Annotated in this window: 55 protein-coding genes, 2 tRNA genes, 2 pseudogenes and 1 riboswitch (1 of these 60 running past the window's edge); of the genes and pseudogenes, 25 read left to right on the forward strand and 34 right to left on the reverse strand. The window is 37.5% G+C overall.

Features of this window, described 5'->3' with window-relative positions; translation table 11 throughout:
* Positions 1-838: 838 nt before the first annotated feature.
* Positions 839-1993, reverse strand: coding sequence for an N-acetylglucosamine-6-phosphate deacetylase (gene nagA, locus CP352_RS07400; protein ID WP_089145349.1), 1155 nt, complete (start codon positions 1991-1993; stop codon positions 839-841).
* Between the two features lie 153 nt (positions 1994-2146).
* On the opposite strand from nagA, the gene CP352_RS07405 reads away from it, so the two are divergent.
* Positions 2147-5155: a TIM-barrel domain-containing protein gene (locus tag CP352_RS07405; RefSeq protein ID WP_089150902.1), complete on the forward strand. Its 3009-nt coding sequence runs from the start codon at positions 2147-2149 to the stop codon at positions 5153-5155.
* A 290-nt stretch (positions 5156-5445) separates the two neighbouring features.
* Here the strand turns inward: CP352_RS07405 and CP352_RS07415 are convergent, their stop codons facing one another.
* From CP352_RS07415 to CP352_RS07435, 5 genes are all read right to left on the reverse strand, one after another.
* Positions 5446-6279, reverse strand: a complete 834-nt coding sequence (locus CP352_RS07415) for an alpha/beta hydrolase (RefSeq protein ID WP_089150903.1) — start codon at positions 6277-6279, stop codon at positions 5446-5448.
* Positions 6251-7036 (reverse strand): YibE/F family protein, encoded by a 786-nt coding sequence (locus tag CP352_RS07420; RefSeq protein ID WP_089145621.1) that lies wholly within the window; start codon positions 7034-7036, stop codon positions 6251-6253. Before CP352_RS07420 ends, CP352_RS07415 begins: the two co-directional genes overlap by 29 nt.
* Positions 7033-8166 carry a YibE/F family protein gene (locus tag CP352_RS07425; RefSeq protein ID WP_023487953.1) on the reverse strand — a complete coding sequence of 378 codons (1134 nt, stop codon included), beginning with the start codon at positions 8164-8166 and terminating at the stop codon, positions 7033-7035. Before CP352_RS07425 ends, CP352_RS07420 begins: the two co-directional genes overlap by 4 nt.
* Positions 8167-8256: 90 nt before the next feature.
* Positions 8257-9006 carry a MerR family transcriptional regulator gene (locus CP352_RS07430; protein WP_013085684.1) on the reverse strand — a complete coding sequence of 250 codons (750 nt, stop codon included), beginning with the start codon at positions 9004-9006 and terminating at the stop codon, positions 8257-8259.
* 27 nt (positions 9007-9033) lie between these two features.
* Positions 9034-10116: a D-alanine--D-alanine ligase family protein gene (locus CP352_RS07435; protein WP_089150904.1), complete on the reverse strand. Its 1083-nt coding sequence runs from the start codon at positions 10114-10116 to the stop codon at positions 9034-9036.
* Between the two features lie 152 nt (positions 10117-10268).
* On the opposite strand from CP352_RS07435, the gene CP352_RS07440 reads away from it, so the two are divergent.
* On the forward strand, positions 10269-11519 hold the full coding sequence (locus CP352_RS07440) for a CAP domain-containing protein (RefSeq protein WP_089150905.1): 1251 nt from the start codon (positions 10269-10271) through the stop codon (positions 11517-11519).
* A gap of 35 nt (positions 11520-11554) precedes the next feature.
* Here the strand turns inward: CP352_RS07440 and CP352_RS07445 are convergent, their stop codons facing one another.
* The 8 genes and pseudogenes from CP352_RS07445 to CP352_RS07480 all read right to left on the reverse strand — a co-directional run bounded on the left by CP352_RS07445 (position 11555) and on the right by CP352_RS07480 (position 18555).
* Positions 11555-12292: an amino acid ABC transporter ATP-binding protein gene (locus CP352_RS07445; protein ID WP_089142975.1), complete on the reverse strand. Its 738-nt coding sequence runs from the start codon at positions 12290-12292 to the stop codon at positions 11555-11557.
* Positions 12285-13768: pseudogene (locus CP352_RS07450) on the reverse strand (ABC transporter substrate-binding protein/permease). The gene CP352_RS07445 and the pseudogene CP352_RS07450 overlap by 8 nt, the downstream one beginning before the upstream one ends.
* Positions 13769-13894: 126 nt before the next feature.
* A complete protein-coding gene (locus tag CP352_RS07455) occupies positions 13895-14719 on the reverse strand; it encodes a hypothetical protein (RefSeq protein ID WP_005718333.1) in 825 nt (274 codons plus the stop codon).
* A 12-nt stretch (positions 14720-14731) separates the two neighbouring features.
* Positions 14732-15415 carry a TetR/AcrR family transcriptional regulator gene (locus tag CP352_RS07460; protein WP_061204365.1) on the reverse strand — a complete coding sequence of 228 codons (684 nt, stop codon included), beginning with the start codon at positions 15413-15415 and terminating at the stop codon, positions 14732-14734.
* Between the two features lie 164 nt (positions 15416-15579).
* The gene (locus CP352_RS07465; RefSeq protein ID WP_089145627.1) at positions 15580-16566 is read right to left on the reverse strand and encodes a ribose-phosphate pyrophosphokinase; all 987 of its coding nucleotides are present in this window, start codon (positions 16564-16566) and stop codon (positions 15580-15582) included.
* Between the two features lie 96 nt (positions 16567-16662).
* A complete protein-coding gene (locus tag CP352_RS07470) occupies positions 16663-17076 on the reverse strand; it encodes a hypothetical protein (protein ID WP_023487948.1) in 414 nt (137 codons plus the stop codon).
* A gap of 1 nt (position 17077) precedes the next feature.
* A complete protein-coding gene (locus CP352_RS07475; protein ID WP_089142974.1) occupies positions 17078-17734 on the reverse strand; it encodes an alpha/beta fold hydrolase in 657 nt (218 codons plus the stop codon).
* Positions 17735-17742: 8 nt separating this feature from the next.
* Entirely contained in the window at positions 17743-18555 is an 813-nt protein-coding gene (locus tag CP352_RS07480) for a glycosyltransferase family A protein (protein ID WP_089142973.1), read from the reverse strand.
* 167 nt (positions 18556-18722) lie between these two features.
* On the opposite strand from CP352_RS07480, the gene CP352_RS07485 reads away from it, so the two are divergent.
* On the forward strand, positions 18723-19676 hold the full coding sequence (locus CP352_RS07485) for a DUF1002 domain-containing protein (protein ID WP_005718327.1): 954 nt from the start codon (positions 18723-18725) through the stop codon (positions 19674-19676).
* A 27-nt stretch (positions 19677-19703) separates the two neighbouring features.
* Here CP352_RS07485 and CP352_RS07490 read toward each other — a convergent pair whose 3' ends face one another.
* Positions 19704-20474 (reverse strand): ribonuclease H family protein, encoded by a 771-nt coding sequence (locus CP352_RS07490; RefSeq protein ID WP_005721709.1) that lies wholly within the window; start codon positions 20472-20474, stop codon positions 19704-19706.
* Between the two features lie 95 nt (positions 20475-20569).
* Here CP352_RS07490 and CP352_RS07495 point away from each other — a divergent pair, with 95 nt between their 5' ends.
* Together CP352_RS07495 and cls are read left to right on the forward strand one after the other, a co-directional pair.
* On the forward strand, positions 20570-21496 hold the full coding sequence (locus CP352_RS07495) for an alpha/beta hydrolase (RefSeq protein ID WP_089142972.1): 927 nt from the start codon (positions 20570-20572) through the stop codon (positions 21494-21496).
* Positions 21497-21515: 19 nt separating this feature from the next.
* Positions 21516-22973: a cardiolipin synthase gene (gene cls / locus CP352_RS07500; protein WP_005726568.1), complete on the forward strand. Its 1458-nt coding sequence runs from the start codon at positions 21516-21518 to the stop codon at positions 22971-22973.
* On the opposite strand, the gene CP352_RS07505 is transcribed toward cls, so the two are convergent.
* Positions 22974-23459: a hypothetical protein gene (locus CP352_RS07505; protein ID WP_005726566.1), complete on the reverse strand. Its 486-nt coding sequence runs from the start codon at positions 23457-23459 to the stop codon at positions 22974-22976.
* Between the two features lie 89 nt (positions 23460-23548).
* Here CP352_RS07505 and CP352_RS07510 point away from each other — a divergent pair, with 89 nt between their 5' ends.
* The 3 genes from CP352_RS07510 to CP352_RS07520 are packed head-to-tail and all read left to right on the forward strand — an operon-like array spanning position 23549 to position 25593.
* On the forward strand, positions 23549-24247 hold the full coding sequence (locus tag CP352_RS07510; protein ID WP_081079798.1) for an NAD-dependent protein deacylase: 699 nt from the start codon (positions 23549-23551) through the stop codon (positions 24245-24247).
* Positions 24248-24299: 52 nt separating this feature from the next.
* Entirely contained in the window at positions 24300-24818 is a 519-nt protein-coding gene (locus tag CP352_RS07515) for a methylated-DNA--[protein]-cysteine S-methyltransferase (protein ID WP_013085664.1), read from the forward strand.
* Complete coding sequence (locus CP352_RS07520) at positions 24805-25593, forward strand: TerC family protein (RefSeq protein ID WP_013085663.1); 789 nt, start codon at positions 24805-24807, stop codon at positions 25591-25593. The genes CP352_RS07515 and CP352_RS07520 overlap by 14 nt, the downstream gene beginning before the upstream one ends.
* Here CP352_RS07520 and CP352_RS07525 read toward each other — a convergent pair.
* The gene (locus CP352_RS07525) at positions 25590-25955 is read right to left on the reverse strand and encodes a DUF488 domain-containing protein (RefSeq protein ID WP_098034901.1); all 366 of its coding nucleotides are present in this window, start codon (positions 25953-25955) and stop codon (positions 25590-25592) included. The two genes, CP352_RS07520 and CP352_RS07525, sit on opposite strands and share 4 nt — an antisense overlap.
* Positions 25956-25987: 32 nt before the next feature.
* Here CP352_RS07525 and CP352_RS07530 point away from each other — a divergent pair, with 32 nt between their 5' ends.
* From CP352_RS07530 to CP352_RS07545, 4 genes are all read left to right on the forward strand, one after another.
* On the forward strand, positions 25988-26620 hold the full coding sequence (locus CP352_RS07530) for a DNA-3-methyladenine glycosylase (protein ID WP_068813762.1): 633 nt from the start codon (positions 25988-25990) through the stop codon (positions 26618-26620).
* A gap of 48 nt (positions 26621-26668) precedes the next feature.
* Positions 26669-26842, forward strand: a riboswitch (Lysine riboswitch).
* Between the two features lie 110 nt (positions 26843-26952).
* Positions 26953-28566, forward strand: coding sequence for an ABC transporter substrate-binding protein/permease (locus CP352_RS07535; protein ID WP_089142970.1), 1614 nt, complete (start codon positions 26953-26955; stop codon positions 28564-28566).
* On the forward strand, positions 28566-29321 hold the full coding sequence (locus CP352_RS07540) for an amino acid ABC transporter ATP-binding protein (protein ID WP_089147525.1): 756 nt from the start codon (positions 28566-28568) through the stop codon (positions 29319-29321). Before CP352_RS07535 ends, CP352_RS07540 begins: the two co-directional genes overlap by 1 nt.
* 83 nt (positions 29322-29404) lie before the next feature.
* The gene (locus CP352_RS07545) at positions 29405-30322 is read left to right on the forward strand and encodes a DUF805 domain-containing protein (RefSeq protein WP_057726603.1); all 918 of its coding nucleotides are present in this window, start codon (positions 29405-29407) and stop codon (positions 30320-30322) included.
* A gap of 49 nt (positions 30323-30371) precedes the next feature.
* On the opposite strand, the gene CP352_RS07550 is transcribed toward CP352_RS07545, so the two are convergent.
* From CP352_RS07550 to CP352_RS07590, 8 genes and pseudogenes are all read right to left on the reverse strand, one after another.
* Complete coding sequence (locus CP352_RS07550; protein ID WP_098034902.1) at positions 30372-31292, reverse strand: HNH endonuclease; 921 nt, start codon at positions 31290-31292, stop codon at positions 30372-30374.
* On the reverse strand, positions 31293-31937 hold the full coding sequence (locus CP352_RS07555) for a YfbR-like 5'-deoxynucleotidase (protein WP_098034903.1): 645 nt from the start codon (positions 31935-31937) through the stop codon (positions 31293-31295).
* 85 nt (positions 31938-32022) lie between these two features.
* The gene (locus CP352_RS07560; protein WP_089142967.1) at positions 32023-33111 is read right to left on the reverse strand and encodes a glycosyl hydrolase family 8; all 1089 of its coding nucleotides are present in this window, start codon (positions 33109-33111) and stop codon (positions 32023-32025) included.
* A gap of 22 nt (positions 33112-33133) precedes the next feature.
* Positions 33134-34441, reverse strand: coding sequence for a glycosyltransferase family 2 protein (locus tag CP352_RS07565; protein WP_089142966.1), 1308 nt, complete (start codon positions 34439-34441; stop codon positions 33134-33136).
* Positions 34442-34575: 134 nt separating this feature from the next.
* Positions 34576-35442 carry a hypothetical protein gene (locus CP352_RS07575; RefSeq protein WP_089142964.1) on the reverse strand — a complete coding sequence of 289 codons (867 nt, stop codon included), beginning with the start codon at positions 35440-35442 and terminating at the stop codon, positions 34576-34578.
* Between the two features lie 152 nt (positions 35443-35594).
* Entirely contained in the window at positions 35595-35735 is a 141-nt protein-coding gene (locus CP352_RS07580; protein WP_003548644.1) for a hypothetical protein, read from the reverse strand.
* A gap of 71 nt (positions 35736-35806) precedes the next feature.
* Positions 35807-37584: pseudogene (locus CP352_RS07585) on the reverse strand (glycerophosphoryl diester phosphodiesterase membrane domain-containing protein).
* Positions 37585-37676: 92 nt separating this feature from the next.
* Positions 37677-38081, reverse strand: a complete 405-nt coding sequence (locus CP352_RS07590; protein WP_005727488.1) for an iron-sulfur cluster biosynthesis family protein — start codon at positions 38079-38081, stop codon at positions 37677-37679.
* A 199-nt stretch (positions 38082-38280) separates the two neighbouring features.
* On the opposite strand from CP352_RS07590, the gene CP352_RS07595 reads away from it, so the two are divergent.
* The 3 genes from CP352_RS07595 (at position 38281) to htpX (ending at position 40959) form a co-directional block, all read left to right on the forward strand.
* Positions 38281-39387 (forward strand): SLC13 family permease, encoded by a 1107-nt coding sequence (locus CP352_RS07595; protein ID WP_054832779.1) that lies wholly within the window; start codon positions 38281-38283, stop codon positions 39385-39387.
* Positions 39388-39483: 96 nt separating this feature from the next.
* The gene (locus CP352_RS07600; RefSeq protein WP_089146804.1) at positions 39484-40044 is read left to right on the forward strand and encodes a LemA family protein; all 561 of its coding nucleotides are present in this window, start codon (positions 39484-39486) and stop codon (positions 40042-40044) included.
* 18 nt (positions 40045-40062) lie between these two features.
* Positions 40063-40959 carry a zinc metalloprotease HtpX gene (htpX, locus tag CP352_RS07605; RefSeq protein WP_089146803.1) on the forward strand — a complete coding sequence of 299 codons (897 nt, stop codon included), beginning with the start codon at positions 40063-40065 and terminating at the stop codon, positions 40957-40959.
* A gap of 34 nt (positions 40960-40993) precedes the next feature.
* Here htpX and CP352_RS07610 read toward each other — a convergent pair whose 3' ends face one another.
* Entirely contained in the window at positions 40994-41935 is a 942-nt protein-coding gene (locus tag CP352_RS07610) for an AraC family transcriptional regulator (protein ID WP_005721723.1), read from the reverse strand.
* A 156-nt stretch (positions 41936-42091) separates the two neighbouring features.
* Here CP352_RS07610 and CP352_RS07615 point away from each other — a divergent pair, with 156 nt between their 5' ends.
* Genes CP352_RS07615 through CP352_RS07625 form a run of 3 tightly spaced genes read left to right on the forward strand, consistent with a single transcriptional unit; the run spans position 42092 to position 44992 of the window.
* On the forward strand, positions 42092-43444 hold the full coding sequence (locus tag CP352_RS07615; protein ID WP_089142963.1) for an ATP-binding cassette domain-containing protein: 1353 nt from the start codon (positions 42092-42094) through the stop codon (positions 43442-43444).
* A gap of 4 nt (positions 43445-43448) precedes the next feature.
* A complete protein-coding gene (locus CP352_RS07620) occupies positions 43449-44102 on the forward strand; it encodes an energy-coupling factor transporter transmembrane protein EcfT (protein ID WP_089142962.1) in 654 nt (217 codons plus the stop codon).
* A gap of 8 nt (positions 44103-44110) precedes the next feature.
* Positions 44111-44992: a prolyl aminopeptidase gene (locus CP352_RS07625; RefSeq protein ID WP_089142961.1), complete on the forward strand. Its 882-nt coding sequence runs from the start codon at positions 44111-44113 to the stop codon at positions 44990-44992.
* 23 nt (positions 44993-45015) lie between these two features.
* Here the strand turns inward: CP352_RS07625 and CP352_RS11355 are convergent, their stop codons facing one another.
* The 8 genes from CP352_RS11355 to yycF all read right to left on the reverse strand — a co-directional run bounded on the left by CP352_RS11355 (position 45016) and on the right by yycF (position 53910).
* Positions 45016-45552, reverse strand: coding sequence for a C39 family peptidase (locus tag CP352_RS11355; RefSeq protein ID WP_233186925.1), 537 nt, complete (start codon positions 45550-45552; stop codon positions 45016-45018).
* 399 nt (positions 45553-45951) lie between these two features.
* A complete protein-coding gene (rlmH, locus tag CP352_RS07635; protein ID WP_005720466.1) occupies positions 45952-46431 on the reverse strand; it encodes a 23S rRNA (pseudouridine(1915)-N(3))-methyltransferase RlmH in 480 nt (159 codons plus the stop codon).
* Between the two features lie 517 nt (positions 46432-46948).
* The gene (locus CP352_RS07640) at positions 46949-48211 is read right to left on the reverse strand and encodes a S1C family serine protease (RefSeq protein WP_005723996.1); all 1263 of its coding nucleotides are present in this window, start codon (positions 48209-48211) and stop codon (positions 46949-46951) included.
* Between the two features lie 79 nt (positions 48212-48290).
* Positions 48291-49088 carry an MBL fold metallo-hydrolase gene (locus CP352_RS07645; protein WP_089145362.1) on the reverse strand — a complete coding sequence of 266 codons (798 nt, stop codon included), beginning with the start codon at positions 49086-49088 and terminating at the stop codon, positions 48291-48293.
* 12 nt (positions 49089-49100) lie between these two features.
* Positions 49101-49925, reverse strand: a complete 825-nt coding sequence (locus CP352_RS07650) for a two-component system regulatory protein YycI (protein ID WP_005720462.1) — start codon at positions 49923-49925, stop codon at positions 49101-49103.
* 2 nt (positions 49926-49927) lie between these two features.
* The gene (locus tag CP352_RS07655) at positions 49928-51289 is read right to left on the reverse strand and encodes a YycH family regulatory protein (RefSeq protein ID WP_089145363.1); all 1362 of its coding nucleotides are present in this window, start codon (positions 51287-51289) and stop codon (positions 49928-49930) included.
* A complete protein-coding gene (walK, locus tag CP352_RS07660) occupies positions 51270-53123 on the reverse strand; it encodes a cell wall metabolism sensor histidine kinase WalK (protein WP_089142981.1) in 1854 nt (617 codons plus the stop codon). Before walK ends, CP352_RS07655 begins: the two co-directional genes overlap by 20 nt.
* Positions 53124-53193: 70 nt before the next feature.
* A complete protein-coding gene (gene yycF / locus CP352_RS07665; protein ID WP_005720459.1) occupies positions 53194-53910 on the reverse strand; it encodes a response regulator YycF in 717 nt (238 codons plus the stop codon).
* A gap of 137 nt (positions 53911-54047) precedes the next feature.
* On the opposite strand from yycF, the gene CP352_RS07670 reads away from it, so the two are divergent.
* From CP352_RS07670 to CP352_RS07700, 7 genes are all read left to right on the forward strand, one after another.
* Positions 54048-54120 (forward strand) — tRNA-Lys (locus tag CP352_RS07670).
* 118 nt (positions 54121-54238) lie between these two features.
* Complete coding sequence (locus CP352_RS07675; protein WP_005720458.1) at positions 54239-54460, forward strand: hypothetical protein; 222 nt, start codon at positions 54239-54241, stop codon at positions 54458-54460.
* 132 nt (positions 54461-54592) lie between these two features.
* Positions 54593-54665 (forward strand) — tRNA-Lys (locus CP352_RS07680).
* A 179-nt stretch (positions 54666-54844) separates the two neighbouring features.
* Positions 54845-55606: a 1-acyl-sn-glycerol-3-phosphate acyltransferase gene (locus tag CP352_RS07685; RefSeq protein ID WP_013085640.1), complete on the forward strand. Its 762-nt coding sequence runs from the start codon at positions 54845-54847 to the stop codon at positions 55604-55606.
* 16 nt (positions 55607-55622) lie between these two features.
* The gene (locus CP352_RS07690) at positions 55623-56459 is read left to right on the forward strand and encodes a glycosyltransferase (RefSeq protein WP_065991057.1); all 837 of its coding nucleotides are present in this window, start codon (positions 55623-55625) and stop codon (positions 56457-56459) included.
* Positions 56460-56476: 17 nt separating this feature from the next.
* Positions 56477-57430 carry a glycosyltransferase family 8 protein gene (locus tag CP352_RS07695; RefSeq protein WP_035443297.1) on the forward strand — a complete coding sequence of 318 codons (954 nt, stop codon included), beginning with the start codon at positions 56477-56479 and terminating at the stop codon, positions 57428-57430.
* Between the two features lie 13 nt (positions 57431-57443).
* A protein-coding gene (locus CP352_RS07700) for a glycosyltransferase family 8 protein (protein WP_089145365.1) crosses the window boundary here: on the forward strand, positions 57444-57671 show its 5' portion. Its footprint extends 720 nt past the window's final position; the window shows 228 of its 948 coding nt (coding positions 1-228); the start codon lies at positions 57444-57446; the stop codon falls past the right edge of the window.

The following is a 57671-nucleotide window of genomic DNA, read 5'->3' on the forward strand; positions in this document are numbered from 1 at the left end:
GGACTTGAGCTTTTTAATTATTTATTCAACTTACCGCAAAAAATTATACACTTAGGTGGTATTTGTAAGTGTCAGTATTTCCGCAATACTTTCAACTTTCCAAAAGAAACATTATCTTCCCGTATGATTCTTGCAATTGTTGACTAAGTTGTATGTGCACTTTTAGCTAATCCTGTTTGTATTAGTCCTGCTTTTTTCCTGCTTCTAACGAAGTATATGCAGTTTCCAATTTATCCTTTTCTGATTATTTTACATGCTCTTTGAATGTTAGTACTTACTTTACTTCTTAAAACGTCATCCACCTGTAACCAATGCACTTAACTTTTTTGCTATAAAATTTGGTTGAACGAAAAAAATCGTTACTCTCATTTGTACATTTAGAGTAGCGATTTTTTTACATCTTGTTTTTCTTGCGTATGCAAGTTGTTCTTTTATCTATAGCTGTATAATATCATGCTTTTCTACTTTTAGCTAGCATAGAAATTGATGATTTATTTTTATTAGGTCTGTATGAACTTCAAAAAGTCAATAAGACATATTCTGAAAAACTATGCAGCTAACACGTAGCTTTTTCAGGTAGAAAAATCCCGCCTACTTTAGTAGACGAGATCCATGAAATAATATTAATATTCCTCTTCAGTAAGGGTACAAACTATTTAATTAAAAATCGTTACTTAAAAAGTACTAGTAATTGACTGATTCCATCTGGCATAGTAAATTCCTCCTCGTATGTATAATACCTACTTTACTATTATTAATTGTATACTATTTGCCAAAATTTAGGGGTCAAAAAATAGCCCTCAATCTAATGAGGACTATTTAAAACTAGACTAACAAATTAAGCCTTATAACGTGATTCACCATTCAAGTAAGTTTCACTTAAGGTCAAATCTGGATTCAAAATCAAGAAGTCGGCATCCTTATCTGGTGCGATTGTACCGCAATTGTCCAAGATATGGGCACTCTTAGCAGGAACATAACTAGCCATCATCACTGCCTTTTCTGGAGTAACGATATTCCAGTCAACTACATTCTTAACGGCTTGCTTCAATTGCAAGATAGATCCAGCCAAATTGTCGCCGTCCTTAAGACGAGCCATGCCATCTTTTACATAGACTGGCAATTCACCCAACATGTAGTCGCCATCTGGCATCATGCCAGCTTCCATACAATCAGTGATCAAGGCAATGTGTTCTGGACCAACGGCATTAATCAAAGTCTTAGCCATACATGGTTGCACATGGTGGCCATCACAGATTAATTCATCGGTCACATTATTAAGTGCCATTGCCGCGTTAGAAATTGATGGCGTATGGTGGCTTGGATCAGGCATCCCGTTAAAGGTATGAGTAAACATGGTTGCACCTGCTTCAATGCCTGCGACGGCTTCTTCAAAACTAGCGCTTGAGTGACCTAGGACCACAACAACGCCTTCCTTAACGGCTTCACGAATAAATTCTTTGGAACCTTTTCTTTCAGGAGCCATTGAAATCTTCTTCAGCATCCCGTTAGAAGCGTCCAGCCACTTGTTAAATTCATTAATATCGGGATCCATCATGTACTTAGGATTTTCAGCTCCAGCATGTTCTTCCGTGAAGAATGGTCCTTCAAAGTGAATCCCTTGAATCTTTGCCCCTTCTTCTTGTCCTTGATGGTCCGCAAACATCTTACAAATTCTAGTTAAGGTATCGCTTGCAGCAGTGATCGTTGTTGGCATCCATGAAGTAACCCCCGCACTAAGCAAGCCCTTAGAGATCTTATTGATGCCTTCCCAGTCACTCTTCATTACATCTTCTCGCAATGAGCCGTGAATGTGGGTGTCAACTAATCCTGGTGCAACCCATTTGCCAGCATAATCGACAATCTCACCTTCTAGCTTTTTGCTTTCTGGATAGAAAAAGCCAAACTTGCCATTATCTTGAACTTCAAGATAGCCGCCGTTTTCTGTTCTGTTTTCTAAGAAAAATTTATCTGCATGAATGTAATAAGTCATAAATATCTTCTTTCTTTATATGTCTAAATCGTAATTGTTAATTTAATTATATCTAACAAAATTGGTAAATACCAGTTTTAGTACAATTGCTTAAGAAGTTTTTTGATTTTTAGTTATAATATAAGGTAGCAAGTTTAAATAGGAAGAATAAATATGACACAAAACCAAATAGAAAGACATCAACTAGGCCAACTTATCGGTGCCAACAAACGTGATCATTATTATGAACTTCACTACTCCACCGGCGATATTGCTCGTCTTTATATTTTAGCTGACGGGATCTTCAGATATTTTCTCGATCCAGCTAAGAAGTTTGACGAGAATCACTCATCTTTTGTTGACCTGTCTCAATTCAACAATGACTATTTTGAAAAATCACAGCCTAAGGCAACCAGCGATTCCTTAATCATTAAGTCTGGCAATTATCAACTTATTTTCCAACAAAAGCCAGCCGTAATGAGCATCTTTGACGAGACGCTGCACCGCAATCGTTTGGTTCAGCTGAGTCCACTTGAATTAGGCAATGATCAAACTACCGAAATTTTGAAGCAACACAAGAATGAATTTTACTTTGGTGGCGGGATGCAGAACGGCTACTTCAGTCATAAAGGTGAAATCATTTCAATCAAGCGCGACAAGATTACCGGTAAAGGCGGCGTTTTGACCCAAGTGCCATTCTTCTGGGCTAACTCCGGCTTTGGTGAATTGCGCAATACTGAGAGTGCTGGCAATTATGACTTTGGTAAAAGCAATCCGGATGCCACTATCTTGAAGCACGACACCAACATGTTTGATACCTTTTATCTATTAGGTAATTCACCCAAAAATATTTTGGCAAAGTATTACATGTTAACGGGTAAGCCACTGATGCCACCTAAATATGCACTAGGATTAGGTCATGTTGGCAACTTTTTAACTACCTTATGGCAACCTGGTGAAGCTAAGGAACGTAATGCTGTCATGTTTGAAGACGGTAATTATTACACCAGAACTAACAAGCCAGAAGATGCTAGTGGCAAGGGCTCTTTGAATGGCGAAGAAGAATATCAATTCTCAGCACGGGCAATGGTTGATCGCTACCAGAAGCAGCATTTTAAATTAAGTTGGATCGTGCCTAACTATGATGTGCAAGAAATCAACGAAGAAGCCATGGCTAGCTTCAGTGAATACGCCGCTATGCATGACGTTAGCGCTGGTCTTTGGAGTCAAAACAACACACCGAAGGCTTCACCTGATACCACCTTTATTCAAACGGACACAACCGATCCAAAAGTATTGAAAAATGATGCGCTAATTTTACGCAACAATTTGAAGCGTAAGCGGCCATTGATTTTCTCTAATACTGGTATTGCTGGTAGTCAAAATAGAACAATGCTAGCCTTTGGTGACATTGGCGGCAACTGGGAAAACATTCCAACACAAGTTGCTGGCTTTTTGGGGGCTAGCCTTTCGGGCCAGCCTTTAGTTGGTAGCGCCGTTGACGGTACCGCTGGCGGTGGTAATGCTCAAATTGCCATTCGTGATTTTGAATGGAAGGCATTTACCCCAATCCTGTTCAACTTAGACGATCAAGGTAAATTTAGTAAGACCCCATTTGCTTACAATAGTAAGATGACGCAAATTAATCGAGCCTATTTAAAACTACGTGAGCAATTGCAGACTTACTTATATACCCTAATCTACCGCGCTCAAGTCGGTGATCCAATCTTGCGGCCATTATTCTTGGAATTTCCACATGAACAAGTCAACTACACCCCACAGGTGGGCCATGAATTTATGTTAGGGCCTAACTTGTTGATTTCGCCAATTGTTAACGGTCGCGAAGATGGTAATGGCAATTCAAGAAAAGACAACCTTTACTTGCCTAATCACAGAACAATGTGGGTTGACTTATTTGATGGCAAAAAGTACTTGGGCGGTCGCGTTTATAATAAGCAATCTTACCCATCCTGGCATTTACCAGTATTTGTACGAGGCGGAGCTATTTTTGACCTCGGCGAACGCAACTATGTCCTCTACCCTCAAGGCAAGAGTAAAATGGTTACTTACGATGATAACGGCTATAACGACTATTCAAGAAACCATGTAGCTACACAAATCACGAGTGATTTAGAAGCAAGCAAATTGACGATCACCATCGACCCAACTCAAGGCGATTTCAATACTTTCCAAACGGAAAGCACCACCAACTTGAACATCATGTGTGACGGTTATCCTGATGGTTTGACTGTTAAAATCAACGACAAGGAAATTCCAATGCAAGAGTACGGTACCGTTGATACATTTGCCCATGCTAAGGAGGGCTTCTTCTTTAACACAAATTACAGCTGGATGCCTGAGTTTGATCAATACCAAGAAAAGAAGCAAACTGCTCTACAAATTAAGTTAGCTAAACGCGATATTACCGATTCTAAGATTGAGATTACGATCAGAAACTTCAGATATGGCAATGAAACTTTGGTTCACGCTATTACGGATTCACTGTTGCGTTCACCAAAACAACCAATGGTTGATCCAGACAAGATTAGCTCTCATTCATTAACAGTAGTTTGGCCGCAATTAACCGACCAAGTTCAAATCGAAGTTAACGGCATTTTACATGATGGCATTGATGGTAATTCATTTACTTTCCATGAACTAGTGCCAAATACCCGCTACACCCTGCGTTTGCGTTATGTAGCTGGCAACAAAGTTTCAGAATGGTCAGATCCGTTTGGCGCAATTACCAAGCCCGATCCGATGAATTATGCAATCAGCGATATTCGCACTACTAGTAGTTTAGCTAGTCCTAAGGATCACCCAATTGATTATTTGACTGATCTAAAATTAGCCAGTGAATGGGAAACTATTGATGGTGTTAGTGAAGACAAGCCACTTGAATTAACCTTTACGTTTAATCATTTGGAACACTTAAGTCGGATGGTTTGGGTACCTAGAAAGATCGATCACCAAGGCGATCCTGTTGAAGTTAGTGTCGAGCTTTCAAGCGATGGCGTTAACTTTAAGCCATATGGTGATCACTTAACTTGGAAATCTGACAGTAAGAATAAGGTTGTTGGTTTAAGAAATGTCGATGCCAAAGCTATTAGATTAAAGGTTTACAAGTCATCTGGACCATTTGTAGCTGCTAAGGAAGTTATTTTCTTTAGAGATAAAAAGTAAATGATTCTAATAAAAAAGAGTTCTCGTGCGAGAACTCTTTTTGCTTATCTTATTTTCTACTTTTCTTCATGCGATGCTTCTTAACTAATGACGAAACCCATCCGCTAATGAAAAATAGAGAAATTAGCACGAATTGTGCGTCAATCGAGTATGCGAATAGCTTAAAGTTAAGAACCAGCGTAATGATTAGCCACACGCAGTACACCGCTTCAAAAGGCATAATCATTCGGTCAATTTTTCTATTCTTGACGATAGTGTGATAGATATTGTCATTAGGGTTAGAAGATTTTTTATGCTTCACATAATTCGCCCCACTCACTCTTTAGCCATTCCATTGCCAAGTTGAACCAGTGCGCCGCGTGCGGATTATCCTGCCAATCTTGACCCTTAGTTTCCACATTGTGACGAGCCAATGAAAAGCCGTGGTAGCCATGATTAAACAAATGAGCTTCTGCTGAAACTTTATTCTTATTCAAAGCACCAATATATTCAATCGAATTTCCGATCAAAACCACCGGATCATCCCATGCCTGAAAAATAAATGTATCGGGCGTTTCACGTGTAACACCTAATGCACTATCCAAAATATCTTCCTCTACAGGCATTTTTGCTTTTTGATCTTCTGGAATCAGAAAACCAATCTTTTTAATATCAATCAGCGGATAGCCTAAGATTGTCTTATTAGGTAAAACATCAGTCTTATCAAAATCATACTTTGTCTGATAATTTTTATTTAAAGCCATATTATTGGCTACACTGACCACATGACCGCCAGCAGAAAAGCCAACTGTTAAAATCTTATCTTCATCTAACTGATACTCATCAGCGTGGTCTCTGAAATATTTCACAGTACTTAGAACATCTAACCCAGCATCAGGGTAAATTTTACCTGGATCTTGTACTAAATTATATTCCATCACAACACTATTAAAGCCCTGGTTATTGAATGCTAATGCTACTGGTTCGCCCTCTCTTTTTGATAAGTGATTAAAGCTACCACCTGGTACTACAATAGCTAGCGGGCGCTTTTGCTCAACCAATTCAGGATTATGCTCTAGCGCATATGTATGAACTTGATATTCACGATTATTAAAGTTAGTCAGCGTCAGATTTTCTACTCTCATGTTTTGGTCCTTTCTTGCTCATTCCTCTTGATAGCATAAATGATGATAGTGGCACTGTTAATATAACCCCAATCAAAGAATACATGATAATTAACGCTTCATTTACAAAAAGTTTTTCATTTAAAACTTCACCAAAGGTATAGTGCAAACGGAAGTACCATAAAAATAGCGATAAAAAGCTACCAAACATTCCAAATAGAATCGTGTTCATCGCTGTACCCAAAACATCATTACCAATCGCTGTCCCAGAAGCCATTAACTCCTCTTCACTAATAGCAGGGTTATGCTTCTTGATTTCTAGCAAGCCCGAACTCATTGCTACCGCGGCTTCCGCGATTGCACCCAAAGTTGAGAAAATCGCCACTGTCACAGCAATCATCGGATAACTCAAGCCCGGCATCTGCGACAAGCCAACCAATAACTCTCCTGCCTCTGGTCCTAGTCCTGCAGCTTGAGCCAGGTATTGACAACCCAAAATAAAGAGGCTAATAATCAAACACACTAAGAAGGAAGAATAAAATGAATTCTTTGCTACCGTATAGTCATGAGTGCCTAAAAAGATAATCGTAACTAGCTTTAAAGGAATAAAAATCAGCGTCAAAATTGCAATGTTAATTCCCCATGATATTAGCATCGCCACTAAGATCAATAGAATCGTATTAATTAGCACACTAAAAAAACTACGAATTCCAGTTTCACCACCGACGATTGTCATTAAAATCGCTAAGACAACGATCAATGCAAATAATGTACTCATTTATTCTCACCTTCTTTTTTAAACAAACTCTTCCAATCGCGTTTTTTCAAGAAGAACAAACTGCATCCTGTCGCAAAAATAACCGTCAGAACAATTCCGATTGCCGAAATCACACTTTGCGTTGCCCCCAGCGACAGAGTAAAGCCAAAAGTTGAAGCTAAAGTATTATTATCACGCAAGTACAAAATAGTTTCTGGCAGCGCACCGGCAATAAAAATTAAGACCAAGACATTAATCAACGGTCCCATAATTTCTTGCCCCATCGTTCGACCACTATGAATCAACTGTCTTATCGTAATATTATTTTTAGTTTGAATTAATTCATACAAACTAGAAATAATATCGGTCGCCTCATCCATTACTGCACCTAGAATTCCAATCAAAGTCTGAGCTAAAAACAAGCCTCGTGGATCTTGCGTTGCATAGTCACCGGTCTCATATTTCATTTCCGATTCACCCGTTAACCTCATGATCACGTAGCACAAGGCAAAAGAAACAAATACTCCTAGCAGCGTTGCCAACCAAGTCGCCAACATTTTTTTATTCAAGCCCTGCACAATGAGCAAGCTAAAGAATGAAAAGACGATATCAGCTAAGCCAAACAGCAAAATAATGTGGGCGCCATTCAAATGCACATCCCAAATGATAATCAAATAAAAGATCAGCCACGAAATTACCATTGACACAACCAGCGAGAGTGAGTGCTTCCCTACTGCAGCCACCATCAATGCTAAAGTGATTGTCACTACCAAAACTAACACCCAATCACGCTTAGGATTAACGATCGCTGGATCACCCTTCTTGATATTGACAAAAATTCTCTGACCTGCACGATACTTTTGCGTCGTCAATTGCGAAGGATAATACACGTTTTTAGTCGTGTAAGTTTCGCCCTTGTGCTTACCCGATAAAACTTTTAAGTGCAAAATTTGTTGGCGAGTTTCATCCGCATTTTTATACACATCTTCACTTTTTTCAATCAAAGTATCCTTGATCTTGCTATCGGTAATCACGGCAACGTCGTCCTTGTGGTAAATATCAGTGGCAAAATAGGACAAGACCGTCAATAATGCTCCTACAATTGCCACGATAACTGCTATCGTATAGCGCTTTTTCCATTTAAATTTCATTACTTCTACTTCCTATTAATTGTTATACGCCTACTGTAAAACAAAAGCTGGCCTTTTGTTAGGTCAGCTCTTGATTCTTAATCAATTTGTTTAAAACTTAAAGATTTTTTGCCACCAGTGTTCCTTTTGGTCCGTTAATTGCATATCTTCTAGTGTACGGTGAACATTAGAAGTGGCTCGCTTCTTGGCATTTTCCTTTGCCTTAGACATAATCTCGTCATGCATTTGTTCTTGACTCTTATTCATGTCTTTTTTAACTTCAGCGCGCTTTTCTTCTTCACTCTTCGGTTTAGGTTCATCCGCACTCACAATTCCAGAAATATCTGGCAAAGCCGCAAACTTATCTAAATCATCTTGTGGCGCAGCTAATTGCTTTTGTGCTTCAATTAAATCTTGATTTTGCTTTTGAATGACATTCAATTGCTTCTGCAAAGAATTAATTGCCTCATTTTGATTAGAAATTGTCTTTTGCAAAGTGTTAAGCAACTTAACCACCTGCTCAGTATCCATTACATCGGTACTGTTATAAGCGGGCTTAGGAGCTGGTTCTTTAGTTTCAGGTTCAGGTTTCTTTTCACTAACAGCATAGATTTGACGAGCGGCTTCTTGCAAAGTTAAGCCACTATTTTTAGATAAACGGTGAAAAGCCTTTAAGTCATCAATATCTTTTTGATGATACAGACGAGCCTTTTGCTTAGTCCGAGCAAAATAGTCGCTCTTGCCGGTCACCTTCTCCACGATTAAAGAATACTTTCTTAACGTGGCAACACTAATTCCTAATTCTTGTGCAGCTGCTTTTGGTGCAGCCAATTCTTCAAAATCATGCTTGTTAGTCGTCATTGAAATCTACCTCTATATTTTTGGCGTTTAGTCATGCTTGTGAAGCAAAGTTTTCTTATGATCAAAACGATCCATACCTGCTTCGATTAAGCGTGTAATCAATTCGCTGTAAGGAACACCTGCTTCTTCAAACAACTTAGGATACATACTGATATTAGTAAAGCCTGGTAAAGCGTTAACTTCAGTCAAGACTACCTTGCCACCTGGAGTAAGCATTGAGTCAATTCTTGACATGCCGCTGCTTTCGGTAACTTCATAAACTTTACGGGCATTGCTTCTTACAGTATCGATAATTTCTTGTGGTAAATCTGCTGGAATTTGCAACTTAGAAGTTGAATTGTCATTATATTTATTCTCATAAGTATAGAATGAGCCTTTAGCATTGGTAATTTGTCCAACACCTGCTACAATCGGCTTGTCGTTACCCAAAACGGCAGTTTCAACTTCAGTACCAGGAACGGTTTCTTCAACTAAGACTTTATCGTCATATTTGAATGCTTCCTTTAAAGCGGCAGCATATTCATCGGCATTAGTTACATGACTAACCCCAACTGATGAGCCTTGGTTAGATGGCTTAACAAACATGTCGCGGCCTAATTTTTCGGCTACTTTTTCATAGTCAAGCTTATCGTTATTCTTATCGTTGTATTCAAAACGCTTAATTGAAATCCAATCAGCGACTGGAACACCAACTCTTTGAGCTAAAATCTTAGTAAATTCCTTATCCATGGTAACAGCAGCACCTAAGACGTCGTCACCAACAAATGGCTTATTCATTAAGCGGAATAAGCCTTGTAAGACACCGTCTTCACCTAAATTACCGTGAACAATTGGGAAAAAGACATCAATTTCTGGTAAATTTTCTAATTCAATTAAGTTAGAAATGTTGTTAACCTTATGTGGGTTCTTAACTTGGTATGAAGGATCATCTAAAACCTTGAAGCTTTCTTCTTCATTAGCAAAGTAGCCTTCATTAGTGATCCAAATTGGGTGCACATCAAACTTATCTTTGTCGATTGCCTTATAGATGTTGCGGCCTGAAACAATTGATACTTCATATTCTGATGAATTACCACCAAAAATCAAACCAACTTGTAATTTTTTAGTCATTATTTTATACCTCTTTTAAATGTTCCAATCTTTAATTATACGCAAAGAATACCAGAAAAGCGCAAAATAGTGGAATATTTTTCACTAAAGCCTTTTCATTGGTTATAGTTTATAATGAAAGGTATACTGACAACCATAGAAGGGAGTCTAAAATGCTTCTACGGAAATTTTCTATTGCCGCTGCCGCAACTTTATTTATCCCCCTCGCCGGACAAGTTACACAAGCAGCGACATTCACAACACAAGAAGTTAACGAAGTTCATAATTTTCAAAAGGAATATGCGAACCTTGATAAAACTAGTTATAGTGCCGCAAATATTTATGCTAAAAAGCCAAATCTAAGCAAAAAATTTAAGGTAGGTCGCTTAGATCCAAAATACATTAAAACGCAAACAGATTATATCAATTACTATCGATCATTGTTCAGTCTGCCCGCTATCTCGACTACTGATACACTTAATAAAAACGCGCAGATTACGGCTGCTGTAATGGCCGCAATTAATGCTAACCCATTCATTAACCAACATGGTTTACCTAGTGAAACTAAGCCAAGCAATATCTCCAAATTTGTTTGGAAGCTAGCTAAAGACACTTCTGAAACTTCAAATTTAAACTTTAATGTTTCACAGCAAACCGCTGGGGATGTGATCACTGACTTAATTACTGACCATTATAATTTAACTGGTTCAGATACCGGTCACCGAGCTTGGCTACTTTCAAGTCGTTTAACCACTACAGGCATTGGGGCAGCTTATGGTACAAATGGCTACCGCTATTCCGTTCAAAAAGTACTAAACATTAATGATACTTTTCGTCCTGCTAGTCAGCCGGTAGTTGCTTATCCTAGCATGCGTCTTTTCCCTATTGAATTGCTTCAAGGGAAAAATATCATGTGGTCGCTCTATTTATCAGATAGAACCATTAAAAATAAGCCAACAATTACTATCACTGATTTAGATACTAAAGTTGTTACTACTGCAGCTCATGTTAAGAATTACAGCTCCTGTGGCTACGGCAATTTTAGAACGATCCTAACTTATTCACCCGCAAATACTAACCTAGTTGCAGGACATGAATATGAAGTTGACGTTAAAGGCGTGCAGAAGTACAGATTCAAGCTATTTAAGCAAGATAGTACTAATGACACTACAAATTATCAAGTTCAGCAGGATACAACCAACACGCCGACCAATCAAGCAACCACTAATTTAAATAGCGAAACAGATGTGCGATCACCAATTTTACTTCAAAACAAGATTTTACGTGCTGTCATCATTCCAAAAGCCACTGCTTTGCCTAATAATCAAAACACCTTTTTTAATGCATTAATTCAAAAAGGATGGCATCAAAATTTTTTCGTAAGACAGTACGTATTATCAAACCCCATCATTACAGATGAGTAAATTAAAAGGCCCAAGCAATGCTTGAGCCTTTTTGATTATAAAACTTTAGATAAGAAATCTTTTGCACGTTCACTAGTAGGGTGTTCAAACACTTCCTGTGGCGTGCCTTTTTCTTGTAAATAGCCATCAGCCATAAACCAGACCTCATCGGCTACTTCTCTAGCAAATCCCATTTCGTGAGTTACAATCACCATTGTCATTCCCGAATTAGCTAAATCTTGCATTGTTTTCAAAACTTCGCCAACCATTTCAGGATCAAGAGCACTTGTAGGCTCATCAAATAGCATTACTTCCGGATCCATTGCTAGGGCTCTAGCGATCGCCACCCGCTGCTGTTGACCACCTGATAAACTAGCTGGAAATTGTTTTGCACGATCGGCCAAGCCCACCTTTTCAAGTAAGGCTAGTCCAGTCTTCTCAGCTTGAGCTTCACTAACACCCTTGACTTTCATCGGTGCCAACTTAATATTTTCAATTACATTCATATTAGGAAAAAGGTTAAAGTTCTGAAAAACCATTCCCATCTTTTCCCGCAATTGATCAAGTTCCTTACCATCCTTTAGACTAGCCAAGTCTGTTCCATCAAAAACAATTTTACCAGCCGTAGGACGCTCTAATACATACAGGCAACGCAAGAAAGTACTCTTACCTGAACCAGATGGCCCGATAATACAGATAACCTGGCCCTTATCTACTTCCGCAGAAATATCTTTCAGAACCTCATTTTTGCCGAAAGTTTTCTTCAAATGTTGGATATCGATCATTTTAGTCATTGTGTTTCATCCGTCTTTCGAAATAATTAAGCAATCTAGTTAAAGTAAAGGTCATGATAAAGTAAATAATCATGGCAATGAATAAAGGTAAAACACCACGGTAAGTCGAAGTCTGAATCAATTCCGTTTGGTACATTAATTCAGTTACCCCAATAACTGAAACCAATGAACTGTCCTTCAGCAGGGTAATAAATTCGTTTCCTAGTGCCGGCCAAATATTTTTCAAAGCTTGAGGAATAATTACATAGCGGTAAGCCTTAGCTTGAGAAAGACCTAATGATCTAGCCGCCTCAGTCTGTCCTTTAGCTACTGAAGCAATACCAGAACGAATGTCTTCTGCAACGTAAGCACCAGAGTTCAACCCAATTGCGATAATCCCCGCTACAACAGCTGACAGGTTAGAAATTAATGCTCCAACACCAAAGTAAACAAATAAAATTTGCACCATTTGTGGCGTACCACGAATGAATTCGATATAGCAAACTGCAATCCAGTGCAGCAATTTATTCTTGGACAAACGCATTAAGGCTAAGAGCATCCCTAAGATGATCCCGATTAACACTGAGAAAATCGTGATCACGATGGTATAGCCAACTCCCTTAATAAAGTAAGGAATATATTTAGTCATCGTGTTCGTCTTCTGCGCTGTCTTCATATACTTAGCTGCTTCAGGCAAGTATTTCTTATTAATCAAATCTTTTTGTTCAACGCGATTAATAGTCTTATTCACAGCAGCTACTAAGTCATTTTGTCCTTTAGCAATTGCTACTGCGTTACCAGCTTGTTGTTCACGCAAGTCACTTCTCACAGCCATCAAGCTATTGTCGTTTTGTTGGTAGGCCTTAGCAGTCATTTCTTCCATGACAATGCCAGAGATCTTATTAGATTTTAATGCCAGAACTAAGTTATTGATTTTGCCTAAGCCTTTAACCTTAGACTGTTTCATTTGCTTTTGAATCAAAGAATACTGAATACTACCAGTTTGCGCACCGACAGTTTTACCAGCAAAATCTTTAATTTTTTGTATTTGGCCTGATCGCGTTTGTCAATTAAGAAATATTCGCCACTTGGCTTGTAATAAATCTTAGAAAAATCAACGCTCTTCTTTCTCTCGGGATTAGGTGTCATAGCCGAAATAACCATGTCTACCTTGCCTGTCTCTAGCGCTACCAAAAGTGAATCAAAGCTCATGTTTTTAATAACTAGCTTTGCATGTAAATCCTTGGCAATATCTTTTGCCAACTCGATATCAACCCCCACATATTTGGTATTGCCATTTTCACTGGTAGTAAACTCCAGTGGCGGATAATCCGCTGAGGTGCCCACTACTAATTCTTTCGACTGCTTAATTTTTTTCATCACTGAGCCAGTCTCAACCTCCTTATTGGCTGCATTAACAGGCTGATTAAACAAAAAAAGAGTCGAAAGCATAGTAATGAAAGCAAGAAAAGTCTTTATAATTTTAGCTTTTTTCATAAACTCGCCCAATTCTTTTAAAATATAAACATATGAAATTTGTTAATTATTTTTTAATTATAAAGAAAGATGATTCTTTGTGCAAACAAAAAACGTAATCATTCTACAGATTACGTTTTCTCATTCTTATTTAGCAGCTGTAATTTGCCATGGTATCGCACAAATGATGTAAATAATTACCCCAGCAATTACATATTCCAAAAAGACGCTACTGCCAATCTCAAGCAAAAAGCCAAATTCGATATTATCGACATTAAAGATTACTGGCACAAGTGCTAACAAGCCTGAAATCAAAATTAGCCAAAAACCTGCCCACATGCCAGCAGCCATCGTATCATGAATCACCATTCGAATTGTAGCCCGCGACTTCATATCGTTGAGTAGCGAAACCATTGTAATAATGGTAACAATAATTATTATCAAATTAACGATAAACAATAAACCAGCAATATTTGCTCCTAAAGTGATCACACTTAAATTGAAGGCTTTAATAATCGCGTAAGGTGCATTAGTTCCCTGCTTTTTCAGTTTACGGTTAACTTCCTGTGCCCCACTTGACGAGCCTTTAGCAATTCCTTGATCGATATCGCTTAAAATCTGATTAGCCAGTGGCAAACTAGTAACCTTAAACCAATGAATGCCCAAAGAATAATCAATAATATGGTCGGCAATTGGTTGAGTTTGCGTATCCGATAATAAGTTTGAATTATCTTCACTATCTGCATTAATCAAATCAGCTAGGCTATCATAATTTTTATTCACTTGGCGAACAACTACTGCCCTATTATAGCTAGTCCTAATCTGTTTTTTCATAAAGATTGGATTTAAAAAAGTAGCTGTAATCAATGACAATGCAGCAATCAAAAAGATGACGAAAGCCAACAAACGTTTATATTGGTTATTTTGCTCATAACCCATTCGTCGCAAATCAGCTCTTTTGCCTTCAACCATGGCGACTCCCCTTTAGCTGAAAATTTCCTTGCCTTCATCGAACATTGTATCAATTGCTCGGTGAACAACTTCCATATCAGCAGTTTCAATAATTTCATGTCCTTCTTTTAAGGCTTGATCAATTTCTTCAGAAGAACAATGCAAGAAACTGAACATCAACGCACTAGTTGCATAGTTAGCAAGAGCTTCGGCCGTTAAATGGTGCTTTTGGCGATCATGATATAGACGGCCAATACCACTAGTTACAAACGCAATTCCTGTCTCAAGTTCGCTTTCGTCAACGTTAATGTCATCAAATAAATGATTTTCCTTAATCCATTCATTAAGCATGATTCCCCAATTATCTAGGGTAGCATTGCTAACAAAAGCTTCAGAAATAATACGGTCCAAGCCCTCATCGTGCATCCCCAAGATAGCAATCGTATAAATAAATGCCTTAGTTCTAGCATAAGGAAGATTGCTATTAGCCATGTCATAATTATTAACTTGTTGACCTAAAGTATTAAAAAGATTGTGGATAATGTCGTTAGTTAACTTAGCCTTATGAGGATAGTATGACTGCAGTAAGGATTTTGAAATGCCTGATTTTTCTGCAATCATTTGCAAAGAAACATTATCCATTCCATTTTCTCTGATCAGATGGAAAGTATTACCTAGAATAACTCTCCGTCTCTTCATGTTTTTCCGTCGTGCCATAGTCTATTCCTCTAACTTTCTCTTTTTCTTTCTATACAACACACATCAATTATATCAATCATTACTATTTAGACATAGTTTTATGACTTATCTACCCGATTTTTTGAATAAAAAATAATCCTCATAGTGAGGATCATTTTTTATTCAAATTATCAATAAGAATTTTACTTTAAACGGTTTTGTTCGTCAAAGATTTGGTGGATTGAACGATCATTGTATACATAATCGATACCACGAGCAAGCAATTGGTCTACGGAAATTCTGACCATTCTGTCTGGGTAGCGCTTGTGCTTAATGGTATCAGTAACTACGATTTGCTCAATTGGTAATTCATTAAGTACTCCAGTAGCATTCTTAGAAAGAAGTGCGTGGGTTGCGGCAACGTAAACTTTCTTAGCACCAGCTGCCAAAACTGACTTAGTTGATGAAGAAATACGTGAACCTGTATCAATCAAATCATCAATGATGATACACTTTTTGTCCTTAACATCACCAATCATGTCGTGAACCTCAGTATCATAGCGAGCACCTCTTTGATCAACAATTGCAATCGGTGCATTGAAGTATTGACCAAAGTTACGAGCAAGCTTAGCGCCTGAGTGATCAGGTGAGACTACAACGATATCATCATCTTCCTTGGTAGCAATTCCGTTATCTAAGAAGTATTGACCAAGAAGTGGAATGGCATGTAAGTGATCAACAGGGATATTGTAGAAACCTTGAATTTGTGAGGCATGTAGATCAACAGTAATTAAACGATCCATGCCAGTCAATTGAAGCAAGTTAGCCACTAACTTAGCGGTAATTGGTTCACGTGAACGAGTCTTGGTATCTGAACGTGAATATGCCAAGTATGGTACAACCACGTTAATTACATGAGCTGATGCACGTTGAAGTGCGTCCAAAACAATTTCAAGTTCCATAAAGTTTTCGTTAACTGGATCTTGGATAGATTGAATTACGAAAACATCACAACCTCTGACAGATTCACCAATGTTAACTTGGATTTCACCATCGCTAAAGTGGTGAACCGCAGTTTCGATCAATGGTTGGTGTAAAATTGCCGCAATTTTTTCATTTAATGCAGTGTTACCACCTAAGCCAATAACTTTCATTGGGTGCAATAATTGATGAAGTTCTTCCTTGTTCATTATTTACCTCTTCTGAATAAAAATCGTATACACCACCATTATATACAAAAAGGCACCTCTATTGAAGAGATGTCTTTTTTGGATGAAGAAATTTATTTACTTTTGTTTTGGATAAACAAGCAAGATTAGCCCTACAATTAAAGCTAATTCAGGCACTAATAAGTTAGCAAAGTTCAAGCTTGCATTATGAATGAAATATACTAAGCACACTGCAGCTACCATTAATGCAATTGCCAAATCTTGTAGATTGATTTTTCTAGTCGATCTAGCAATTACACTAACGATTAACATGATTATGCCTAACACAATCAATATGCCAGCTACAAACATCAATACTGATGAAGTATCAAAATTGCGATAAACCGGAATTGCGCCTAAAAGTAAGACAATCCCAAAAGTGACAAAAACTAACCCACCATTAAACAGATTAAATGCTTCTGCTCCATTATTAAGCCTAGCAATAATCGCAATTATTGCAATTACTACATTAATTACTAAAATTACCCACATTCTACTTACAAAATCCTTTAATCAAATCCAGCAGTTTTAAACTGCGCACTGCATAACTATCATGCGTCTGCCGTGGCATAATCACCAACCGCGCATTGGGCATAAATTGGCTATACCAACGTACATGCTCAACCTTAACCCAGTCTTTTTCACCTACTACACAAAGAGTTGGCGTAGTAATCTTCTTCAAGTCATCTACTGAGATAAAGGACTCAGTCAACTCTACGCGGCTGTCACGATCAAGTCTCAAAAAGCGATGAAATCCTTCCGTTAAGTAGTGATATGGTCTAATGCCTGCACCATTAACGAAAACGCCAGCTACAATCATCTTCTTAAAGATCGTTGGATGTTTTCTAGCTAGCATCATTGCCACCAGACCACCTGCATCAAAACCGAAGCAATAGCAGCCTTCAATGCCAACCTGTTTAATAAAGGTATAAACGTCTTCTACTTCAGTCTTGTAGTGTTCAGCGATGTCGCCTTCACTTAAACCATGGCCTCGCATATCAAGCACATAGACAGTGTAATAAAGGGAAAGCGGAGCCACAATTTTATCAAACATACCGCCATCTAAGTGATGTCCATGTAGTAAAAGCAAAGGCTCACCTTTACCTAACTTATGATAATAAATTTCGACTCCATTAACTTTTTCTTTCATGTTTTCCCCTATTCACTATCACGCAAGGCCTGCTGTCGCTCTAACTTCTTACGCATCTTTTCTTCCTCGCGGTCTTTCATCATTGTACTGATAATTTTGCTCCAAACCCGGTAATTTCCCCGGAAATTATCCGCAACTTTTTTAATATTAGGCTGGTGAATAATACTGCCCTTTCTCTGCCAGTAGTGGTAATACGGCTTTTGCGTGTAATAGACGCCTTTAGCCACAGAAATATATTTAACGTTAAAAATCTGATCTTCCAGTAGTGAAATATCCCTATCAAACTTCAAATGATATTTCTTAATAATGGCAGTTTTATAGGCCTTGTTCCAGCTATATCCTTTCATTGGTGAGCTAAAGACATTAGTCAACTTCAAATAAGTTTCACCGCGCGTTAAATAGCCACCTTCTGGTCGACCAACAACGCGTTGCTTTTTGTCAGGATAATCCATCCAATAGCCACATGATACTAAGCTGACATCTGGATGACTTTCAAAAGCATGAACAAAAAAGGATGTGTAGCCTGGATCCACCCAATCATCACCATCATGAAAGGTGACATATGGTGTGTCGAGATACTGCATCCCAACATTACGTGCATCGGATGGGCCGCCATTTTTCTTTTTAATTATTTTAAAATATGGAAAACGATTGGCATAGCTTTCGGCTACCTCAACCGAATTATCTGTTGAGCCATCATCTACTACAAGCAATTTGAAGCACTTGTCAACTTGATTAAGCAGAGCATCAAAAGCACGTGGCAAGTATTGCGCCGTGTTATAAACAGGCATGATGATGGTTAACTTAGGCACTTGTAACATATTGTCCCCCTTTGTTGCTCTTTATTATACCATCTTCAATAATAAGGTCGAAATTAAGAAAGTTTTACGTGTTGTTTAATTCACTTTTGAAAAATATTTAGTATAATGTTCCGTATTACAAGAATAAATATTCGATCAAAAGGAAGAAAAGAAGAAAAGAAGAAAAAATGAAGAAATTTATCACACTACTCACAGCAATGTTATTAAGCGTGGTCGCGATGATCTCATTTACTAAGCCAGTATTAGCAGATGATGATACACCTGTAGTTACCTTAGGTACATCATTAACTGATGCGCAAAAGCAAGGCACATTAAAGACCTTAACTGCCCCACTAAACGGTGGTAATTATCAAACAATTACTGTTACCGGCTCAGATCTGGTTAAATATTTAAATCCCTCTGGTGATAATTTCACCACTTCATCCGGTGTTTGGTCCAGTGCGATGATCCAAAAGACCAGCTCAGGCAGCGGAATCAACGTTAAAATTTTAGACTACGATGGTAAAAATAATATCACGACTATTACTGCCAACCAGTACAAAAACGCAGCCCTGACCGCCGGCATCAGCGATGCCAACATTTATGTTACTAGCGCTATTCCAATTGATGGTTCAGGGGCATTAGCTGGAGTTTATGCTGCCTATGCTAAAAATGGCAATGCATTAAATCAAAAGCAAGTTAATGCCGCTCAAGATGAAATGAATACCTTGTCTGGGATTACCCAAGATAATAAAAACAAAAAAGGTTATTCAGATGCTCAATTGAACAATGCGGTTGCCGGTGCCAAGAATGAGATGGCTAAACAAGGGCAAAACATTACCGACAGTCAAATTCGCGACATTGTCAACAATCAAATTAATATTAACCACTTAGGTGACACCATCAACAACAATCAAAAAAATCAAATTGTCAATCTTCTAATTGAAATTCGTGATTCAGGGGCATTGAAGGACGGTAACTTCAAGCAACAGGCTTCGAAATTATCCAGTCAGATTCAAAATGGAGCTAAAAATATCTTCAATAAATTTAATACCCAAGAAAACCGCAACTGGTTACAAAATTTGTGGGATCAAATCGTTAAGTTCTTTAGTGGTTTGTTCGGCGGTGTTATTTTAAATTAAAAAAGGCTACAGTGTAGCCTTTTTTTCTTACATTTTTTGATCCATATAACGGTTCAATTCATGATCGACAAATTCATTACCGCGATTATTAGCGTGACCTTTCGTCCATTCAAACGTACTATCAGGAAATTCCTTTAATAACCGATCTAATTCCTGCCATTCCGCCACATTAGCCAATGGTCCAGAAGAACGTCTCCAACCACGTTTTTTCCAGCCTTGTAGCCAATGCTTATTAATCGCATTCAACACATACTGCGAATCAAGAACAAATAATAGATGTTTATCGTTAAAACCAAGCTCAAGCAGCTTTTTTAGTGCATTAATCAATGCTGTCTGCTCCATCTTATTGTTAGTAGCACCATATTCACCACCGGAGCCATGAACTTTCTGGTCATCCCATTCAATTAAATAAGCCCAGGCTGCTTTATCGGTCTTTTTAACGTGACCGCCCTTATAAACACCAGTATTGCGCGTGCCACCATCAGTATAAGTCACCGCAAAGAAGTCAGCAGGATTGCTATTAACATGGTTATACTGCTTCGCCTTTTTTCGCGGTGCTTTTTTTATTTCTTGACTCTTTTGTTGCACCCTTTTTACGGCGTTTTGTAAATTATCTTCACCTTTTTGCAGGACATCGCTCTGAGTTTGGGCATTCCAATCTAAGTAATCTGTAGCATCGGTAATTTGTTCAAATGACTTATATTCAGCGCCAGAGAAGCCATCAACTTGTTCTTTGGCTGCATCCCAAGTCCGATATATTCCCGGAGTACGTCCTTTTTTGACTGCATAAAACTTCATTTCTACCTCTAAAATTCCAAAATCTTTACCCAATGGTAAAATATACTTATTGCATAACTTTTATTATAGGAAAAAAGAAAGAGAAGGTGGTAAAAATGTTTTTCAACACAAAAAAATATGCTGAAGAAGTTGAAAAAGATCATAAACATGACCTCCAAGAAGAACCTAGCATGTTTAACATGATTTCTTTGGGGCTGATGGCCACCTTCGCTCCCACGCGAATTTTCCTCAAATTACACAAGCGCCATATTGAAAATAAGGCAAACATTGAAAAAAGCGATCTAAAACAAGTACCCATTATTTATTTCCATGGCTTTCGCGGCGGTGATTATACCACTCGCGTGATGGTGAAACACGCTACTCATGACAAGGGCAATCCCAAGTTTTTAAAGGTAACCGTTGATTTATTAGGAAATTTCAAATTAGAAGGAACTTGGACTAGTGACAAGCATCCTATCGTGCAGGTTGCTTTTCGCCAGCGAATAGTCGGTATCTATGGCATCGACTATTATCTCAACTTCGTCCTGCCCTTTTTAGCTAAAAGATATGGTTTTAAAAACTATATTGCAGTCGCTCATTCATTAGCCTGTCCATGTATTATTCGCACGGAAATGAAGCACTACCGCAGCAAAACGTTCCCACATTTAAAAAAATGTGCCTTTATCGCTGGTCCTTTTGACGGGGTCACTTACTTGGGCGATATCCCCAACGTCAACTATTTGACCGAAAGTGGTCGGCCTAGTGTCATGAACCCGCACTACCTTTATTTGTTTTTTAATCGGCGCAAATTCAATCCTGATATCTCGGTCTTGAATATTTATGGCAACGTTTTAGATAACACAAATACTGATAAATTCATCTCTGTTGTTTCCGCAAAAAGCATTCGCTATATCCTTGCCCCAAAGGCACATTTTTATCAAGAAGTAGAAGTACGCGGTAAAAATGACGCTGAACATAGTTGGATGCATGACAATCCGTTTGTAATCGATATTATTGACAAGTTTCTTAAATTAAAAAAGTAGTTTAATTTTGGAGGAGTTTATGATCTGGTGGCATGACTTTGTTAGAATCATTATCATTACCAACACAATCTTAGCCTTCTACGTTGTCTTCCACCGTAGAAGATCCGTTTCAACCACTTGGGCTTGGTTAATCATCCTGTTAGTATTACCAGTAGTCGGGATCACTCTTTATGCCTTCTTTGGTCGGGGTATTTCCCAGGAAAATATTTTTGCCATCAATAAGCAAAAACACATTGGCTTGAGAAATGTTCAAAAATCGATTGCTAAAGCACCTAAAAATACTAGTCCTTCTGACACTTCAAAGGCTGGTAATATAGCAATTAACTTTTTTAACCACCAACAAGAAGCTCCCCTAACTAAAAATAATCAGGTCAAGCTCTATACCGAAGGTGAAACCTTCTTTCATGACATGCTTAAGGACATGGTACGAGCTAAGGAAATAATCAATGTTGAGTTCTACACTTTTTATAGCGACAATATCGGCAATCGTGTTTTGCAACTATTGATTAAAAAAGCAAAACAAGGAGTTAAAGTACGCGTAATTTATGATGCCTGGGGTTCAATGGGAGCTACTAAAGCATGGTTCGATCAATTGCGGGCAGCTGGCGGGGAAGTTTTGCCTTTTGTCACTTCACGCAACATGATCACCCGTTACCGCATTAACTACCACTTGCACCGCAAGATTGTTGTCATCGACGGGCGAATTTCTTGGACTGGCGGTTTTAATATTGGTGATCAATATTTAGGCAAAAAAAAGAAGTTTGGTCATTGGCGTGATAGTCAGGTAAGAATTGTTGGTTCTGCCTCTCTGCTTTTGCAAGAGCGTTTCGTCATGGACTGGAACGCCTCTATCACTAATAATCAACAGCTCATCCGTTTCAATTCCACTCTATTTCCTGATCTTGATGAAAAAAACATCCACGAAGGCGACGTTGCAACGCAAATCATTTCAGATGGGCCTGATCGTTATGCACCATATATGCGTAACGGTATGATGCGGCTAATGCTTTTGGCACGCAAACGGTTATGGATTCAAACACCATACTTAATCCCTGATGATGCCGTTTTTGCTACGTGGCAAACAATTGCCTCATCGGGTGTTGACGTACGAATTATGATCCCATGTAAGCCAGACCACCCCTTTATTTATCGCGCCACACAGTGGTATGCCAACGAATTAACTCGCTTGGGTGTCAAAATTTATATCTACGAAGATGGCTTTTTACATGCCAAAACGACGATTGTCGACGACCATTTTTCTTCAGTTGGTTCAATGAATCAAGATTTCCGTTCTTACAACTTAAACTTTGAAGATAATGCCGTTTTTTATGATAAAAAGTTCAACCAGAAAATGGTGGCAGCTTTTGAAGAAGATATGAAACACTCGCATTTACTAACTAAGGAAGAAATAAAAAAGCAAAGTCGCGCATTGCGGACTTTGCAGGCATTCTCGCGAATGCTTTCTCCAATTTTGTAATTACATCATTGATTGAACTTCAACAGGAATTTCTCGACCAGCATATTCTTGTAATTGCTTAATTACGCTATTAACTTCATTATTAAAGCGCATCATATAAGCCTTACCATCGCTAGTTCGAAAAATCGCCATCACTAATGGCTTCTCTTGGTTGGGGATCTGGATTAAAGTAACGCTGGCTAAATCATCATACTTAACTGTACGCTTGAAGTAGCCTGAAACGACCATCCGCTTTTTACTAAATCCTGAAAAACCATCGACAATACTAATTAAGATAAAAAGAGCCAAGAAGACACTCAGGCCTGGATCACCTTTTTCAATGTAATTCCATGTAAAGCCCAGCCAGATAAAAATTAGCGCCCAAACAACTGAGGAGATACGATAGCGACCACGAAAATCAACTTTAGCTTGCCAATACCAACTATAACAAGCATAAACTACTAATAAAATATCAATTGCTACATAAAAATACGTCATATATTTCATAAAAATCCCCTCAATTTAGTTATTTTACTCATTATAACAAAACAATGATTTATAATTAAAGTAATGACTTTCACGGAGGGTGACATTATATGATGGATTTAGCAGAATTACAAACAGATATTAATAATGCCCAACATATTGTATTCTTAACTGGAGCTGGTGTTTCTACCCACTCAGGTATCCCTGACTACCGCTCTAAAAACGGAATCTATGATGGCGTGCAAGAAAGTCCCGAAACTATTCTGAGCGATAGTACGCTATTCAATCGACCTGAATTTTTCCATGAATTTGTCATGAACAACATGTACTTTCCTACTGCTAAACCAAACTTAATCCATGAAAAAATCGCCCATTTTTGTAATGAAAAAGGTAATTTAATTACCCAAAATATCGATACTTTGGATACTAAGGCTGGCAATCAACATGTAACAGAATTTCATGGCAATTTATATAATATTTATTGTACTAAATGTCATCAACCTGTTTCTTATGAAGAATATGCTAAAAGCTATTTACACAAAGATTGTGGCGGAATTATTCGCCCCGGTATTGTGTTATACGGCGAAAGCATTGATCCGAAAGTATTAAACCAGTCCGTTGAAATAATGCAAAAATCAGACTTGATCATCATTTGTGGGACGAGTTTTGTAGTTTATCCTTTTGCCCAGCTCTTGGCTTATCGCAAAGAAGACGCCAAAATTTACTCTATCAACAAGACAGAAATTCCTACCCCTGGTGTCACGCAAATAATTGGGGATGCATTAACAGCATTCCAGAATTTGAATTAACTTTCCTAGTTTGTTATTCTTAGACTAATTATTTTTAATAAAGGTGTTACACATGACAGAGTTTTTTTACTATGATTACGTTACAATTGAGCCATGGACCTACTTTTTAACAGCTTCAGAAGCCGGCCTAACTTACGTCGGACTTAAAGGAGATGAAACTGTTTCACCTATTTTTAGCTTCTACCCTCACCGCATGTTGGTGCGGGACCCTAAAAAGATGGCACCTTATATCAAACAATTAAAGGAATATTTTGCTGGTATCAGAAAGAATTTTGATGTTCCTATTGATATTTCGGAATTCGGCACTGAATTTCAACGAAAGGTATTAGCCGTTGTCCAGCATATTCCTTATGGTGTGACGTTAACTTATGGTGACGTCGCCAATTCACTAGCCGAGGCCACATCTTCTCGCTCAGTTGCACACGCCGTAGCATTAAACCCTGTTTTGATTTTTATTCCTGACCAAAGAGTTATTTTATCCAACAATAAAGTTGGGACTTATCGTCTGGGACAAAAAGAAAAAATCAGATTAATTAAATTAGAAAAGAAGCAGTTACATGTCAATTCTTAAACTATATGCACCCTTTTTTGACGGCAATAACTGGTTACATGTCCTAACCAGTGGCAAAGACTGGATGATCATTCTAACTTTAATCTTGATGGAATGCTTGTTATCAGTCGACAATGCTGTCGTTTTGGCCGCACAGACACAGGTGCTACCTAATAAAGCTGAACAACGCAAGTCCTTGGTTTATGGCTTGTGGGGTGCTTATTTATTCCGCTTTATTGTTATCGGAATCGGGACTTATCTGATCAACTTTTGGGAGATTAAATTAGCTGGTAGTATTTATCTTTTTTACCTAGCCTTTAAATTCTTCTATGATCAACGCCACCCTAAACAAGCTGCCGAACATGAGAAAGAAAAAGAAGAGCGCGAAGCAGCTCACCACAAAGGCAAAAAGAAAAAGAGACATGTGCTATCTCTTTTCTGGCGTACGGTTATTTCAATTGAATCAATGGATATCGTCTTTTCAATTGATTCTGTTTTAGCTGCTTTAGCCGTGTCTGATAATCCCGTTGTTGTTTTAATCGGTGGCATGATCGGTATTCTCTGTATGAGAGGAGTTGCCGAAATTATCATTAAATTAATGGATATTATTCCAGAATTGCAGCCAATGGCTTACTTATTGATAGGAATCATCGCTTTAAAATTGCTGCTAGCTCTGCCACCATTGAGATTTGAGTTGCCAAACACCGTTTTTGCAATTATTGTCTTTGCGATCTTAATTTTGACAATTCTCTTCCACTTTTGGAAAGTTAAAAAACACGGTCACAAACATATTTAACTGTTTAGCGTATTTAATACATATTCTTTGAGTACAACTGCTTGGTTGTGCTCTTTATTTTTGGCACCAAATAAGAAAAGAACATCTTCTTTAGCCAAATGCTTATTTACATCTTGCAAAAATTCCGCTGTATAATCATTATGATTAAGTTCTTCAATATACTTTTGCTTAAACTCAGGGAATTTTTCATCTTCATGATTAAACCACTGACGCAATTCCTTACTAGGGCCAATTTGTTTATCCCATTCAGCTAAATCGGCCTTAACTTTGCTCATTCCCCGTGGCCATAAACGGTCAACTAAAATCCGATAACCAGCAGGTTGCTCATGGTCATAAATTCGAACTAATTTAATTTCTGTCATTATTTTTTATCTCTTTTCTAGAAAGGTCAAAAATGAATTATTCAACTTATTTTTCTACTAACACTACCGATTATATTGCAAAAGACCTAATTGGGCGAATGCTTACTTTTGATAATGGTCAAGAAAAATTAGGCGGCTATATCGTGGAAGCAGAAGCATATATGGGTAAAAAGGATCGCGCTGCACATTCTTATGGCGGTCGTCGTAGCCCAGCAAATGAAGGACTTTACGGCAAAGGCGGAACGATCTATATCTACGCGCAACGTCAATATTTTTTCTTTGATGTTGCCACTAGGGTTCAGAATGAACCACAGGGTGTTTTAATCCGTGCAATCGATCCCACTTTAGGAATTGAGACCATGATCAAGAACCGTCATGGTAAAGATGGCGTTCTTTTGACTAATGGTCCCGCAAAAATGATGCAAGCTTTTGGTATTCATGATAAAAATTGGAATTTGCACTTTTTATCAGACTCCCCTTTCGCCATTGATCTTGATGATCATCATAAAAAAATTCCCCAGGAAATAATTGCTGCAGCGCGTGTTGGTATCAATCAATCTGATCCCGTTTGGGCTAACAAGAAATTACGTTTTTATGTAGCAGGAAATCCTTATGTTTCTGATATGAAAAAGAGAAATTATGAAACTAATAATGGTTGGGCTTGACAAATTTAACTTTTTCTTCTAGTATTCTTCATTAGTTAAATATTTTTCCAATGCAATAGAGGTTGCGACAATCACAAGTTAAGTTTGAGTTCGCGAAAACAATGATAGTTAACTTAGGGTTGCCGCCGAAATAGATTTAATATTCGCGTGTTAATCTGTTGGGCTATAGAAGAATATTCTATAGACTGTCCTGGTTAGTCCCCAGGGAGCGCTATAAGATTTGGTTTAAACACTGATGATTATGACCCTCGCAATTCTTTGGAAGAGCGAGGTTTTTGTTTACTCTTTATTGTGTTGGCTTTATGTTAAAACTATTTTTGGAGGTTTTATAATTGAAGTCAAGATTTAGATGGATGGCTGTAATAATGTCTGTCCTACTCAGTTTATTTATCGGTTTTTCTCTTAGTAGCAATCAGACTCAAGCTGCTAAGAAAGATTCTGGCACGTTAAAGATAGGTATGGAGGCAAACTATCCCCCATACAACTGGACTCAGCCAACCAAAGCTAATGGAGCTGTTCCAATTGATGGTTCTAACTCCTATGCTAATGGTTATGATGTTCAAATTGCCAAGATCATCGGTAAACGACTGCACAAAAAAGTAATCGTCGAAAAAACCCAATGGGATGGTCTATTGCCAGCTTTAACTTCAGGTAAAATCAACTTAATTATTGCTGGTATGTCTCCTACTGCCGAAAGACGCAAGGCAATTAATTTCTCAGAACCTTATCGTAAAAGTACTTTCGTCGTAATTACTAATAAGGCAAGTAAATATTCTAATGCTAAGAAGTTGACTGATTTCAAGGGTGCCAAGTTAACCGCACAACAAGGAACTTTGCACTACGATTTAATCAAGCAATTAAAAGGTGCTAAAAGAGAACCAGCTATGCGTGACTTTTCAGCCATGCGTCAAAGTTTAGCTTCTGGCACCATTGATGGTTATGTTGCTGAAGATATTGAATTTGAAAGTTACCACAACGTTAACCCTAACATTATTGCAGTTAACTTAAACAAAATGGCTGGCTTCAAAGTTGACCATGACGATTCCGTAACTAGTATCGGGGTTAAAAAGGGTAATACCAAGCTTTTAAATGAAGTTAACGCTACTTTAAGAACTATTTCTAATAAAAAGCGTGATCAATTAATGTCACAAGCCATCAAGGAACAACCTAAGGCTGGTAACGAAACTAAGAAAGAAAACTGGCTAGTTACTACTTGGAAGCAATATGGTGGCATGATTATGTCAGGTATTGGCATGACCTTGCTTTTAGCTTTAGTTGGTACCATTGTTGGTTTCTTTATCGGCTTGCTTGTAGGAATTATTCGTACCATTCCTACTCCAACTACTCGCGGCAAGCGTTGGACTTTGAACGTAGTTAAGTGGTTATTATCTGTTTATGTAGAAATCTTCCGTGGTACACCAATGATGGTTCAAGCAGCCGTAATCTACTATGGTATTGCCCAATTCTGGCACTTGAATTTAAATAGAACTGTAGCTGCTTTGATTATTGTGTCAATTAACACTGGTGCTTACTTAGCTGAGGTTATCCGTGGTGGTATTATTTCAACTCCAGAAGGTCAATTCGAAGCAGCTAGTGCACTTGGTATGACCCACAACCAAAGAATGTGGCATATCATCTTGCCTCAAGCTATTAGAAACTGTTTACCATCAATCACCAACGAATTTATCGTTAACATTAAGGATACTTCAGTATTGAGTATTATCTCAGTTTCAGAATTGTTCTTTGTTGGTACAACTATTGCCAGTCAATCATTCAAGTTCTTCCCAACTTACTTAATGATTTCTGCAATTTACTTGATCTTAACCTTTACTATTACTAGAATCTTCAACTTTATCGAAAAGAGACTTGAAGGTAACAAGAATTACAACTTGATGGCTAACCAAGTTCAAGTTGGTACTCCAAAAGATGCGGAGGCAAACAATTAATGACTGAATCAAACGAAGTAATTTTAAGTTTAAAGCATATGCAAAAGTCCTATGGGGCTCACAAGGTATTGAAGGATATTTCTTTCGATATCAACAAAGGCGAGATCGTGACCATCATTGGTCCTTCCGGTGGTGGTAAATCAACTACTTTGCGTTGTATCAACCTGCTTGAAGAACCAACTGGCGGCAAGATCGATTTTCACGGTGAAAATATCTTGCATCCCGGCTACAACCGTAACACCTTTAGATCAAAGGTCGGTATGGTTTTTCAGCAATTTGACTTATTTGAAAACAAAAATGTCTTAGAAAACTGTATGGTCGGTCAAGAATTAGTCTTGAAGCGTTCAAAAGACGAAGCACGCAAGATTGCCATGAAAAACCTAGAAAAGGTTGGTATGGATCCATTTATCAAGGCTAAACCACAACAATTATCTGGTGGTCAACAACAGCGTGTAGCTATTGCCCGGGCGATTTCAATGAATCCAGAAGTGTTACTCTTTGATGAGCCTACTAGTGCGCTTGACCCGGAAATGGTTGGTGAAGTACTAGAAGTTATGCAAAAGCTCGCTACGACTGGTTTAACAATGGTGATTGTTACCCACGAAATGGGCTTTGCTAAGAGTATTTCTGACCGAGTATTGTTCATCAGTGATGGCGTGATTACTGAGCAAGGTTCACCTGAAGAAATATTTGATCATCCTAAGAACGAAAAGACGCAAAAGTTCTTGAGCAACTTTAGAAATAATGAATTCTAATATCAAAAAAGCCGCGAAGTTTAATTGCTTCACGGCTTTTTTAGCGTATAATTTATAACAAATTAATTTTTGGAGGAAGTAAAATGAATGATAGAGTATATTATTTTATCAAGCCTTATGACGAAAGTCTGCCACTGCCGCCTGCAGAAAATTTTGCGCAAATTTTAAACGAAACCTACTTGCATCCCTTCAACTGGAAAGCAAGAACTACGCGTAAATCTTTCTGGTGGAGCACTTTGATTAATCTTGTTATCGGCATCTTATGCATCATTCTTGGTTTCTATGCTTTTAACCAAAACATCAACCCCGGTATTAGAATAGTCGATGGTATTGTTGCGGCTATTGTTTATCTGTGGCTATTTTTAGCTGCATTAGGACAAACGATCCGACGTTTGCACGATGTTGGCTACAGCGGCTATTGGTACTGGGCTGCCTTCACTGGTTATGGCGCAATGTTTTTATTTTATCTTGAATTGCAGCCATCTGTTCAACGCCAAGTTAAGTGGGGCAAATATTTCTTTAGTAATCAAGACTACCCTGCCGGCCATAAAGAAACAGTTCCTGTGCCAACTATTGGTCAAATTCTAAAAGAACACTTCTTTGATTGCTTCAAGTGGAATGCTAGATCAACTAGAACATCATTCTGGGTAGGAACAGCAATTAATCAAGTTACTTTAGGAATCGGCACTCTTTTCATCTATGCTTTTTCTGCTTTTTTCACGATTATTCCTGGCTGGCATCAAATGCCGCAAGCAATCGGTATTTTCTTTTTATGCTTTTTAATACTTTTACTGGTTATCCTTATTTGGTCATTTTTAGCTCAATTAGGACACACTGTTCGCCGCTTGCACGATGCAGGCTTTAACGGTGGCTGGTGGTGGTTAGGCATTGTTCCTTACGTGGGAGATTTGCTTTTAGCCTTCTTATTATTCCACCCAACAGTTGACGCAGATAATAAGTGGAACAAGTATTTGTTTGATCCAGAAGACAGAATTAGATAATTATCAAAATAAGCCCGCTATTCAGAAATGAACAGCGGACTTTTGATTTTTAAACAATATCTTTCTTAGCCTTAATCCGAGCTAATTTCCAGCCGGTATCAAAATAAGTCTTGCGCGTTTGACGCAAATTATCATAGTCACTCTCCAAGCTATCAATTGCGTCTTGCAGCTGCTTATTTTGCTTTCTAATCGCATTTAGCTCAGAATCATTGATCACACCCTTAAGGTGTACTTGAGCCGCTAAATAGCGCCGACGATGCTCAAATTCTTCTCTCAAAGTACCCAGCGCATCTTCATACTTAACTAGCTTTTTATTGATCTCAGAAATTTGATCATTCAGTTGAATAAACAACTTATAAGGCATATCCGACTTAATTCGGTTGCATTCCGCACAAGCTAAAGTTAAATTATCTAAGCTGTTGTTGTGACTAAGAGAAACAGGATCCTTATGATCTACGCTGTGGCCACGTCTGCCGCAATATTGGCAGCGGTATTTATACTTGGCCCGAATGCGTTCACGATCAATAAAATTAACTTCGTTTAACTGGAAATTGATCTCCAAACCCATTCCCTTTAAATTTTGCTCAAAAGTTACGCCTTGGTTAGGCACATAATTAAGCTTGCCATCTTCGCTTTTAATTACCGCCAAATTCAAATCAGACCTTTTAATCTGTTGGCGGGCGATTTCATTGCCATCATAATCTTGTAAAAAAGCCTCATATTTTTTACGATCTTTTTTATTTTTAACTAGCCAATTAGCTTGCTTTAATTTACCTTTTTCGTTGCCAACATAAGTATACAGCAAGCTCTGAGCAAAAGTCGCTACCGCATCATTAGCATAATCTGCAGCATTTAGACCTCGCATTACACAAATGTCACAGATGCTCAGCAATTTGGGATTCATCAATCCTTCTTGCTTAAAATGCAAAGAGTCCATGCGTAAACCGCATGAACTACATAAAAACTTCACCTAATCATCCCCTAACAAAAGAATACTAAAAGCTATCCGTTGCATTTTATCTTTACCAGCAAAATCGCCCTTAAACAAGTCTGGCAAAATATGCTTAATAAAGTATTGCACGCAAACTAGATCATCAAACTTTTTAATTGTTTCCAGACTTTCCTTAAACATCTGCATATAGACTGGATTAGGATTGCCCAATTCAATTTCGCCATATGCTTCATAAAGCAAATCTAGCTTATCGCAAACCGATAAAATTTTACCTTCTAAAGTATCATCTTTTCCTTCTGATAGACGCTTTTTATAAATTTCTTGAAACTCCTTTGGAATCTCATCTTTAATAAATTTATGCGTCATTGTTTCTTCAACGTCGCCAATCATCTTTCTAAGCTGAGGAGTAGCATACTTGACTGGCGTCTTGATATCACCGATAAAGCGTTCAGTATAATCATGATTTAAGCTCTTTTCATATAACGCTTTCCAGTTGATCTTCTTTTTGCCCTTTACTTCTTCAATATCTCCCATCATTTGTGCGAGTTCAGCTGTTCTGAAGCAGTGGTCAGCTACTGAGTGGTGATGATACTTGAAGTAGCCCGGTGCTCGATCAATTGACTCTAAACTATTAAATCCTTGAATGTATGCATTTAATCCCATTTTTTGTCCTCCTCATTTTCCTTAAAATTTTTACTATGTTATCAAAGATTGATTTTCAATGCAAATAAAAAGAGGCCTTTGCCTCTTAAAATCTATGCGCCGGTGTCAGTATCGTTGCCATCGTCGTTAGTGCTGCATCATAGTAATTATTTTTAGGTAATTTTTTAGCAAAAATATATTGCTGCGAAGCAAACAAATTATCATAGCCTTGATTGCGATTTTCATTCACCGCAATATAAATTGGCGCGCTAAAGCTAGCTGATTGATAATTATTGACTGGCTTGCCTTTTAAAGTATAGCCTGCTGTAATTGTATTTTGCTTGCTAAAAAATTTAAGCAAGCGATGTACAGTATTCTTTGCTAATTTATCCTTACTAAATGCTAAATCCATTGGCACCCGGCAAGCATTGGCATAATAATCACCATCATATCGATCAGTGGTAACCCTTCCTTTAACTGGCTTAGCATCTTTTGATGTCAGCCAGGCAAAGTCTGGAACTAGGCCACTCTTATGCTGGTGACTCAACTGATTGAGCCGCTTGAGCATTGTTTTTTTAATTAAGAGCCACCGCGAATCATTGCTTTCACGATAAAATTGATCAAACATTGTCGGCAATACATCTGAAGTCCGCATTAAATTATAATACTTCGACTTAGAATCGGCCCAATTGCCCACCGTTAAAGCGTGCGTTGTCGGATTATATTCATAACGCAAAATATCGGCAATTAATTTTTGCCCTTGCCGCTGATATGCTGGGTTTTTCCATCTTTTAGCCGCTAAAAACAAAGCTTTAGCAATAAATAAGTCCCCATCAGTAGCGCTATTGCGTTCACTGCTCCATTTTCCATTTTTCTTTGTTTGCCGCCAAGCCATCAATTGCGTATTACGATCCCGGTGTTTTAAATAATACTGCACTAGCTTAGCAAAGTTGCTTTCTTTAACTGCTGGATCATGCGCCGCAATAAACATCCCATATCCTTGGCCTTCAGATAAAACCGTCACTTGTTCCTGCTTAGGCGTGGTATTAATATAGACAAGATTCTTTTCTTCAACTACATAATTTTTATGCCAAGAATGTAGAAAAAAATTACGCACCGCTGAATTATTATCTGCTCTGATATAGATCATAATACCGGTAAATGCAATCGTTACGAGTAAAAATCCTAGTAGCATCCATCTTTTTTCATCTCATCACCTAATCCGCAAATCTCTTAGTCTTAACCCATTTAGTACTATCACGATGAAAAACGCGATCTAGCATTACTGAAGTAACAGCATGAATTGATACAATGATGAACAATTGCGAATAAGTAAAATATGATGCTAAGGCTAGCCAAATCTGTTCGTCAGTTGCCTGCCCATATTGCGTAGTCATAGCTAGGTTAATTTGCAAAATATAAAGCAAAACCATCAATAGCCAATTAAAGAGCAGAATTTGAGCTAATAAAATATTACTCCGCGAAATTGTAAATGGTATTACTACTGCAGGATTCCAAAGATGGACGATTAAGGCAATCAAATTAGAAAAAAAGATCAGATCTGATAAAACAATCGCCAAATTAAACCAGAAAAAAGTGCAGGAATAATAGACAGTCTCTAATTTAACCCGCCAGTTGCTTTTATCAAAAAGATGGCAAAAATTATTGATCACCACTTCATAGTTACCTTTAGCCCAACGCAAGCGCTGGAAATAATAATCTTTTAAGCGTTCTGGTTCTTGCTGGAAGGCTTCAGAATTATAGGCTAAGGCAATCAAACTACCTGAGCCCATAATTTTAAAAGAAATATCAGTATCTTCGGTCAAAGCGCCATTGCGCCAGCCGCCAATTGATCTGACATAATCAGTATTAATAATAAAGTTAGTCCCTGGAATACGACCAATCTTAAATAATTGCCAGATACCGCAGTGTTGAATTCGCTGGGTAACAACAATTTCCTGATTGATACACTTAGTTAAAAAATTCTGCCGCGCATTTCTCGTCTTATTGCGACCAAAAGCAGCCTTATATCTCACCGGATTTTCCAAAATCTTTTTAATTAAAAAATACAAAGCATTTTCTTCTGGCATGGCATCTGCATCATATACACCAAGGTATTCTCCTTGGGCAATCTTCAAAGCATTATTTAATACACCAGCTTTGCCACCACTACCTGTTCGTTCAATTACTTGAACATTGATTTTCCGTTCAGGATATTGCTTGATTATTTCCCGGGCAATTTTAGCAGTATCATCAGTACAATTATCAGCATAGATTAAAATTTGTAACTTATCAGCCGGATAATTCAAATTTAAAATTGCCTGCGTAGTTTTACTAATAACTAATTCTTCATTATGAGCTGGTACAACTAACGTAACTTTTGGGTAACGCTTAAGTGGCGTGATTTTAACTAAGAGCTTGCTGTGCTTTAACCAAAAGAAAACTGCACCACTTAAGGTAACTAGAGACATCAACAAAGAAAGCCAAATCGAGATTAACGTTAAAATTTGTAATGCTTCACTCATTTTTCGTCTTTTTTCCTTTTTTATTGATTACCGTATTTTCAACATTAAAGTAAATGACAAACGCACAAATAAACATAACTATGAAAGCAAGTAAAAAGATGCCTGAAATGCTTAAAGCTAAGAAATAAAACCAATTAGTCATTTGCTTCAGCCTTTAAATATTCAACAATTAAGTCAGTTTCCAATTCGCGGTCCAAATGTTTTACAATCACATTTGGATCTGTAAAACGATTCACGTTTGTTTCATCAATTCGCTGACTCGTCCATTTCAGGCCTCCGGGAAGATCATCTTGCACTTTTTTTAATTCCGCAATTGTCTCCTGATTAATCTGCTTGATAATGTCATCTCTTAATTCAGGCGAAATAATAAAAAAAGTGGCATCTCCTAAATAAAAGAGTTCCTCAGCTGCTAATCTTCTCTTTTTTAAGATATCAGCTAATTTTTCTAAATACTGCCCGTGCTCTTCTGGATGAAGTTGAGCAAACTGTTCGTGGTTAGCCCAACGCAACATTGATACATGCATCCATAAATGTAATTGTGGCCGTTCTTTAATATTACTAATTACTTTTGAATAAATTTTATTAGCAGTGTAACATGTATGCATTTTTAGAGTGCCATTGTAGCGTTTAAGGTAATTGCGAATATCTTGCCGATTTTTACTAATAAAACGCCAATCTAGGACATAATAGCGCAACACCGTTAAAAGCCCTGCCTCTATCGGAAAAGCTACCACTAAAAACCACTTTGCTTCTGTAGGAATTACAACATATCCCAGCACTAAAAAGCCCGCTGCAATCGTCGTTAACAAAATTATCAGCCAGCTAACCATTATATTAGGCAACAATAATCCCGTCATAATAGCTAAAATTAGAATTAAAAATAAGCCATTGACTATATTTGCCGAATATTCTTCCACTTGAAAAACAGCAATTACTGGAAAAAATATTGCTGCAACGAGATCTAAATAGATCAAAATATTGTATTTATTATTCTTATTCATATATCTAACTATCTATATCCTATATATTTTTTAGAAAAACATAAGTTAAATTATATTCAAATTTTTTAATGTCCATGCATAGATAAAATTTTTTTAAACAAAAAAAGCTAGAAGCCTTAGCTCCTAGCTTTTAATTTCAATATTATCAAAGACTACTTGTTTTCGTCTTTTGCGGCCTTGTTCAAGAAAGCAACAACTGCTGCTACGTGAGCAACACGCTTCTTTGCGTTTCTCTTGTTCTTAGGTCTTTGGTTTGGTTCACAACCAGTGTTGTAATTTTCACCTTTACGCATATGCTATACTTCCTTTCAGATTTTCGAAAATCTAGTATAGTTTACCATGTTCAGCCCTTCAGATCAAGTCTTCATGCAGACTCAAAATTTTTCGACAGATGCAGGACAACAATATAATTTAAGATTCGCGTAGCATAACTAGCATCCTTTTGGAAACTTTTAATTACCTTTTTAGCTAAATCAACTCGATCAGTAATTAAGCCATCAACTTGTTGATACATCATCTTCTTCATTAATTTTTCGTCATTAACTGTCCAGGCATAAACAGGACGATCCTGCAAATGGGCTTGCCAAATAAAGTCTGAATTCAAGGTAGAATATTCCATTGAATATCCACTAGCAACACTTTGCGGATAAGTAAAATTATAAGGTTGAATGTAAAATACAACCAAACGTGGATTAATTAAGTGCAGTCCTTCAACCACGCGATAGTCGAGTGATTGTACTTGATACGCATTTTTAAGAATCGTTTTGCCATATTTTTGATTAAAGCGCTGCAGCATTTTCTTCGAATCTTTAGCCGTCGTTTTAATTTCAATTAGCAATTTTTGATGCAGTCTTTTGGCTTCCTCAAGATATTGATCAAAGCTAACTAACTTAGCATGATAGCCGTCTTCTTTGGCAGTTAACTTTTCTAATTGCCGTAAAGTTAAATCATTCGGGGCTTTATTAACTCCCGTTAGCTTCAATAAATTCTCATCATGAATTACGATATATTTTTTATCCTTAGTTTCATGAACATCAATTTCAACGTAGTCCGACTTTTCTTTAGCCGTTTTTCTTAATGACTGTAACGTGTTTTGTACGCCATTTTTATCATCAACGCCGCGATGAGAAATAATTACTGGCGCTTTAGCATTTACACTAGTCAAATATAAATAATTGGTGGATATTGCATCAATCATTACTAGTACAAACACAACTAATGTACTTAGAATTATTTTTTTAGTTTTACCTGTTTGACTTATCTTTTCTTGCCTTAAAGCTTTCAAAATAATAGATAAGCCCAGTACACTAACATAGACTAACGCTACTTCACTAATAATTTGAACAAGCGAAAGATTGATAATGGCTACAATTAACGGACATTTCCCAGGTAATAAATCAACTAATAGCTGCAAGCAATACATTGCTAAATAGAAAATTGTCATGACTGCTGCAGATAAAACGGCTAAAACAATAATCCTCCAGCAAATCGTCCGCCAACGGTAGTGCGCCGTTAATCGCCAACTTCTTTTTACTGCTTGCGCCGACTTTAAGTGGTCAAAAACGATGATGGTAAAGCAAATACTAGCCTTGCACCAAGGATCAAAGCGGCTAAATAAAACGCAATCAAAACGGCTAACAAGATTGGCGTTCTCGTCAGATAATCCAAGATAAATTCTGAAATCTGCACTTTGCTTAAAAGTGGTGTTCTAAAGATGACATCGGCTAACGGTACTACCAATAAAAAATAGAGCATCAAAATAAAAAGCGTGCCCAAACGAATTTTTTTGATATTTTGCCAAGTTTGAATAAAACTATTTTTCCACGTAAAAACTTGATGCTTAATATCCCAAACGCCATGAAGTAAATAAGCTAATTGCGCATACAAGATTACTAATAAAAGCAGCAACTCAATTATCAAAATTAAAAAGGCAACCGTATGCGTCGTAATGATCATCACTACATTTTGATAAGATACGAACGGAATAGCACTAGCCTGCAAAACAAAGGTTGTAATATAGCGAAAAAATGGAATAACAATAAATTGATTAAATAAACTTAATCCCATAAAAAGTAGCAGATACCGCAGCCAATTTTGGCAAAATTCACGACTACCTGCTTTTATTTCTTTGACAAAAGTCATTGTTCTTCCCCCCTTGCATTGAAATTACTTTCTTAATTCTATACTAAAAAAGGACGAGGTCATTTCCTCGTCCCTATGATTAATTTTATTTTTTAACATTGACCGCCGTTTTTTAGATCATCAGCAGTAATTGCTTCAGGTTCATATTGGGTAACGGTCATCCCACCATCAATAATGCCGCTGTCTGAAGATAAACTCAAAGTTGAGTTGCGCGCATTTACCACTAGACCTGGTTCAAAGAAAGTTGTTTCCGGCTGAGCAGTATACAAGTCAAGACCAGCATTATTTTCGATTGAAATATTATACTTAGGATCTTTTTCAGCAAGGATTACAAACTGGAAGCTGTCGCCAATAGTACAAGTGCCGCCTTTTTTAGAATACTTGGTTGAACCATCATCTAAAGCCAAGATGACAATTTGGTGATCTGCATCCATCTTGCTTTTAATCATTTCTGCAGCATCTGGTTTAATATTGATTGAAATTGCATTCTCTGTCATTTTGTTTCCTCTTTTCAATCTAAATTTGATTAATTTACTTATTTAAATATAGCACGACTAGTTCCAACTAACTAAAAATATGCTCGAAAATGCCGCTAATCTTGATATTTTTTTAATTTATCATTGCATGCAATCACAAAAAGGCTCAAAATGGTACATAGGGTTTTTAGACGATTGTAATACGTAAGGGGGACCTTTTATGACCGTCTTAAAGAATATTGCTAAAGATAGAATTTTACAGATTACTGTGATCATTACAGTAGTCAGTCTTTTTTTTGCCAGACCGCGGTTTGCGGATATTAATTTCCATACATTATGGTCCGTTGCCGCGATGTTAACGATTATCCAGATCTATGCATACTTGCACGTTCTGGACGTTTTGGCATACAAGCTTACAAGCATTGCCGATAATACGCGTAAGTTGAACACACTGTTTTCGTTGTTGGCTGTCATTTCGGGGATGTTTTTAGGTAATGACATTACTGCATTGACCTTGATCCCACTGTATTTAAATATTGCTAAGCGTTATAAATTGCCACAGATTTTGCCTGTTACCTTGATTGGGATGGGCGCAAATATTGGGGCAGCATTTACGCCTTGGGGCAACCCCCACAATATTTTCTTAGTCAGCCGCTTTGATGTCAGCCCATTAAAATTTTTCGAATGGTCTGTACCTTATCTAGTAGTTTCAATGCTAATCATGGGATTAGTCTTTCTGTTTATTCCTAAAGAAGAAATTCCGGTGCAAAAAGCTGAGCCAATCAAGATCAGCTGGCGCCCGACGCTGATAACTACTGCTGTCTTTATTTTCTTCTTCTTTGGTGTTTTCAGAACCATTGATATTATTTGGCCAATGTTGGCATCAATCGCATTAGCCCTCGCAATTAATCCTCGGATTATGCTTAAAATTGACTACGCCTTACTTCTTACCTTTACTGGTTTCTTCATCTTCATCAGCGATATCCAACAAATCCCTGTTATTGTAAATCTAATCCATGGTACTGTTTATTCCGAAATTTCAACTTACTTCGCTTCAATTATCTCCAGTCAGGTAATGAGTAACGTACCATCAACCATTTTAGTTGGTAAATTTACTACTTATGCTCAAGCATTATTCTTGGGGTCAAACATTGGTGGTTTTGGTTCAGCCATTGGCTCAATGGCCAACATGTTAGTTCTTAAGACTTTCAATCAACACGGCAGCGTAAGCAAGAAGAAATTTTTCATTCAATGGACCATTATGCAGTTTGCTGGTTTGATTATTTTGACTGCAGTCGGATTATTACTATTAATCTTCAGAATTTAATATTTTTTGTTAAGAATGCCGCTTTGACATTCTTTTTTATTGCTCAAGAAATTCGAAAACGATAAAATTAAATAAATATTTTATGGAGGAAAAACTATGTCACCTTTAATTTGGATCATTTTAGCTATTATTGTTTTAATCGTGGCTATCTACATCGTAACTTACAACGGTTTACAAAGAGCGAAAGTCTATGCTGAAGAAGCTTGGAGTCAAATTGACGTTCAACTTAAGCGCCGGAATGACTTAATTCCCAACTTGGTTGAAACCACCAAAGGCTATGCCAAGCATGAAAAATCAACTTTTGAGGAAGTAGTCAACTTGCGTAATCAATTGGTTAACGTGCCTCAAGGCAACCATGAAGAAGCAATGAAGCTTTCTAACCAAATTACCGATTCTTTGAAGTCAATTTTTGCCTTGGCTGAAGCCTACCCAGACTTGAAAGCTAATCAAAACTTCTTAAAATTGCAAGAAGAATTGACTAACACTGAAAACAAGATCGCTTACTCTCGTCAACTTTATAATTCAACTGTAGCAACATATGATCAAAAGTTGCTTACTTTCCCATCAAATATTGTTGCCAAGTGGCACCACTTTACTAAGATTAACTACTTAGAAACTCCTAGTGAAGAAAAGAATGTGCCTCAAGTTAAGTTTTAATTTTAAGGAAGTTTAACCATGCTTTACCAACAAATTGCTCGTAATAAACGCAAAACGGCGTTAATTATGTTCATCTTTTTGGTGATCTTAGGCTTAGTTGGTGCGGGAATCGGTTATCTTTGGAGCAATAGTCCAACAATGGGCGTTATTATTGCTTTGATCGGTAGTTTAGTCTACTTATTCATCATGTGGCAGAATCCAGCCAATATGATTATGAGCTTGAATCATGCGCAAGAAATCCATGAGGCTGATAATCCCGAATTGTGGCATATTGTAGAAGATATGGCCATGGTAGCTCAGGTCCCAATGCCCCGGGTCTATATTATTCCTGACCCCAGCCCCAATGCTTTTGCGACTGGGCGAGACCCTGAACATAGTGCAGTAGCAGTTACTCAAGGAATCTTGGAACTACTTGATCGAGAAGAACTCGAAGGCGTCTTAGGACATGAATTATCACACGTGAAAAACTACGATATCCTATTATCAACGATTGCCGTAGTATTAGTTGGCGTCATTTCTTTTATCTCTAATATGGCATCCAACATTTGGTTCTGGGGCGGCGTGCGTAGTGATGACGATGACGACCGTGACAGCAATGCTTTAGCCATGATTTTTAAAGTGGTTGCTTTGGTCTTTGTGTTGATCTTAGGCCCACTTTCTGCATCCCTAGCCCAAATGGCTTTATCGCGTAACCGTGAATACCTAGCTGATGCATCTTCAGTTAAATTAACGCGTAACCCGCAAGGGCTAATTTCTGCTTTGCGCAAAATTGAAAATAGTCAGCCAATGAAAGTTGCTGACAGAAGTAGTGCCGGTTTATATATTGAAAATCCATTTCACAATCACGGTTTGACGCACTTGTTCGATACTCACCCACCAACAGCAGACCGCATTAAACGCTTAGAAAATATGTAAAAAATAATCTGGAACTTTCGTCCAGATTATTTTTTTACTTCAAATTTATATTTGCTTGTCTAAACAATTCTGCCCGCATCGCTGCTGGTGTTATGTGGTAGTATTGATTAAATTTCTTATAAAAGAAAGACTTACTCGAATATCCGACTCGACCAATAATCTCTCTAAGTGAAATATCAGGCTGAGCCAGCAATTCACGCGCTTCTTGCATTCTTCGATCATCCACGTGATCCACAAAACTCTTGCCAGTCTTAGCCTTAACCATATTAGAGAAATAATTAGGATTGAAGCCAAAGTATTTTGCAGCGTCAGATAAAGAGACATCGGCAAAATGAAGATCGATGTAATTATCTAAGGTCTTCTTTTCAAACTTAGTTTTATCCAAACTAGTCGGTGTTGCCATGCGCTGAGTTCTAATTGAAATAATCAACATAGTGGTCAACTCAGCCTGAATTAAAGCTTTAGTAAACAAATCATTATTCAAATAACCGCCAATAATATGTTGCATCACTTGAGAAGCACGAGTAATTTGATTATTTTTTAGCCAAAGAACATGTTCATTTTCTAAGCTATCAACGATTTGCTCAATAACTTTAACCTCACGTTCTCCCTTACAGCTAAAATCTTTAAAATACTTGCGATATAGAAATCCACGCTTAAACTTCAACTTTATCAGTACCGTATCAGGTTTTTGACTTAAAATCTCATACTTGCAACCTTCAGTCAGTAGCAAAACATTCCCAGACTTCATTTGAATGATCTTTTCACCACTCTTAATTGTCACAGTACCCTTAGCAATATATAAAATCGTTGAAACATCCATCCGATAGCGATGAATACCAGTATTATGATTTTCAAGGTAGATAGTAAACAGATCAAAATCTGGATTACCAGCTTCCAACTTTATTTCATTCTTATCTGTTGAATTTGACTTTAATACACTTGCCAGATATTGGTCCAAAGCAACAGCTGCCATATGTCCACCTTCCTTAAATTAAATAAAATATGGTAACACTATAATTACATTATAAATCAAAACTTTATTTAGTATTAAGTATTATTTATGATTTGTTCTACTTATAACAAACTTTACCTGTAGACAGTCCCCAAAGCATCTTGTACAATCAAGCTTATGAAAGTAACCGTTAACAATCTTACTTTTTCTTATGAAAAAGAACCTATTATCAATCATCTAAATATTGAAATTCCCCATGGTTTTTCTCTGTTAATTGGACCGACCGGCTGCGGTAAATCTACCTTACTCAAAATTATCGCTGGTTTGTATCCCAAATATGCAGGGCGACTAACAGGTATGGTGGACCTGCACGGACAAAAGGCGGCAATGATGTTCCAAAATGCGGCTGAACAGTTTACAATGCCAACTCCACGTGAAGAAATTGTCTTTGCTTTAGAAAATTTACAGTTAGATGAAGGTGAGTATCAAACACGACTAGATCAGGCAACAGCTTTCACCCAAATTGCAGACCTTCTCGATCAAAAGATTAATACTCTATCAGGCGGTCAGCAACAACGAGTTGCTTTAGCTGTCTTAATAGCTATGGATGTAGATTTATTGCTCTTAGATGAACCGTTTGCCAGTTGTGATCCTAAGACACGTGCTTTTTTGATTAAAAAATTAGCGATTTTAGCTCACAACGGAAAAACTATTATTTTAAGTGACCACGTTTTAGACGATTATGAACCTGTCTGCGACCATCTTTTTGAGTTTACAAATAATCAAGAAGTTATTGAATTAAATGCTAGCAAAAAAATAGCCTTATTTGAACAAAATAAAAAATTGCATGAGCGACATTATCATTTTGTCTTACCTAATAGTGAGCCTATTTTCACTTTAAAACAAGTCCAAATTAGACAAAACAAGCTTTTGCTTAAGCAAAATGAGCTAAATTTGCATTCTGGCACTACCCTAATTACTGGTGCTAATGGTGTTGGCAAGACGTCTTTATTTAAAGTAATGACCAAAATGATTCCGTATACTGGTAATTTTGCTTATTTAAATAAGGAAATCGCTCAAATCTCAGCTAGAAAATATTTAACACAAGTAGCTCAAATTTTTCAAAAAGCAAGCGACCAATTTTTAGCTGTGACTGTCAAAGATGAACTAGAATTAAGTAAAAAGGATAGAAATTTATTTTTTACTGAAAAAAAGCTCAATGAATGGTTAGAAAAATTAGGTTTAGCTGACCACTTAGACCAAGTAGTCTATTCTCTATCAGGCGGCCAACAGAAGAAATTACAGATTCTATTAATGCTAATGACTAAGCATCAGGTTTTATTAATTGATGAACCGCTCAGTGGACTTGACCATAACTCGGTCAAACTCGTTTTAGAATTAATGCGAGAAAGCCAGCAAAAGCTCCACCAGACGTTTTTTATCATTAGCCATCAGATAGACGAGCTAGCTGAATTTTGCGATTACCACCTGATTTTTGCGGATCAGCGCTTAAAATATGTAGAAAGATAAGCTTATGAATCCTAGTTTAAAATTTCTTTTAGCATTTATTATTTCCCTGGAAATATCTTTAAAAGTTAGCTTAGTTACTAATTTGTTAGTAATCACCTTCGCGCTAGTTTATTTAATTATTACTCGAATCAAAATCAAAGAGTTAATCTTGCTCATTATCTTGCCCTTTATTGCTGCTTTTACAATCTTTGCAACGCTCTTTTGGTTTTCACCAACGTCAGATGCTTATTACGCTTGGAATTTGTCAACGCGTATCTATGTTTATACCTTGACGATTGCCTGCGTGACACGTAATAACACCGCTACAGACTTTGCCCGATCATTAGAGCAGAACCTGCACTTACCCAGTAAATTTGCCTACGGCGTGCTGGCGGCGATTAACATTATTCCGCAGATGAAGATGGCGGTTAAACAGATCCGAACTAGCGCTATGATGCGGGGCATTTATCTCAGTTTTTGGTCGCCGGTCCTCTATTTTAAAGCAATTCTTGTTGCTTTAAATTCAGCTGACAATCTGGCCCAAGGAATGGAATCACATGGCTATGTCGAAGGGCAAAGAAGGTCGACGATCATCGCTATTCCTTTAACAGCTATAGATTGGGTAATCTTCTTTACCCTGCTAATTTTGGTTAATATCTCATTGTTTTTGTTCAAATAGGTGAAAAAATGGAAATTATCGAAGGAAAAATGCCTTTCATGGGCTATGAAACTTACTATCGTATTGTTGGTCGAAGAAGCGAAAAGACACCACTCGTATTGCTACATGGTGGTCCCGGCTCAAGTCATAATTATTTTGAGGTTTTGGACAAATTAGCCGAAATTGATAACCGACGGATTATCATGTACGACCAGTTAGGCTGCGGCAAGAGTAGCATCCCTGATGATCACCCTGAACTTTATACTAAAGAAACATGGGTTAAGGAACTCATGGCGTTGCGGGAGCACTTGGCTTTGCGCAAAATACATTTATTAGGACAAAGTTGGGGTGGGATGCTAGCGCTGATCTACATGTGCGATTATCATCCAACTGGCATTCAAAGCTTGATCTTGTCTTCTACCTTGTCATCGGCATCCTTATGGAGTAAAGAATTACACCGGATGATTAAATACTTGCCAATTGAAGAACAGGCGGCAATTCATCGCGCCGAATTGACTAGCAATTTTAACGATCCTGATTACTTAAAAGCTAATGAGCACTTCATGAATCAACATGCAATTGACATGACGAAAACGTGGCCTGAATGCGTTATGCGAAAAAAATGTGGTGGTATTGTAGCTTATGAAACCGCCTGGGGACCAAATGAATATACGCCAGAGGGCAACTTGCACGATTACGAATACACAGAAAAACTAGGCAAAATAAAAATCCCAACTCTAATTACGAGTGGGACTGATGATTTATGTACACCTTATGTAGCTAAAACGATGCAGGATCATCTTGCTGGCAGTAAATGGCAGCTATTTGAAGGTTGCGGCCACATGTCTTTTGTAGAAAAAACAGATGAATATGTTGAAATGCTGCGAAAGTGGCTTGATCAACATGACTAAAAAGTAAATATATTTACATAAAATTAATAACTCAACGCCCGATGAGCATCTAAAGCCCAATGCGTTGCAAAAATTTCTTGCTTGATCTTCCGCTTGGTTCCAGTCCAAGGATCGTTATAATAGATCGTTTTGCCATGGTAACCAGTCAAGGTAATGGCATGATTAGAGATACCGTCAAACATCCCTACCCAAGCGACCACCAAGTGCGAATTAATCAACTTATCCTTAATTGCGGGCAAACCACAATTAGTCATATTCTGGGCTTTACCGAGATAATGCTTCACTACTGGTTTCACCCCATTAGGAGCAACCCAATAGCCGAGCGGATATTTCTTGTAAGGCGAACCGATAAAGCCCTTGTACAACTTCCAAGCACAGTTATGCGTAGTGCGTTTTTTTGATGTACTGTAGATGTAGGCGTTACGCTTTAAAACGCGACCTTGACCACTAATATTGGTCACTTTAATATAAGCAGCCAACTTGTAGAATTTAGCGCCATTAATTGTTATGGGACTTTGATTTACAGTTACTGCACGATATGCGTAATACTTTTCACCCAATGACTTGCCATTTTCATCATAAAAAAAGCCGCCCCGAAGGACGGCTGTATTGAGTCTGGATCGGATTAATCAAAGAAACTATCAATCAGGTTCTTAAGGAACTTTTTAATAGCCCTCTTGAGCTCTTGAAGCACTTGCCATCACAATTCAGTGGTAGAAATACTACTACAAAGATAAAGTAGACTTCAGCGTGTGCGTGAGCTACTAGCTGGTAGCTCAAAAATTAGCAGGGCGATCGAAAGATCGTCTTTTTTGTTGCCAAACATAATTTAACAAAATCTATTTTTAAATCATAAAAAACTAAAAAAGCACTGACCTGCCACAGTTTTTTTCAATATGCTTGTGAAATCTGCAAATATGCAAAAATAAAAAGCCCAATTTATGGGCTTTTTCTATATTCTACTTATGATAAGGACTACCTGAGTTAATCATAAATGCACGATAGATTTGTTCAATCAACACCACGCGCATCAACTGGTGTGGCATCGTCAATTTACCAAAACTAATCAAGTCATTTCCCCTCTTGTTTACAGCATCGCTAGTCCCTAAACTGCCACCAATGACAAACGTAATGTCTGAATGACCATAAGTTGCGAGATCCTGAATCTCTTTAGCGAACTCTTCGCTGCTGCGCTGCTTTCCTTTAATTGCAGTCACATACACGTACTCCTTATCTTTAATTTTGCTCAGGATTCGCTGACCTTCAATCTCTTTAACCTTCTCATCTTCAGCTGCACTGAATTTTTCCGGTGCTTTTTCATCAGGCACCTGTACAATGGACACCTTTGCAAAACGACTGAGTCGTTTCTCATACTCCGCAATTGCATCCCTAAAATACTTCTCTTTTAATTTTCCAACACATACAATTTTGATATTCATGCTTCTATTATAACAAGCATAGCTAATTTTCCATTCATAATTTTAATCTACCAGCACAATACTAACATCCCTTCCACACTATTTACCCAAACTTTTCCACAAAACTTCAAAGACCAATTTCAACATTTTGTGGTATTATTTTACTTATGCCCCAGAAGTTGTATTTAATAATTTTTCTAAAATTTCTTTATTCACATCGATTTTATGAAAGCCTTTTTTCACAAACTTTATCTCTTAAGGCTTGTTATACCTGCATGAACGCCTGTTTTCTCAAATAGAATTCACTAAATAAGGTCAAAATCATCATATTTTTCCACAAGTTAATAAACCTATATTTATCAAGTTATACACAATCCACAGAGTTATCCACACTTATCAACAGGCTGGTGTCTGTTTGACAACAAATAATTCCGAACAATTTGATGTTACACATTTAAAAAGTTAACAAAAAGGCTATATCTACGTTTAAACCGCGTGATATAGCCTTTTTTCTTTTAATTAACTTCTATTTTGATTTTTAGTTACCTTCAAGTTTTACCTTTAAGTTGACATCCTTACCATTTCTGTTCACGGTAACATTTACGGTATCACCGACTTTATGGCTGTATAAAATGCTGTGTAACGATGCCACATCATCAATCTTCTTGCCGTCAACCTTGGTAATAACGTCGCCGCTCTTCATTCCGGCATTAGCAGCTGAACTATTCTTGTTTACTGAGGCAATGTAAATACCACTCTTCAAAGTAGAATTGATCTTCAAGCGGCTTCTGTAGCCTTCTGGAATACCTTGAAGTGCGATTACCCTTACGCCAAGTTGTGGACGGGTAATCTTACCCTTCTTAACTAATTCGTTCACAATCGTAACTACTTCGTTTGATGGAATTGCAAAGCCCATTCCTTCGACAGAAGTACCATCACTTGATTGGGCTAACTTCATTGAGTTAATCCCGATCACTTGACCAGCTGAGTTAACCAAGGCACCACCTGAGTTACCTGGGTTAATTGCGGCATCAGTTTGAATAACCGTTTGTTGATTGCCTGATGAAGTAGAGATGGTTCTAGCCGGTGCTGAAATAATCCCTTGCGTTACCGTAGAAGCATATTCACTACCTAATGGTGAACCAACGGCAATGACAGTTTGACCAGCTTGTAAGCTCTTAGAATCGCCAAATTCGGCCGTCTTAGTCACATACTTAGCATCAATTGAAAGCACAGCTAAGTCAGTTGTACTATCCTTACCAACAACTTTAGCATTTACTGTCTTGCCATTAGCTAGCATTACCTGAACAGCATCACTGCCTGAGATAACGTGGTTGTTAGTAACGATATAGCCCTTGCCATTAGATTTCATGTAGACTACACCTGAGCCTTCACTGTAAGTCTCAAGCTTGCCCTTGCTGCTTGATGAAGAGCTATCATCACTGTCATCATTACCGAATAAACTATTATAAAGTGAATTAGTACTATTAGAACTTGATTGGCGTTTTAAGTTAATAACTGAAACAACCGCTCCTTTTACATCATTATATGCAGTAGTCATTGTGCCACTAGTCTTAGCACTCTTTTCTGAAACTTTACTACTACTTGAAGATACACTAGTTTGAGCAGCACCATTATTAACTGATGCATTATTCATTTGATCAGCTGCGTAATATGAAACGCCTCCACCGATCAAGCCACCAACTACACCGACAATCGCTGCAGTGGCAATGATTTTACCATTAGTATTCTTTTTTCTAGGTTGTTGTAAATTGTTATTATTATTTTGATTTTCTACCATACTTGCTTCTCCCCTCATCTTGTTTACTAATCATACCGATTAAATTTGAATATTATATGAAAAAATGTTGTGAAAACTGCTAAATTTCAACTAATTTTGTAGGCTGATTAGGTTCTGTATCAATAATCTTAACATCATCATCCAAATTTGCATCCCCCTCAAGCAGCATTTCCTTTGCCGTTTCGTGAGCTAAATACTCCGTATTATTATGTTGGCTGCGATGCGCTAAAAAGATATGCTTTGTTTTAGGTGTGACTACATCAACTAATGCCTGGGCTGCTTCGTCATTAGATAAATGGCCTACATCCGACAAAATTCGCTGCTTCAACGACCAAGAATATGGTCCATCTCTGAGCATCATATTATCATAATTAAATTCCATCATATAGGCATCAGCATCTTCAATTGTCCCTTCAACTTCTTCTGATACATAACCTGTATCAGTTAAAAAAGCGACCCGCTTACCACCACTAGTAAACACATAATATTGCGGCTCAGCTGCATCATGACTAGTTGCAAAGGCTGTAATATCAACATCACCAAAAGTTTTAGTTTGGCCTGGTTCAATTGTATTAATTTGTTCAGCCGGTAATTTACCTATTTTTTGCGTATCCAATAAATACTGCCAAGTCCCACTATTGGCAAAAGCATCTATCTTAGGATAACGGCGCATCAACACGCCGAGTCCGCCACTATGATCGGTATGATCATGACTTAAAAAGGCCATATCAATCTCGTTAATATCAACTCCAACTTCGGCTAGCAAATCTTTAGTTTTCTTACCAGAAATGCCAGCATCCATCAGGATTTTATGCTGGCCTGTAACGATTAAACTGGTATTGCCGGTCGAGCCGCTTGCTAAAACGGAAACCTTCAATTTTTATCCTTTCTATTTTTCTACATTATAGGTACTCGATTGTAGCATCTGTGCCGTATATGCATTAATACGTTTCATCGTGATATTTTTAGTTGTCTTATTTTCTACCCAAACCAGCCAAGTTGGCAACAAGATTGTGCTGCCACGTACTTCTGTCAGTTTGGAGTAACCTAATTTTACCTGCGTTACGCGCGAATTATTAGTCAACTCACGATCAGTGTACATCGCACGCACAGCACGCCAAGCACTGATGGTTGACTGTAATTCACGCACTGGACTAGCTTGCCCCATATATGTTTCAGTAAAATTAATAATCTGATTATCTTTTACATTGATATTCAATTGGGCCGAGTTAGCATAAATTTCACCATAATCTGAGTTTTGCACAAAAACATAATTGTCTTCACTCGACATATCAGGTTCATACTTGAATTCTTTACCATAAGGAATATTTTTCGAATCATTCTTAAAATCTTCAATTTGTTCTAAAGCTTCCTTAGGTTTTTTACTCAAAAGGACTGCTTGTCTTGGTTCACCATAAAGCACATTATCGCTTTTAGAATAGCGGGCATTTACATTAGTCAGCGAGCTAACTTTGCCAGAAAGGTAGTCACGATTCTTGGTAGCTAAATAATAACCAGAATCTGGTGCATCCGAAATCTTATCGGGCAAATCAATATTGTCTGACTTCATTTCATTGCGGATGCTAGCAACGCTGCGAGTAGTGGTATCAGCGTTACTTAAATTAACGGGAGAACGGAGAATTTCGATTCCAAGATAAATATCAATTAAAAAGAAAACAACGAAAAATAGCCATTCGATTCGTTTATGGTCCATTTCTATTTTCCCCCTTCGTTAACAGTTAACTGATCAGCTTCACGGTAGGTAGATACGTCTTGCTTTTCCCATTCACCTAGGCTCTTCCATTCATCGTAGGCTTTGATATAGTACGTTGGGATCAAGTTAATCAAACTATGGTGACTTGAATCCTTTTCTTCAGCAAAACCAACGATAATTCGTTGAATATCTTCCTGCTTTAGGCCGTGATTGACTAATTCATCAACAACATCTTGGGTTGGTTTTAACCGCTTAGTTTGACCATCAAACGGAATTGGAATTTGGAAGTTTACACTATTAAAGGCCACATTAATCGAATCTGTTGAAAAGGTCGTCTTGACTTGCAAATCATGCTTATTTAAGAAAACAGGAATCCCTTCAATATAGTTTAGATAACTAACATTAGCACCATCTGCATCAAAGAAGCGTAAATCTTGCTCGGTTAAACCCAATTGGTGAACATAATAAACGCTATCTAATAAGCGGTTAGTAGTATTGGGGATCTTATTTTTTTCATAATGAGTATAAAGATAATTATGCTCACCTGAATTAGAATCTGGCACTCTTAAGCGAGTATAGTAGTTCAAAGAATATACCGTTTGACCATTCTTATTAGTCTTACTAGTAACGCCAGATGTACCTAATAAACGCGAAACAAAGTAAGAATACGATTGATGATTAGTCAAGTAACTATAAACTTTAGCATTCATTGTCTTGATGTAAAACGGTGAATAGCCTTCCTTTAAACGAACTAATCTAACTGGATACTTGCTCTTAGCATTACGTGCATATTTACGTAGTTTATCAAAATTTGCGCCAGCAATTTTTAGTTGATAAATTTCATTAGTCTGATCATTTCCCAAATAAATCCAGTGATTTGACTGCGAGATAAAGAAGCGGTTAAATTCGCGGTTATCATTTGCGGCATTATTCAACTGGTTAAATAAGGAGAAAGTAATTTCATCTGGATAAACCAACTGCACATAGTTGGGATTGTTTAAATACTCTTCATATTTAGTTCTAGTATCAACTATTTTCTTAATTTTATTAGTGGCCTTGGCTTTTTTTATCTCTTTGGTAAATTCTAAAGTCAAATTATTTTTTGAATCATATAGCTGACACAAATTTCCATTAGCAAAACCATATGAAGTAGTTGGAATATATAAATCATATAATGACTTAAAATTGTGACTACGCGTTTGCTCTTTAATGATATTATTTTGATTTTGCTGACCAATATTACTAAAGCGCTGATCACTAGTCATAATAAAGATCCAAAGCACAATTGAGAGGACAATGACGATCAGTGTAGCTAAGCCTAAGAAAAATTCACCGAATTTGAATTTAAACTTCATCCCAATCATCCTCCTCTGTCATCGGTTCATATGGCAAGGAAATATAGAAAGTAGACCCCTTGCCTTCGCTACTGTCAGCCCAAATTTTACCATGGTGAGCTTCCACAATTTCTTTAGCAATGGCCAAGCCCAAGCCGGTACCACCTTGGGCCCGGGAACGTGCCTTATCAACTCGGTAAAAGCGGTCAAAGATTTTACCCAGATCTTTTCTTGGAATACCCAAGCCCTGGTCAGAAATACTTAAGATAACATGATTTTGGTTTTGGGTCATTCTAACAGTAATTACACCGCCATCAGGTGAATACTTAATTGCATTGTTCATAATGTTATCAATTACCTGCATCATCTTATCGGTATCGATTTCCACCCATAAGGCTTGACTGCCTAATTCACGCTTAATTGTGTATTTCTTCTTTTCTTTATTTTTATCTGTTTTAACAATCATATCGAAACGGTTAAGAATATGGTTAACAAAATCGTTTAAGTTAACAAATTCTAGATCCATTTTTGAAACGCCACGGTCCATTCTAGACAAACTCAACAAGTCATTGATCATTCTAATCATCCGACTAGTTTCTTGTTGAGTAACTTCCAAAAACTTAGGAGCAATCTCTGGATTCTTCCAAGCACCCTCATTAAGAGCTTCAATATAAGCCTGCAAACTTGTTAAAGGTGTTCTCAATTCGTGTGAGACATTAGAAACAAACTGTCTTTGTGAATCTTCATTCTTTTGTTGCTCAGTTACATCGTGTAATACACAAACTGACCCTGATACAAAGCCAGTTACCCGCTTAATCAAAGAAAAACTAGCATGCAAAATAATTTCATCCCGCGTACCTGGATCAAGGGTAATAACGATCTCTTTTTGACTAGAAATCAAATCTTGTGACGAAGTATCTTCTAGTCCCAGTACTTCAGCAATCGGCTTATTGATAACCTCGTCTTCTTTTTTATTTAAAAAGTTTAGTGCCATATGATTAACCACACTGACGTTACCATGACGATCAGTGGCTATAACTCCATCGCTCATGTGTGACAGAACACTATCTAGTCGCCGCCGTTCACTATCAGACTCTTCTTGTGAGCGTTCAATTCGTACGGACAGGGTATTAAATGCTTTAGCTAATTGCCCTAGTTCATCATTGGAATAAATTTTTACCTGACTTGAATAATCACCATCAGCAATATGCAATGCTTGTTTCTGCATTTCTTCGATCGGTTGCGTAATTGCCCGGGAAATAACCAATGACAAAAATGCACCTAATAAAGCCGCGATCAATGACGCAATCAAGAAAGTCAATGAAATTTGGCGCAAATTGTTAAAGACATCTTGCATACTAGCTTTAACATAGACAGCACCAACAGTATTGTTAGAGCCATTGCCACTAGTCAACGGCGATATTTGAATCATGTAATTGCCATGATCATCGACCACTTTATTAATTTGATGTCCAGTTGAAATAACCTGTTTCACATCAGTATTGTTAATCCGTTGACCGATCTTACTTTTATCATTTAAGTTAGAAACGGCACGAATCGTATCCTTATTATCGACAACAATAATTTCACTAATTGCATCATTATTGTAGTCATTAACAATTTGATTCAAGCGATCATTAGTATTTTTATTATCACTGGTCAACTGATTAGCTAACTGATTGCTGACGATAGTCTGAATCTGGATTGATGATTGGAAATTTTCAATGCTATTTTGCTCTAATTGACGGGTAAAATAAGCTCCAATAACTTCAATTGTTGCCAGTAGCATCAGCATGAACACAATTGCAATTTTAGTATTAATGGAATTAAATGTACTATTTAATCTTGCTTTGAATTTTTTCATTCTACTCATTCAATATCTAAAAAATATAAAAAAGAAAGCCACTACCATAACAGTTCTGTGGCTTTCTTTATTATTCTTCACTCGGCTGTTTTACATAATAGCCAACACCACGACGGGTAACTAAAATTTGAGGTTGGATTGGATTATCTTCAATCTTTTCTCTTAAACGGTGCACCGTTACGTCTACAGTCCGCACATCACCGAAGTAGTCATAACCCCAAACAGTCTGAAGCAGGTGTTCACGAGTCATAACTTGTCCCATATGTTGAGCTAAATAGTAAAGAAGTTCAAATTCACGGTGAGTAAGTTCAATCTTCTTACCATTTTTTTCTACAATATAGGCATCTGGCATAATGACCAAGTTACCGATCTTAATATTCTTATCGGTCTCTTCTTGGCTGGCAGCTTCTGCTTTTTTAACAATATCACGACGACGCAGGTTAGCCTTCACACGGGCAACTAATTCCCGGTTAGAAAACGGCTTGGTTACGTAGTCATCTGCACCCATTTCCAGTCCTAAGACTTTATCAATTTCAGTATCTTTAGCAGTTACCATGATGATTGGCATGTCATGCGTTTGACGAACTTCACGCGCAACTTCCAACCCATCTTTTTTGGGCAACATCAAATCCAGAATCATTAGATCCGGGTCGTATTCGTCAACTTTTTTAACAGCTTCTTCGCCATCATAGGCGGTGTCGACATCAAAGCCTTCCTTAGTTAAATTAAATTTGATAATATCAGAAATCGGCTTTTCATCGTCGACGACGAGAATCTTCTTTGGCATCGGGAATGCCTCCTTTGCCCTTACATTATACTGAATTTTGTAACATTAGCCAAAAATTTTTGTTTTTTTTTCAAAAAAAGCTTGCATTTTCTTATCAACAATAGCATAATAATATCTGTTGATTGATTCAACGACATGGGTGGCTAGCTCAGCTGGCAGAGCAACGGACTCTTAATCCGTGGGTCCAGGGTTCGATCCCCTGGCCACCCATAATATTTTTCGTAAGAGATAAGATGTTGATCTTATCTCTTTTTTTGTTTCTTAAATTGGATTTAGAAAGGGCTTTCTTGGTAAAATAAAATTAGAATTTGTACGAGGGGGCTTTACAATGAACGAAGCTGTATTTTTTAATCCAGGGGATGCCATCGCATCTTCACACGACTTTAAAGAAGCACGCCGCAGTGCTCAAATCATTAAGGCAGAACGTCCAACAGGGCGCCAAATTGTGATTGCCAAAAATGATCAAAGCGGTGTCTATGCTGTTTACTATGCAGATCACATGAAGCAGGATCAGCAAGGCACAGCCTATCATATTCAAGATAAACTTTAGTAAAAAAGCGGCCATTATGGGCGCTTTTTGCTAGCTTCAAATTATTTTTCAACTTTTTTCAAAAAAAGCTTGTCAAATTATAAAACTACTGGTAATATATTTAAATGTCGGCGGGAGCTGATGAACAAATATGGGTGGCTAGCTCAGCTGGCAGAGCAACGGACTCTTAATCCGTGGGTCCAGGGTTCGATCCCCTGGCCACCCATAATATGAAAGATGCACTGCAAGAAGGCGGTGCTTTTTTTATGCTATTTTACAGAGGATTCGTATTTTTCGATCATGAAATTACGAATCTTTTTTATTTTCTTTCAGCATTCCTCTCGTCTTAGGAATTAGGCTTTTTTCCATGGTATCATAGGATACATAAGTATCATGGAGGGCAAGATGAAACGGATTTATTATTACCAAAAAACAACCGATGATGTAGTCGATAGTCACGATCAAAATTTCAGTCTACCCGATAATTACGTTATTCTACCTAATTCTCTTGGAGCTAGAATCTGGTCCACTACCGCTCGTCACTTAGCATGCGCTTTTGGTTGGGTGGTTTTCCGCTTCTTCGATCATGTAAAAGTCGTTGGTCAAGAAAAACTTAAGCAAGTCAATGGGGGCTATTTTATTTATGGCAACCATACTAGACCCATGGGGGATGTCTTTACCTCGCTCACAATTTTTCCAATCAAAAATTTTTATGCTATTGCTAATCAAGCTAACTGGGGCATCCCCTTCATTGGCAAATATCTTGTACGCTACGGCGGTCTGCCTGTTGGCAAAAATATGAAGCAATCGCTCAAACTAATTAAAGCCATTCAAACTGTGATTAAGGATAAAAAGGGCGAGATTCTCATCTACCCTGAAGCTCATGTCTGGCCCTATTACACGAAGATTCGCCCGTTCGATGCAACAAGCATGCACTTTCCAGTTAAATTAAATGCGCCTAGTTTCGTCATGACCAAAACCTACCATAAAAAGTGGCTTAGCAAGCGACCTAGTGCCGTTATTTACATTGATGGGCCCTTTTACCCGGATACAAATTTAAGCCGTAAGGAAGCTCAAAATAAGCTTCACGATGAAATTTGGCAGGTAATGAAGCAGCGTGCAAAAAATAGCGATTATGAATATTGTCAATATATTCAAAAGAAATAAAAAATAGGAGTTTATCATGAATATTCTTTTTTGTGGAGATGAAAATGCTCAAGATGGCGTTTTGATTTCCACCTTATCTTTAATCAAAAATTCTGGTGCTCAAGAATTGCATCTTTATATTTTAACGATGGAGGCACACAGTGATGAACGTAAATATCACCCTTTCTCACAACATGCGGCTGATTTTTTACGTTCTTTAGTAAAAAAAGCCAATCCTAACAGTACAGTTGAATTAATTGACTGCACCAAGTTATTTGAACAGGAACCGCCAACCGCTAACATGAATACTCGCTTCACGCCATATGCCATGTTGCGTTTATTTGCAGACCAATTGCCACAGATTCCTGATCGCATTCTTTATTTAGACGATGACATTGTCATTCGCGGTGATATTACAACTTTTTACAATGAGGATATTAACGGAATCGAATTAGTGGGCGTACTTGATTATTGGGGTCGCTTCTTCTTCCACAATCTTAAGACCAAGCGCGCATTTGATTATCTTAATTCTGGCGTTTTGTTGCTGAATATGAAGAAAATTAAACAAACTGGTCTCTTTGCCGAGGTGCGGCATATGATGCAGGTTAAGCAAATGTTTTTGCCCGATCAATCAGCAATAAACAAGCTAGCTGTAGCCAAGCGAGTAGCACCACGCCGTTATAATGAGCAATATCATTTGCAAAAAAACACCAAAATTCAACATTTCACTACTAGCTTTAGGTTTTGGCCTTATTTCCATACTCAAACAGTTAAGCCATGGGATGTTGATCGCGTACACAGTGTACTTCATTTACATGAATATGATGATTTGCTTAACGAATATCTCAAATTACGAAATAATTTAAAAAAATAATTTAGGAGGATCTTATTTTGAAAACCATTCCTGTTTTTTACACAATTAGCGATAATTATACGCCATATGCATATGTTTCAATTAAATCATTAATTGACCATACTGACCCCAAGAAGGACTATACGATTACCCTTTTAGTCCAACAGATATCTGATGAGCACAAAAAGAGCTTAGAAGATCTTTCAACTGATAATATTCATATTCAAATCTTTCATATCGACGATGACATGGTTAAGCCAATCCATAATACCAAGGAAAACTACTTGCGTGCTCAATTCTTTACTATGTCAATTTTCTACCGGCTATTCATTCCAGAATTGTTCCCTCAATATGACAAGGCAGTTTATCTTGATGCAGATACTATTATCTGTACTGATATTGCTAAAATGTACGAAATTGATATCGCCGACAACATGTTTGCTTCATGTCCCGACTTATCAATTCGTTACATGCCACTTTTACAAAAGTACATTAAAGAATGTCAGGGAATTTTGCCTGCAGAAAAATACATCAATAATGGTGTAATTCTGTTTAATATGAAGGCCTTTAGAGACAAAAAGTTTGTTGATAAATTCTACTACTTAATGAATAAATATCATTTCGATAACGTTGACCCTGATCAAGCCTACATGAATGAAATTTGCGAAGATAAGATTTATCACCTACCTAAAGAATGGGATGCTATGCCAAATGAAAGCATTCCTGAAATTCAAGATCCTAAGATCGTGCATTACAATCTTTTCTTCAAACCATGGCATTTTGCTGATGTTCAATATGGTCATTATTTCTGGGATGTTGCTAAAACTACGCCGTATTACGATGAACTAAAGCAGCAATTAGACAACTTTACTGATGAAGACCGTCAAAAGGCCCGAGCTGACCTAGAATGGATGGCCAAAAAAGTTGACATGATTGTCAAAGAGCCAAATACTTGGGCTAAGGTTAAACAAACGGAATCAGTTAAAATCTAAGAAAGGCAATTTTATGACAATTCCTATTTTTTACAGTATCAGCGATGACTTTACCAAATACGCTGCTGTTTCTCTTAATTCTTTAGTCAAACATACAGATCCAAATAAGGATTATACTGTTTACTTTTTAAATCAAGATCTCTCATCAAAGCATCAAAAAGCTTTGTCTGATCTTAGCAGTTCAAACGTTCATGTGAAGTTTTTCCATATTGATAATCAACTTGTACAACCTATTCAAAAT

Source organism: Lactobacillus sp. UMNPBX1 (genome assembly GCF_002554085.1).
GTDB lineage: Bacteria > Bacillota > Bacilli > Lactobacillales > Lactobacillaceae > Lactobacillus > Lactobacillus crispatus.

What these genes read in the sequence shown, in the direction of transcription:
- CP352_RS07685 (WP_013085640.1), top strand. Translation starts at nt 54,845, where the DNA reads ATGAAACGGATTTATTATTACCAAAAAACAACCGATGATGTAGTCGAT.
- CP352_RS07625 (WP_089142961.1), top strand. Translation starts at nt 44,111, where the DNA reads ATGGAAATTATCGAAGGAAAAATGCCTTTCATGGGCTATGAAACTTAC.
- CP352_RS07465 (WP_089145627.1), bottom strand. Translation starts at nt 16,566, where the DNA reads ATGAACAAGGAAGAACTTCATCAATTATTGCACCCAATGAAAGTTATT.
- CP352_RS07455 (WP_005718333.1), bottom strand. Translation starts at nt 14,719, where the DNA reads ATGGTTGAAGGCAAAAGAGCTGATTTGCGACGAATGGGTTATGAGCAA.
- CP352_RS07560 (WP_089142967.1), bottom strand. Translation starts at nt 33,111, where the DNA reads ATGCTACTAGGATTTTTACTCGTAACGATTGCATTTACCGGTATTATG.
- CP352_RS07510 (WP_081079798.1), top strand. Translation starts at nt 23,549, where the DNA reads ATGATGGATTTAGCAGAATTACAAACAGATATTAATAATGCCCAACAT.
- CP352_RS07595 (WP_054832779.1), top strand. Translation starts at nt 38,281, where the DNA reads ATGACCGTCTTAAAGAATATTGCTAAAGATAGAATTTTACAGATTACT.
- CP352_RS07430 (WP_013085684.1), bottom strand. Translation starts at nt 9,006, where the DNA reads ATGACGACTAACAAGCATGATTTTGAAGAATTGGCTGCACCAAAAGCA.
- CP352_RS07475 (WP_089142974.1), bottom strand. Translation starts at nt 17,734, where the DNA reads ATGAAAGAAAAAGTTAATGGAGTCGAAATTTATTATCATAAGTTAGGT.
- CP352_RS07650 (WP_005720462.1), bottom strand. Translation starts at nt 49,925, where the DNA reads ATGGACCATAAACGAATCGAATGGCTATTTTTCGTTGTTTTCTTTTTA.
- CP352_RS07615 (WP_089142963.1), top strand. Translation starts at nt 42,092, where the DNA reads ATGAAAGTAACCGTTAACAATCTTACTTTTTCTTATGAAAAAGAACCT.
- walK (WP_089142981.1), bottom strand. Translation starts at nt 53,123, where the DNA reads ATGAAAAAATTCAAAGCAAGATTAAATAGTACATTTAATTCCATTAAT.
- CP352_RS07445 (WP_089142975.1), bottom strand. Translation starts at nt 12,292, where the DNA reads ATGACTAAAATGATCGATATCCAACATTTGAAGAAAACTTTCGGCAAA.
- CP352_RS07440 (WP_089150905.1), top strand. Translation starts at nt 10,269, where the DNA reads ATGCTTCTACGGAAATTTTCTATTGCCGCTGCCGCAACTTTATTTATC.
- CP352_RS07620 (WP_089142962.1), top strand. Translation starts at nt 43,449, where the DNA reads ATGAATCCTAGTTTAAAATTTCTTTTAGCATTTATTATTTCCCTGGAA.
- htpX (WP_089146803.1), top strand. Translation starts at nt 40,063, where the DNA reads ATGCTTTACCAACAAATTGCTCGTAATAAACGCAAAACGGCGTTAATT.
- CP352_RS07590 (WP_005727488.1), bottom strand. Translation starts at nt 38,081, where the DNA reads ATGACAGAGAATGCAATTTCAATCAATATTAAACCAGATGCTGCAGAA.
- rlmH (WP_005720466.1), bottom strand. Translation starts at nt 46,431, where the DNA reads ATGAATATCAAAATTGTATGTGTTGGAAAATTAAAAGAGAAGTATTTT.
- CP352_RS07490 (WP_005721709.1), bottom strand. Translation starts at nt 20,474, where the DNA reads ATGAAGTTTTATGCAGTCAAAAAAGGACGTACTCCGGGAATATATCGG.
- CP352_RS07540 (WP_089147525.1), top strand. Translation starts at nt 28,566, where the DNA reads ATGACTGAATCAAACGAAGTAATTTTAAGTTTAAAGCATATGCAAAAG.
- CP352_RS07545 (WP_057726603.1), top strand. Translation starts at nt 29,405, where the DNA reads ATGAATGATAGAGTATATTATTTTATCAAGCCTTATGACGAAAGTCTG.
- CP352_RS07405 (WP_089150902.1), top strand. Translation starts at nt 2,147, where the DNA reads ATGACACAAAACCAAATAGAAAGACATCAACTAGGCCAACTTATCGGT.
- CP352_RS07435 (WP_089150904.1), bottom strand. Translation starts at nt 10,116, where the DNA reads ATGACTAAAAAATTACAAGTTGGTTTGATTTTTGGTGGTAATTCATCA.
- CP352_RS07415 (WP_089150903.1), bottom strand. Translation starts at nt 6,279, where the DNA reads ATGAGAGTAGAAAATCTGACGCTGACTAACTTTAATAATCGTGAATAT.
- CP352_RS07495 (WP_089142972.1), top strand. Translation starts at nt 20,570, where the DNA reads ATGTTTTTCAACACAAAAAAATATGCTGAAGAAGTTGAAAAAGATCAT.
- CP352_RS07565 (WP_089142966.1), bottom strand. Translation starts at nt 34,441, where the DNA reads ATGAGTGAAGCATTACAAATTTTAACGTTAATCTCGATTTGGCTTTCT.
- cls (WP_005726568.1), top strand. Translation starts at nt 21,516, where the DNA reads ATGATCTGGTGGCATGACTTTGTTAGAATCATTATCATTACCAACACA.
- yycF (WP_005720459.1), bottom strand. Translation starts at nt 53,910, where the DNA reads ATGCCAAAGAAGATTCTCGTCGTCGACGATGAAAAGCCGATTTCTGAT.
- CP352_RS07420 (WP_089145621.1), bottom strand. Translation starts at nt 7,036, where the DNA reads ATGAGTACATTATTTGCATTGATCGTTGTCTTAGCGATTTTAATGACA.
- CP352_RS07470 (WP_023487948.1), bottom strand. Translation starts at nt 17,076, where the DNA reads ATGTGGGTAATTTTAGTAATTAATGTAGTAATTGCAATAATTGCGATT.
- CP352_RS07485 (WP_005718327.1), top strand. Translation starts at nt 18,723, where the DNA reads ATGAAGAAATTTATCACACTACTCACAGCAATGTTATTAAGCGTGGTC.
- CP352_RS07640 (WP_005723996.1), bottom strand. Translation starts at nt 48,211, where the DNA reads ATGGTAGAAAATCAAAATAATAATAACAATTTACAACAACCTAGAAAA.
- CP352_RS07525 (WP_098034901.1), bottom strand. Translation starts at nt 25,955, where the DNA reads ATGACAGAAATTAAATTAGTTCGAATTTATGACCATGAGCAACCTGCT.
- CP352_RS07530 (WP_068813762.1), top strand. Translation starts at nt 25,988, where the DNA reads ATGAATTATTCAACTTATTTTTCTACTAACACTACCGATTATATTGCA.
- nagA (WP_089145349.1), bottom strand. Translation starts at nt 1,993, where the DNA reads ATGACTTATTACATTCATGCAGATAAATTTTTCTTAGAAAACAGAACA.
- CP352_RS07520 (WP_013085663.1), top strand. Translation starts at nt 24,805, where the DNA reads ATGTCAATTCTTAAACTATATGCACCCTTTTTTGACGGCAATAACTGG.
- CP352_RS07555 (WP_098034903.1), bottom strand. Translation starts at nt 31,937, where the DNA reads ATGGGATTAAATGCATACATTCAAGGATTTAATAGTTTAGAGTCAATT.
- CP352_RS07575 (WP_089142964.1), bottom strand. Translation starts at nt 35,442, where the DNA reads ATGAATAAGAATAATAAATACAATATTTTGATCTATTTAGATCTCGTT.
- CP352_RS07690 (WP_065991057.1), top strand. Translation starts at nt 55,623, where the DNA reads ATGAATATTCTTTTTTGTGGAGATGAAAATGCTCAAGATGGCGTTTTG.
- CP352_RS07480 (WP_089142973.1), bottom strand. Translation starts at nt 18,555, where the DNA reads ATGTTACAAGTGCCTAAGTTAACCATCATCATGCCTGTTTATAACACG.
- CP352_RS07460 (WP_061204365.1), bottom strand. Translation starts at nt 15,415, where the DNA reads ATGGCACGACGGAAAAACATGAAGAGACGGAGAGTTATTCTAGGTAAT.
- CP352_RS07580 (WP_003548644.1), bottom strand. Translation starts at nt 35,735, where the DNA reads ATGCGTAAAGGTGAAAATTACAACACTGGTTGTGAACCAAACCAAAGA.
- CP352_RS07675 (WP_005720458.1), top strand. Translation starts at nt 54,239, where the DNA reads ATGAACGAAGCTGTATTTTTTAATCCAGGGGATGCCATCGCATCTTCA.
- CP352_RS07655 (WP_089145363.1), bottom strand. Translation starts at nt 51,289, where the DNA reads ATGATTGGGATGAAGTTTAAATTCAAATTCGGTGAATTTTTCTTAGGC.
- CP352_RS07425 (WP_023487953.1), bottom strand. Translation starts at nt 8,166, where the DNA reads ATGAAATTTAAATGGAAAAAGCGCTATACGATAGCAGTTATCGTGGCA.
- CP352_RS07515 (WP_013085664.1), top strand. Translation starts at nt 24,300, where the DNA reads ATGACAGAGTTTTTTTACTATGATTACGTTACAATTGAGCCATGGACC.
- CP352_RS07600 (WP_089146804.1), top strand. Translation starts at nt 39,484, where the DNA reads ATGTCACCTTTAATTTGGATCATTTTAGCTATTATTGTTTTAATCGTG.
- CP352_RS07505 (WP_005726566.1), bottom strand. Translation starts at nt 23,459, where the DNA reads ATGAAATATATGACGTATTTTTATGTAGCAATTGATATTTTATTAGTA.
- CP352_RS07610 (WP_005721723.1), bottom strand. Translation starts at nt 41,935, where the DNA reads ATGGCAGCTGTTGCTTTGGACCAATATCTGGCAAGTGTATTAAAGTCA.